The 44,533-nt window shown below is 72.3% G+C and carries 42 protein-coding genes and 2 pseudogenes; 21 read left to right on the forward strand and 23 right to left on the reverse strand.

Annotated elements, in window-relative coordinates:
• The first annotated feature begins 139 nt into the window (after window positions 1–139).
• From C1A33_RS19120 to C1A33_RS35830, 7 genes and pseudogenes are all read left to right on the forward strand, one after another.
• Entirely contained in the window at window positions 140–1,540 is a 1,401-nt protein-coding gene (locus tag C1A33_RS19120; RefSeq protein WP_101832822.1) for a hypothetical protein, read from the forward strand.
• Between the two features lie 236 nt (window positions 1,541–1,776).
• Window positions 1,777–2,772: a transporter substrate-binding domain-containing protein gene (locus C1A33_RS19125; protein WP_101832823.1), complete on the forward strand. Its 996-nt coding sequence runs from the start codon at window positions 1,777–1,779 to the stop codon at window positions 2,770–2,772.
• A gap of 24 nt (window positions 2,773–2,796) precedes the next feature.
• A complete protein-coding gene (locus tag C1A33_RS19130) occupies window positions 2,797–4,767 on the forward strand; it encodes a tetratricopeptide repeat protein (RefSeq protein WP_101832824.1) in 1,971 nt (656 codons plus the stop codon).
• Between the two features lie 144 nt (window positions 4,768–4,911).
• Window positions 4,912–4,995, forward strand: a pseudogene (locus C1A33_RS38020) (hypothetical protein); the annotation flags it as partial.
• Entirely contained in the window at window positions 4,976–5,320 is a 345-nt protein-coding gene (locus tag C1A33_RS38400; protein WP_480014576.1) for a WCX domain-containing protein, read from the forward strand. The pseudogene C1A33_RS38020 and the gene C1A33_RS38400, both read left to right, overlap by 20 nt.
• A complete protein-coding gene (locus tag C1A33_RS19140; protein WP_243407724.1) occupies window positions 5,298–8,126 on the forward strand; it encodes a SpoIIE family protein phosphatase in 2,829 nt (942 codons plus the stop codon). The genes C1A33_RS38400 and C1A33_RS19140 overlap by 23 nt, the downstream gene beginning before the upstream one ends.
• Before the next feature lie 32 nt (window positions 8,127–8,158).
• The gene (locus tag C1A33_RS35830; protein WP_207770384.1) at window positions 8,159–8,857 is read left to right on the forward strand and encodes a PASTA domain-containing protein; all 699 of its coding nucleotides are present in this window, start codon (window positions 8,159–8,161) and stop codon (window positions 8,855–8,857) included.
• Window positions 8,858–8,995: 138 nt separating this feature from the next.
• On the opposite strand, the gene C1A33_RS36765 is transcribed toward C1A33_RS35830, so the two are convergent.
• The 6 genes from C1A33_RS36765 to C1A33_RS19175 form a co-directional block, all read right to left on the reverse strand.
• Window positions 8,996–9,229 (reverse strand): hypothetical protein, encoded by a 234-nt coding sequence (locus tag C1A33_RS36765; protein WP_243407725.1) that lies wholly within the window; start codon window positions 9,227–9,229, stop codon window positions 8,996–8,998.
• A gap of 384 nt (window positions 9,230–9,613) precedes the next feature.
• Window positions 9,614–11,002: a CopD family protein gene (locus C1A33_RS19155; RefSeq protein ID WP_243407726.1), complete on the reverse strand. Its 1,389-nt coding sequence runs from the start codon at window positions 11,000–11,002 to the stop codon at window positions 9,614–9,616.
• A 252-nt stretch (window positions 11,003–11,254) separates the two neighbouring features.
• Complete coding sequence (locus C1A33_RS36770; protein ID WP_423748107.1) at window positions 11,255–11,401, reverse strand: SAM-dependent methyltransferase; 147 nt, start codon at window positions 11,399–11,401, stop codon at window positions 11,255–11,257.
• A 210-nt stretch (window positions 11,402–11,611) separates the two neighbouring features.
• Window positions 11,612–12,022, reverse strand: a complete 411-nt coding sequence (locus C1A33_RS35835; RefSeq protein WP_101832827.1) for an arsenate reductase ArsC — start codon at window positions 12,020–12,022, stop codon at window positions 11,612–11,614.
• Window positions 12,023–12,223: 201 nt separating this feature from the next.
• Entirely contained in the window at window positions 12,224–12,940 is a 717-nt protein-coding gene (locus C1A33_RS35840) for an aquaporin (protein ID WP_423748108.1), read from the reverse strand.
• Between the two features lie 74 nt (window positions 12,941–13,014).
• Window positions 13,015–13,566 carry an ArsI/CadI family heavy metal resistance metalloenzyme gene (locus C1A33_RS19175; RefSeq protein ID WP_101832858.1) on the reverse strand — a complete coding sequence of 184 codons (552 nt, stop codon included), beginning with the start codon at window positions 13,564–13,566 and terminating at the stop codon, window positions 13,015–13,017.
• Window positions 13,567–13,661: 95 nt separating this feature from the next.
• Between C1A33_RS19175 and C1A33_RS19180 the strand changes: the two genes are divergently transcribed.
• The gene (locus C1A33_RS19180; RefSeq protein WP_101832859.1) at window positions 13,662–14,108 is read left to right on the forward strand and encodes an ArsR/SmtB family transcription factor; all 447 of its coding nucleotides are present in this window, start codon (window positions 13,662–13,664) and stop codon (window positions 14,106–14,108) included.
• Between the two features lie 197 nt (window positions 14,109–14,305).
• On the forward strand, window positions 14,306–14,575 hold the full coding sequence (locus tag C1A33_RS19185) for an SAM-dependent methyltransferase (protein ID WP_101832829.1): 270 nt from the start codon (window positions 14,306–14,308) through the stop codon (window positions 14,573–14,575).
• 45 nt (window positions 14,576–14,620) lie between these two features.
• Here the strand turns inward: C1A33_RS19185 and C1A33_RS19190 are convergent, their stop codons facing one another.
• Window positions 14,621–15,718 carry a glycerol dehydrogenase gene (locus C1A33_RS19190; protein WP_101832830.1) on the reverse strand — a complete coding sequence of 366 codons (1,098 nt, stop codon included), beginning with the start codon at window positions 15,716–15,718 and terminating at the stop codon, window positions 14,621–14,623.
• A gap of 241 nt (window positions 15,719–15,959) precedes the next feature.
• Here C1A33_RS19190 and C1A33_RS19195 point away from each other — a divergent pair, with 241 nt between their 5' ends.
• Complete coding sequence (locus tag C1A33_RS19195; RefSeq protein ID WP_165818466.1) at window positions 15,960–17,132, forward strand: ABC transporter substrate-binding protein; 1,173 nt, start codon at window positions 15,960–15,962, stop codon at window positions 17,130–17,132.
• Window positions 17,133–17,247: 115 nt separating this feature from the next.
• Here C1A33_RS19195 and C1A33_RS19200 read toward each other — a convergent pair whose 3' ends face one another.
• The 6 genes from C1A33_RS19200 to C1A33_RS19225 form a co-directional block, all read right to left on the reverse strand.
• Complete coding sequence (locus C1A33_RS19200) at window positions 17,248–18,594, reverse strand: phenylacetate--CoA ligase family protein (RefSeq protein ID WP_133150731.1); 1,347 nt, start codon at window positions 18,592–18,594, stop codon at window positions 17,248–17,250.
• 114 nt (window positions 18,595–18,708) lie between these two features.
• Window positions 18,709–18,900, reverse strand: coding sequence for a hypothetical protein (locus C1A33_RS19205; protein WP_101832833.1), 192 nt, complete (start codon window positions 18,898–18,900; stop codon window positions 18,709–18,711).
• A gap of 75 nt (window positions 18,901–18,975) precedes the next feature.
• Window positions 18,976–19,977: a Rieske 2Fe-2S domain-containing protein gene (locus C1A33_RS19210; RefSeq protein ID WP_207770385.1), complete on the reverse strand. Its 1,002-nt coding sequence runs from the start codon at window positions 19,975–19,977 to the stop codon at window positions 18,976–18,978.
• The gene (locus tag C1A33_RS19215; RefSeq protein ID WP_165818467.1) at window positions 19,974–20,609 is read right to left on the reverse strand and encodes a TetR/AcrR family transcriptional regulator; all 636 of its coding nucleotides are present in this window, start codon (window positions 20,607–20,609) and stop codon (window positions 19,974–19,976) included. Before C1A33_RS19215 ends, C1A33_RS19210 begins: the two co-directional genes overlap by 4 nt.
• 112 nt (window positions 20,610–20,721) lie before the next feature.
• Window positions 20,722–21,285, reverse strand: coding sequence for a nuclear transport factor 2 family protein (locus tag C1A33_RS19220; RefSeq protein WP_207770386.1), 564 nt, complete (start codon window positions 21,283–21,285; stop codon window positions 20,722–20,724).
• A 78-nt stretch (window positions 21,286–21,363) separates the two neighbouring features.
• The gene (locus tag C1A33_RS19225) at window positions 21,364–21,984 is read right to left on the reverse strand and encodes a TetR/AcrR family transcriptional regulator (RefSeq protein WP_101832837.1); all 621 of its coding nucleotides are present in this window, start codon (window positions 21,982–21,984) and stop codon (window positions 21,364–21,366) included.
• A 57-nt stretch (window positions 21,985–22,041) separates the two neighbouring features.
• Between C1A33_RS19225 and C1A33_RS19230 the strand changes: the two genes are divergently transcribed.
• From C1A33_RS19230 to C1A33_RS36775, 5 genes and pseudogenes are all read left to right on the forward strand, one after another.
• On the forward strand, window positions 22,042–22,872 hold the full coding sequence (locus C1A33_RS19230; protein ID WP_243407730.1) for an SDR family NAD(P)-dependent oxidoreductase: 831 nt from the start codon (window positions 22,042–22,044) through the stop codon (window positions 22,870–22,872).
• Window positions 22,872–24,125, forward strand: a complete 1,254-nt coding sequence (locus C1A33_RS19235) for a cytochrome P450 (RefSeq protein WP_101832839.1) — start codon at window positions 22,872–22,874, stop codon at window positions 24,123–24,125. The genes C1A33_RS19230 and C1A33_RS19235 overlap by 1 nt, the downstream gene beginning before the upstream one ends.
• Before the next feature lie 74 nt (window positions 24,126–24,199).
• Window positions 24,200–25,192, forward strand: a complete 993-nt coding sequence (locus C1A33_RS19240; protein ID WP_133150732.1) for an LLM class flavin-dependent oxidoreductase — start codon at window positions 24,200–24,202, stop codon at window positions 25,190–25,192.
• 10 nt (window positions 25,193–25,202) lie between these two features.
• The gene (locus tag C1A33_RS19245; protein WP_243407727.1) at window positions 25,203–25,982 is read left to right on the forward strand and encodes an SDR family NAD(P)-dependent oxidoreductase; all 780 of its coding nucleotides are present in this window, start codon (window positions 25,203–25,205) and stop codon (window positions 25,980–25,982) included.
• A 351-nt stretch (window positions 25,983–26,333) separates the two neighbouring features.
• Window positions 26,334–26,524: pseudogene (locus C1A33_RS36775) on the forward strand (hypothetical protein); the annotation flags it as partial.
• A gap of 75 nt (window positions 26,525–26,599) precedes the next feature.
• Here C1A33_RS36775 and C1A33_RS19255 read toward each other — a convergent pair.
• Window positions 26,600–27,475: an oxygenase MpaB family protein gene (locus C1A33_RS19255; RefSeq protein ID WP_101832842.1), complete on the reverse strand. Its 876-nt coding sequence runs from the start codon at window positions 27,473–27,475 to the stop codon at window positions 26,600–26,602.
• Window positions 27,476–27,696: 221 nt separating this feature from the next.
• Here C1A33_RS19255 and C1A33_RS35055 point away from each other — a divergent pair, with 221 nt between their 5' ends.
• A complete protein-coding gene (locus C1A33_RS35055) occupies window positions 27,697–27,867 on the forward strand; it encodes a hypothetical protein (protein ID WP_165818470.1) in 171 nt (56 codons plus the stop codon).
• 151 nt (window positions 27,868–28,018) lie between these two features.
• Here C1A33_RS35055 and C1A33_RS19260 read toward each other — a convergent pair whose 3' ends face one another.
• From C1A33_RS19260 to C1A33_RS19270, 3 genes are read right to left on the reverse strand one after another with little or no spacing between them, the layout of a single operon-like run.
• Window positions 28,019–28,483 (reverse strand): hypothetical protein, encoded by a 465-nt coding sequence (locus tag C1A33_RS19260; protein ID WP_101832843.1) that lies wholly within the window; start codon window positions 28,481–28,483, stop codon window positions 28,019–28,021.
• A complete protein-coding gene (locus C1A33_RS19265; protein WP_101832844.1) occupies window positions 28,480–28,680 on the reverse strand; it encodes a hypothetical protein in 201 nt (66 codons plus the stop codon). The genes C1A33_RS19260 and C1A33_RS19265 overlap by 4 nt, the downstream gene beginning before the upstream one ends.
• Window positions 28,673–28,999 carry a DUF397 domain-containing protein gene (locus C1A33_RS19270; RefSeq protein ID WP_243407728.1) on the reverse strand — a complete coding sequence of 109 codons (327 nt, stop codon included), beginning with the start codon at window positions 28,997–28,999 and terminating at the stop codon, window positions 28,673–28,675. Before C1A33_RS19270 ends, C1A33_RS19265 begins: the two co-directional genes overlap by 8 nt.
• Before the next feature lie 316 nt (window positions 29,000–29,315).
• Between C1A33_RS19270 and C1A33_RS19275 the strand changes: the two genes are divergently transcribed.
• The gene (locus C1A33_RS19275; protein WP_101832846.1) at window positions 29,316–30,770 is read left to right on the forward strand and encodes an NsdA family TPR-like regulatory protein; all 1,455 of its coding nucleotides are present in this window, start codon (window positions 29,316–29,318) and stop codon (window positions 30,768–30,770) included.
• A gap of 70 nt (window positions 30,771–30,840) precedes the next feature.
• Window positions 30,841–31,890 (forward strand): TIR domain-containing protein, encoded by a 1,050-nt coding sequence (locus C1A33_RS19280; RefSeq protein WP_101832847.1) that lies wholly within the window; start codon window positions 30,841–30,843, stop codon window positions 31,888–31,890.
• Window positions 31,891–32,305: 415 nt separating this feature from the next.
• Here the strand turns inward: C1A33_RS19280 and C1A33_RS19290 are convergent, their stop codons facing one another.
• Entirely contained in the window at window positions 32,306–32,803 is a 498-nt protein-coding gene (locus tag C1A33_RS19290; protein ID WP_101832848.1) for a hypothetical protein, read from the reverse strand.
• A gap of 170 nt (window positions 32,804–32,973) precedes the next feature.
• Here C1A33_RS19290 and C1A33_RS19295 point away from each other — a divergent pair, with 170 nt between their 5' ends.
• Window positions 32,974–33,294, forward strand: coding sequence for a DUF2277 domain-containing protein (locus C1A33_RS19295; protein WP_101832849.1), 321 nt, complete (start codon window positions 32,974–32,976; stop codon window positions 33,292–33,294).
• 138 nt (window positions 33,295–33,432) lie between these two features.
• Here C1A33_RS19295 and C1A33_RS19300 read toward each other — a convergent pair whose 3' ends face one another.
• Complete coding sequence (locus C1A33_RS19300) at window positions 33,433–33,615, reverse strand: hypothetical protein (protein ID WP_101832850.1); 183 nt, start codon at window positions 33,613–33,615, stop codon at window positions 33,433–33,435.
• A 218-nt stretch (window positions 33,616–33,833) separates the two neighbouring features.
• On the opposite strand from C1A33_RS19300, the gene C1A33_RS19305 reads away from it, so the two are divergent.
• Window positions 33,834–35,048, forward strand: coding sequence for a sensor domain-containing phosphodiesterase (locus C1A33_RS19305; RefSeq protein WP_101832851.1), 1,215 nt, complete (start codon window positions 33,834–33,836; stop codon window positions 35,046–35,048).
• Here the strand turns inward: C1A33_RS19305 and C1A33_RS19310 are convergent.
• Complete coding sequence (locus C1A33_RS19310; RefSeq protein WP_101832852.1) at window positions 34,992–37,820, reverse strand: MMPL family transporter; 2,829 nt, start codon at window positions 37,818–37,820, stop codon at window positions 34,992–34,994. The genes C1A33_RS19305 and C1A33_RS19310 overlap by 57 nt on opposite strands.
• 443 nt (window positions 37,821–38,263) lie before the next feature.
• Between C1A33_RS19310 and C1A33_RS19315 the strand changes: the two genes are divergently transcribed.
• On the forward strand, window positions 38,264–39,562 hold the full coding sequence (locus tag C1A33_RS19315; RefSeq protein ID WP_101832853.1) for a cytochrome P450: 1,299 nt from the start codon (window positions 38,264–38,266) through the stop codon (window positions 39,560–39,562).
• 155 nt (window positions 39,563–39,717) lie between these two features.
• Here C1A33_RS19315 and C1A33_RS19320 read toward each other — a convergent pair whose 3' ends face one another.
• The 3 genes from C1A33_RS19320 to C1A33_RS19330 all read right to left on the reverse strand — a co-directional run.
• Window positions 39,718–40,875, reverse strand: coding sequence for an LLM class flavin-dependent oxidoreductase (locus tag C1A33_RS19320; RefSeq protein WP_207770387.1), 1,158 nt, complete (start codon window positions 40,873–40,875; stop codon window positions 39,718–39,720).
• The gene (locus C1A33_RS19325) at window positions 40,872–42,749 is read right to left on the reverse strand and encodes an ABC transporter ATP-binding protein (protein ID WP_101832861.1); all 1,878 of its coding nucleotides are present in this window, start codon (window positions 42,747–42,749) and stop codon (window positions 40,872–40,874) included. The genes C1A33_RS19320 and C1A33_RS19325 overlap by 4 nt, the downstream gene beginning before the upstream one ends.
• Window positions 42,742–44,533, reverse strand: a 1,792-nt coding sequence (locus C1A33_RS19330; protein ID WP_243407729.1) for an ABC transporter ATP-binding protein, incomplete at its 5' end; no start/stop codon positions are given. The genes C1A33_RS19325 and C1A33_RS19330, both read right to left, overlap by 8 nt.

Genomic DNA, 44,533 nt, shown 5'->3' on the forward strand with positions numbered 1-44,533 from the left:
ATCCCGCCGCCTGCCCCGCCCACGCCCGTCATCCAAACACCGGCCCGTTCGTGGGGGCGCGACGACCCCCGCTGTGATGTGACGGTCCCGTAACGTCGGACCTGTCCCGGGACGTCCCCTGTCCCCTAAGATCCACTTCATGACCGCCGTCGACACGGCAGCGCCACCCGTTGACGTGGGCCGGCCGCGCAGGCGCCTGGCCACCCCGCCCGGCCGGCTGCGCCTGCTGTCGATCCTGGTCGCGGCGATGCTGGTCGCGCTGTGGGCCGCGGCGTTCACCACGGTGCGGGTCCGCCAGCACGCGACGCACGCGCTCGCCGGCACGCACGTCGCCGCGGTCGTCGCCGCCGAGAGCCTGCGCGCGGACCTCGCCGCCGCCGACGCCGCCGCGGCACGGGAGCTGCTGCCGGGCGCCACGGTGCCCGCCGCCGTGCGGCCGGATCCGCGCACGGCCTACCAGCGGGCCGTCGCCGACGCCGGCGCGCGGATCGTCGAGCTCGCCCGCGTCGGCCACGATGCCGGCGCGCCCGGTGCGCTGACCGTCCTCAGCCAGCGGCTGCCGGAGTACGCCGGGCAGGTGGAGCTGGCTCGGGCGTACACCCGGCTCGGGTCCACCGTCGGTGGCGCCTACCTGCGGTCGGGGTCGGCGCTGATGCGCGCCGCGCTCCTGCCCGCCGCCGACCGGCTCGTCACCGCCGAGGCGGCCCGCGTCGACCGGGACAGCCGGCGGGCCAGCGGCGCGCTCGGCCCGCTCGTCGTCGCCGCGGCGGGCCTGGTGAGCGTGGCGATGCTCGTCGTCGTCCAGATCCGGCTGTTCCGGCGCACCAACCGCATCCTCAATCCGGCGCTGGTCGCCGCCACCCTGCTCGCCGCGATCGCGGTGGGCTGGGCCCTGACCGCCTTCGCGGTCCAGCGTGCCCACTTGCTGGACGCCCGCGACCAGGGCTTCCGCCCGCTGACGGCGGCCGGGCAGGCGCGCGCGCTGGGCCTGCGGGCCTGGGCCGACGAGAACCTCGCCCTGATCAGCCCGGCGGACGCCGCCGCCCACGACGCCGATGCGGACGCGGCCACCCTCCGCCTCGGCTACGACCCCGGCGGCGACCTCGTCACCGCCGCCGACCCCGCCACCGGCCCTACCACCGGCTCCGCGCCGCCCGGCCTGCTCGCGGGCCTCACGGTTCCCGCCGGGCTCGAGGGGCCGGCCGCGCCGCTCGGCCCCGTCTGGCAGGTCCATCAGACCAACGCGGCCCAGGTCCGCGCCCACCTCGACGAACCGGGTGGCCTGCCGACGGCGCTCGCCCTGCTGCAGGGCCCGGACACGATCGCGTTCCACCGCTTCGACCAGGCGTCCGCCGCGGTGGTCGCCGCGGCCAGCGGCCGGCTCACCGGGCACCTGACGCAGGCCGGGGCACCGCTGCGCTCGCTGCCCGCCGCCCTGTCCCTGTCCCTCGGGCTCGCCGCCGTGCTGACCCTGGTCGGCATCCAGGTGCGCATCAACGACTACCGCCAGCCGCGGGGGCATCACCCGGACGGCGGGTGACGCGAGGCACCTCCCAGCCGCCGGCGCGACCGACGGCGCAGGCCACGCACACGGCCCGGGCCAGGTCGGGCCGCACGTGGTGACGACAACGCGACACCGCACCGCCACCCCGGCCGCGCCCGACCTACCATCGATCGTCGCCTGGCGCCGGGACGGCCAGGCGGTGACGGCCCCGCCAGGCGGGACGACCACGAAGGGACTTGAGCGGGGCAGTGGTACGCACGGGCACGACTGGTATGTCCGGGTTCGCACGGAGTGGTGGCGCGCCGGTCGCCCGCGGCGGCGCGGGGGCCGCCGCGAAGGCGACTCGCGCGGCGGTGCTGGCGCTGCTGATCGCCCTCGCCGGCTGCGCCGCCGTGCCCAGCCCGCTCCCGCCGCAGGCACGCCCGCTCGGCGACGCCGCGTCGCCCGCCGGCCCCTCCGCGGGAACAGGATCGACGGCGCCGCCGTGCCGCCTGCCCGCGGGGAGTCTGCGCCCGGCACCGGTCGCGCCGCCGGGACCGTCGCTTGCAGCTGCGCCGGGACCGACGCCGGGACCCTCGCCGGATCCGGACGTCGCCGCCGTGGTGCGCCGGGGATACCTGCGCGTCGGGGTGCGCTCGGACGCGGCGCCGTTCGGCTCGCTGCAGCCGGGCACCGGCCGACTGGAGGGCTTCGAGGTGGACGTCGCGAACCAGGTCGGCCGGGCCCTGTTCGGCGCGGACGGCCGGGTGCGGCTACGCCCGGTCACGACGGCGCAGGCGGTCGAGCTGGTCCGCCGCGGGGAGCTCGACGTCGCCGCCGCCGGCGTGACGGTCACCTGCGAACGCTCCGAGCTGGTCGACTTCTCCGCGCCCTACTTCGTGACCGCGCCCGCCGCGCTCCTCGCCCGGACGTCGTCGATCCGCCGGCTGGAGGACCTTCGGGGCCACCGGACGTGCGCGGTGGCGGGCGCGGCCGCGGCGGCCGACTGCCTCGTGACGCTGCAGCGCGGCGGCGTCGAGGCGGTCACCGGCGACGAGACGACGCTGGTGGGGCTTGCCGCGCAGGATCCGGCCACGCACGTCGTCGGCCTCGCCGCCCGGCGGACGGACCAGGTGGCCATGGTGGTCGCCCGCTCGGCGCCGGGTCTCACCCGGTTCGTCAACGCCGTGCTCGCGGCCCGCGAACTGGACGGCGCCTGGGGGCGGAGCTACACCCGCTGGCTGCGCGGCACGCCCCCGCCTGCGCCCGCGGCCACCTACCGGGACTGACGGGACGACAGGGAGCACGTGCGCATGCCCGACACCGACCCGTCGTCGGACCGCCCACCGGCGGACCGGCCGGCCGATCCCCGGTCGCGCCTGCTGGCCGATCCCCGCCTGCCGCAACGACTGCGGATCTGCACCCGCTGCGGCGACCCGGTGGGACGCGCGCGGGGGGAGCGGCCGGCGTTGGCCGAAGGATACTGCGCGGGCTGCGGGCAGCCCTACTCGCTGCGCCCGCCGCTGCACGCCGGTGACCGGATCGGCCGCTGGGAGATCGCCGGGGCGCTCGCGCACGGCGGGCAGGGCTGGCTCTACCTGGCCCGTGACCCCGCACCGGCCACCGGATCCACCCGGTCCGCCTCGGGCGCCGGGTCCGCCTCGGGCGGAGGTGCCGCCGTGGCCGGTCCCGCGCCAGGCTGGGTCGTGGTGCGGCCCCTGCCCGGGGATCGGGAGTTCCTCACCGAGCTCGACCATCCGGCGATCGTGCGGGTCCACGCGCTCGTCGAGCACCGCGGCCAGGGCTACGCCGTCCTGGACGACATCGAGGGGACATCACTGCGCGAGCTGCCGCGCCATCGTGGCGCGCCGCTGGCCCTCCCCGAGGCGATCGACCACCTGCTCGCCGTGCTGGCCGGGCTCGCCTACCTGCGCGGCCGCGGCCTGGCCCACGACGATCTCACCCCGGACGCCGTCCTGGTCGGCCGGGACGGCCGGGCGCGGCTGGCCCGCCCGGAGGCGATCCACCGCGTCGATCCCCCGGACCCGGTCGCCGCTGCGCGTCGCCGGGGACCGGACCCCGCCCGCTCCCGGGCGGGGCGCGGTCCGCACCGCCGGGACGCCACGGACGAGGTGCGCACGGTCGGCCGGATGCTCGCCGGGTACGCCGGCGACGCCCCCGCGCGGCACGAGTCGTTGCGGCGGCTGCTGGCGAAGGCGACCGCGGACGATCCGAGGCGACGCTTCACCGGCGCCGACGAGCTGCGCGGCGCGCTGCTCGGCGTCCGCCGGGAGATCGCCGCGGCCAACGGCACGGCCCCGCCACCGGATCCGCCGCGCAGCACCCTGTTCGGGACCGACACCGACCCGGGCGGGCAGGCGGCGCCGTGGCGGCTGCTGCCGGGCCTGCTGCCCGACCCGGCCGACCCGGCGGCCGGCGCGCTCGCCGCGCTGCCCGCCGACCTGCCGCCCGCGCGCCTCGCCGGCCTGCTCGACGCGCTGGGCGCCACCAGCCCGGCGGCCCGTCTGCTCCTCGCCGACCTGCGCGCCCGGCTCGGCGAGCACGACGCCGCGCGGGCGCTGCTCGACCGGCTCGAGGCCGACGACCCGCGCTCCTGGCGGGTGGCCTGGCAGCGCGGCGTGCTGCAGCTCGCCACCGGGGAGGCGGCCGCGGCGGTCCGCTCCTTCGAGCGGGTCTACGACGAGGTGCCCGGGGAGATCGCGCCGAAGCTGGCGCTCGGGTGCGCCGCCGAGGCGGCCGGCGACGCGACCGGCGCGGCGCGGTACTACCAGCTGGTCGCCGACGCCGACCCGGGCCTCACCGGGGCGGCGTTCGCGCTGGCCCGGGTCCGCGCCGCCGACGGGGACCGCGACGGCGCGGCCGCGGCGCTGCGGCGGGTTGCCCCGTCGTCGCCGAGGGGTGTCGAGGCGCGGGTGCTGCTGGTGCGGGTGCTCGGCACCGACGGGCCGGCGGCGCCGGATCTCGCGGGCCTCACCGCCGCGTCGGCGGTGCTCGCCGAGCTGGAGGCCGACGCGGTCCTCGACCCGGCGGCGCGCGCGGCGCTGGCCAGGGATCTGCTCGCCGGGGCGCTGGCGCTGGTCACCGCCGGGTCGGCGGCCGAGGACCCGGCGGTGACGGTCGCGGGAGTGCCGCTGCGGCCCGCGGCGCTGCGCGGCGGCCTGGAACGCGCCTACCGGACGCTGGCCCGCCACGCGGCGACACCCCAGGATCGCCACGCCCTGGTCGACCTCGCCAACGGCGTCCGCCCCCGGACGCTGTTCTAGCCGGCCGCTGTCCAGCCAGCCACCCGTTATCATGGTCCCTTCCCGGCCCGGGGCCCCGCGCGCCGCTCGCGAGGGCGCCCGGTCCGTCCTGCGAGCAGGGCTCGACGAGGCGAGGCAGCGGCGATGGCGGATCCGAGCGCCCGGATGCTGCGGTTGCTGTCGCCGCTGCTCGACGACGAGGAGGCCGTCGCCCTCGGCGGCCGCTGGTATCTGCTGGCCTTCGACGCCGACCGGGACGACTGGCGCACCTTCCGGGTCGGCCGGGCGGGTCGCCCGCACGGTCGGCGGATGGGGCACCGTCGAGGAGGTCGACGCCGGATCGTGCCGGCTGCGGATGGAGGCGGATTCGCTCGCCTGGGCGGCGATGTTGCTCACCCTCGTCGGCGCACCGTTCCGTGTCCTCGATCCGCCGCAGCTCACAGGGGTGATCGGCGAGCTGGGCGCGTTGTTCACCCCGGCCGCCGACGGGGGTCATCCGCCGGACTTGTCTGGCATGCTGGACGCCGCGGAAGGGCAGGAGGCCGGTCAGCGTGAACGGACACGGCTCAGCTGAGGCCGACGGCCCGGCGGAGGCAGTCAGCGCGCCAGGCCCGGGCGCCGCGGGCCCGGTGGAGGGCGCGGCGTTGCGGGTGGACGGACGTCGCGGCGGCATCGACCAGGTGCGCAGGGTGGCGACCCGGCTGCTCGCCGGCAGCCGGTGGGAGTCGCTGACCGACGACGTGCGGCTCGTGCTGAGCGAGCTCGCGACCAACGCGCTGCTGCACGGCGCGCCGCCGGTGGAGGTACGGGTGCTCACCGGCGGCGCGGCGCTGCGCGTCGAGGTGGGCGATGCGAGCCATGTCCCGCCGGTGCGCCCGCCCGCGGGCGGGGACGGTCTGACCGGGCGGGGCATGGCGCTGGTGGCGGCGGCGGCCAGCCGCTGGGGCGTCGAGCCGGCGCCCGGCGGCAAGGTCGTCTGGGCGGAGTTCGGCCCGGTGGAGGGCGGCGAGGACGGCCCCGGTGACGCCGGGGCGGGTGACGCCGGCGCGGCCGGGATCAGGGGTGCGGCGGTGCCGGGACAGGCCGGCGGGCTGCCGATCCGCGGTGTGATGGCACAGACGCAGCCGGTGGGGGCGCCCCGGTCGTCACCGGGTCACCTCGTCCGTCTCGGGGACGTGCCGACCGACCTGCTGCTGGCCGCGAAGAACCACGTCGACGGGCTGGTGCGGGAGTTCGCGCTGGTCGCGGCGGGTGCGGCGGCGGGTGTGGCGACGGCGGTGCCCGAGCGGCTCGCCGAACTGCTCACGACCGTGACCAGCAAGTTCACCGGGCCACGGCAGGCGATCAAGCGTCAGGCGCTGGCGGCGGCGGCCGCGGGCCGGCCGCGCACGCCGCTGGAGCTGGTGCTGCCGGCCAGCGCCGCGACCGACGCCGAGCAGTACCTGGCCGCGCTGGAGGAGATCGAGACCTACGCCCGTGCGGCGCGGCTGCTGACCGTCGAGTCGCCGCCCCAGCATGTGGCGTTCCGCCGCTGGTACATCGGGGCGCTCATCGAGCAGCTGCGCGCGGCCGAGCGCGGCGAGGGCCCGGTGCGCACCCGCAGTCTCGAGCAGTACCTGCTGGACACCCTCGGCGCGGTCGTCGCCGCCCAGCGCACCGCGCAGCGGGCGGCGCGGCTGCAGCGGGTCACCGCGGCGCTGGCCCAGGCGACCACCGCCGAGCAGGTCGCCGCCGCCGCCGTGCGCGAGGGCACGGCGGTGCTCGGCGCGTCCGGCGGGGTGCTGCTGGTGCCGCGCGGCGCGGGCCGCCTGGACGTGCCCGGCTCGGTCGGCTACGGCGAGAGCATGATCGCGACGTTGCGGGCGGAGCGGCTCACCGACCGGCTGCCGGCGACGGACGCGCTGCGCACCGGGGAGCCGGTGTGGCTGGAGTCGCGCCGCGACCGGGACGTCCGCTATCCCGACCTCGCCGAGCTGGAGCCGACGGCGGCGGCGCTGTGCGTGCTGCCCCTGTTCGCCGGGGAGCGCACCCTCGGCGCGCTGCGGTTCTCCTTCGACCACTCGCGGCTGTTCGACGACGACGAGCGTGCGTTCGTGCAGGCCCTGGCGACCCAGACGGGGCTGGCGCTGGAGCGGGCCCGGCTGTTCGCGGTCGAGCGGGCCGCGCGGGAGCGCACCACCCTGTTCGCCGCCGCCACCGACCTGTTCACCTCCACCCTGCAGACCTCGCGGATCCTGGAACACCTCGTCGGCCTGCTCGTTCCCTGGCACGCGGCGCGGGCCGCGGCCTGCCAGGTCGACGACGAGGGCGGCGTGCGGGTGGTCGCGGTCGCCGACCGGACGGACCTCTCCCTCGGCGGCACGGATCCCGCCGACGCCGACCCGGCTCGCACCGTGCCCGACCGCGGCGGGATGACGCGGGCGCTGCGCACCGGCCGGGTGACCAGTTCGCCGGACGGGACGCGCCTGGCGCTGCCGCTGGTGCTGGGCGGGCGGCCGGTCGCCGCCGTCGGTCTGGTCGCCGCGGCGGGGCGCGGCTACGAGGAGGACGATCACCGGGTCGTCGCCGAACTCGTCGACCGGGCGACGGTGGCGATCGGCAACGCCCGCCTCTACGAGCAGGAGCGGCGCACCGCGGTCACCCTGCAGCGCAGCCTGCTGCCGCAGCGGCTGCCGGAGCTGCCCGGCCTGGACTTCGCCTGGCGGTACCTGCCCGGCAGCGCCGGCGCGCTCGTCGGCGGCGACTGGTATGACGTGCTGCCCCTCGACGACGGCCGGGTGGCGCTGGTCATCGGGGACGTGATGGGCCATGGCATCCACGCGGCGGCGACGATGGGCCAGCTGCGGGCCGCCGTGCGGGTGCACGCCCTCGCGCGGGCGAGCCCGGCGGAGACCCTCACCCAGCTTGACGCCGCCACCACCCGCCTGGAGCAGGGCCGGATCGCCACCGCGGCGCTGGCCGTGCTCGACCCGGCCAGCGGGCGTCTCGTCGTCGCCTCGGCCGGGCATCTGCCGCCGCTGCTGGTCCCGCCGGACGGGCCCGCCCGCTACCTGCCCGTGGATCCCGGCCCGCCGCTGGGCACCGGGCTGCCCGACTACGCCGAGACCGAGCACCACGTCGACCCCGACAGCACCCTGCTGCTGTTCACCGACGGGCTGGTCGAGGACCGGCATCGGCCCGTCGACGTGGGGATGGAACTGCTGCGGTCCGCCGCGGTCGGGTCGGGGCACGAGAACCCCGACGACCTGTGCGACCAGGCGCTGCAGGCGCTCGGCCGGTCCATCGAGCACGACGACGACACCGCCCTGCTGGCCGTGCGCATCGGCGGCGCGGGCCCGGACGGCCGGCCCGCGCCGCGCAGCGATCCGCCGCGGGCCTGACAGCACGCCGGCGTCAGGCTATCCTGACAGTCATGCGAGGCAGTGGCGACGGTTCCTGGCAGGAGGCGCGGCGGGCCTTCGAGCGACTGGAGGCCGCGCGGTCCCGGCAGGACGCCGAGGCGGCGCTCACGGCGCTGTCCGACGTCGGCCTGCTGCGCCGGCTGCTCGACCAGGCCGAGCTCGACGCGGTGCGCGCCGCCCGGCGCGGCCGGCGGTCCTGGACGGAGATCGCCGTCCGGCTCGGCGTCACCCGCCAGTCGGCCTGGGAACGCTGGCGCGACCTGGACGAGCTCGAGTCCGGCGGCAAGGCGGCGGCCGCGTCCGACGCCGAGGCGGCCGCGTCGCTGGAGCCCGCCGGGCTCGACCTGCTGCCCGCCGACATCGTCGGCCGGGCCGCGAAGATGCTGCGCCGCCGCTCGTCGGTCGTCGTCCCCGACGTGGTCGGCATGTCCTGGGAGGCGGCGGTGGCCCGGCTCGTCGAGGTCGGTCTGGTCGGCGTCCAGCCGGACGCCGCCGACCTGCCGCCCGACATCGTCCCCCCGCGCGGCGTCGTCACCGACCAGAGCCCCGAGTCCGGCGCCCGGGTGCCGGCGGGATCGATGGTGACGCTGTGGCTGAACCGCGGCGGCGGCTCGGCGGGCGTGCGGGAGCCGCGCCGGCCCGGCCCGTCTCCGCGCTCGGCCCGGGCGATGCGCCCCGAGCCCGCCCCCACCGACGAGGCCGTCGGCTGAGCGGACCGGGCCAGCTGAGCTCGCGGGCTCCCCGAGCGGACCGGGCCGCCGGGCCGATGAGGCTGGATGCGGCCGCGCGGACCGCCACCGGCGGGGAGCCGGCCCTGCCACGCGACGCGGCTCCCCGCAGGCCGCGCGTCAGCGGACGGTCAGGTTGACCACGAGAGGCTGGCCGCCCCCGGGCCGGTAGAAGGGAAACGTGGTGCTCGCGTAGGTGCGCCTGCCGGCGATGTCGCAGCGCACCGTGGCGGTGGCCGTGCCCGGCAGGGTCGGGTTCCCGAAGGTCACGGCGAACGTTCCGCCTGGCCGCACGGTCGCGCCGTGCGACTCACCACCGCCGGTGATCAACAGCGATTCAGCCGATCCCACCACACAGCGGACACCTCCCGTGACGGTCAGCGGATTGTTGATGGTCGCCGCACCCGCCGGAACCGCCGACAGAACTGCCAGTGAGGCGCCCATTCCCGCCGTGAGAACAGCCTTCCAAAGATTCGACATTCCGCGCACGACACACCTCCAGCTCCTGCATTTGTCCAGGGGCGGCGGTCGATATACCCAAGGCCTTTCGGCCAAAACCCGACCCGCCCTGGCGACACATATCGCCCGACTTTCCCGCCACAACGAGACAGGCACCTGCCCCTGACGCTGACACGTGTCCGTCGAAGCGGGAGAAACGGCGGTCGCGGCGACCCGCCGGGCAGGACGGTGACCGCCTGCCCGGCGGGGCTGGTCGCGGATTCGACGCGGGTGCGGAGGTCAGCGGGCGGTCGGCCTACCTGTCCGATCGCTCCCTCGGGCGCGTCCCGGGTGCCTCCGCGGCGCGGTGGTGGCCTCGGGCCATGGCGGCGGGCCGTCGCCACCATCGCGTGCCCGGCGGGCGAGCGCGCGGGCGCGGGACTGGGCGAGGCGGCCGGACACCCGGTAGCCGCCGGCCATCGCGCCAATGATCACGATGGTCTCCGTCGTCCCCCAGATCCAGGTGGAGGTGCTGGCCGTCTTCGGGCCGAGAAAGGCGGACTGGGCGGCGACGGTGCTGGTCGCGTGCTGGGCGGCGTCGGCGGCGAAGGCCTGGTTGCGCGCGGAGCCGTGCAGGAACGGGGCGACGAACAGCACCGTCAGGCCAAGCAGCAGCTCGACGGCGACGACGGCGGGGAACTCGCGGGCGATGATCGTGCGCAGCGGCCGGCTGTCGCCCGCGGCGCGCAGCGCGTCGATCCGCGGGTGCAGCCAGAACTGGTTGACCATGCCGAGCAGCAGCAGCGCCCCGAAGAGGAGGATCTTCACGCCGAGCACCCGGCCGTACATGGTGGACAGCAGCTGCGACGGCCCGTCGACGTGCTCCCAGTACAGGAACAGTCCGGACAGCGCGATCGCGGCCACGCAGCTCATCGCCACCGCGGAGAAACGCCGGATGGTCGCCGACCAGAACGCCGCCTGGTCACCGGCCCCGTTCCCGGCGCGGTGACGAGGCCGCTCGAGGGCCTCGCCGCCGGCCGCGGCGCCGCCCACCGAGGGGCCGCCGGTCACGACGCCGCCGGGCAGGGCGAGCAGTACCAGCCCGGCGAGGCCCCCGATCCAGATCGACCCACCGAACAGGTGCAGCATCCACATCACCGTCTCGACGATGGTGCGGCCCCCGTCGTCGGGCACGGCGACAGGGAACTTCGTCGTGCCAAGCGCCACCGCGCCGGACAGCAGACCGGCGCCCAGCAGCGGGCCCCGCGCCCGGCCGGCGGCGACGCGGCGCAGCGCGAGCGGCGCGACGAGCAACGCGCCGACCAGGCTCAGCGTGACCTGCAGCCCCAGCAGGCGCCCGGCGTTGCTGCCGTCGTAGAGCGCGTTCCAGGCGGCGGAGTAGTCGAAGCCCCCGGTCGCGGACGCCTGGTGGGCGACGTCGGAGAGCACCGCCGGTACCGCGAGCACGCCGAGCGGGGCGGCGACGCGGGCCAGCCGTGCCGTCGCCGTCGCGTCACCGCCGAACCGCCGCGCGACCGGGGCCGCGACGAGCAGGGCGAACGCGGTCAGCCCGACGAGCCCCATCAGCGTGACCCAGGTGGTCCAGGCCATCGCCGTGTCCTGGAACGGCCCCAGCGGGGTCGACGGCGCCGGCGCCGCCACGATCTCGTGCCCGCGCGGCAACGCCACGTTCCCACCCCACCCTGAGTCAGTAAGCCGACAGAAGAGTGGCCCAGGGTAGCCCCACGGGGCGTGATCAAATCAAAGCGACAAACCTCACCACTTAATGCTTGAACCGATGGCCCTTCCGCTCCGTGCAGGAGGGGTTGGGGAGCAGCGTCCGATGGATTCCGCGTCCCAAGCCCGCTGTTCCGGAAAGGCGGTCAGGCGAACCTGTGCGCCGGTTCATGAATGCGCGGGAACCGCGGTTTCGCCGCCGGTTCAGCCCTTGCGGGCGACGGTACCGTAGACGCTGACCTGGGCGTCCGTGGGGCTGGCGGCCGCGCCGGGGCCGTCGCCGTCCGGGCGCCAGCGGTGGACGACCTGCAGGCCCGGTTCGACCAGATCGAGGCCGTCGAGAGCCACCATCGAGGCCGGCGTGCCGCCGGTCCCGGCCGCCGATTCTTCTCTGGATGTCCTGGGGGACACAAAAAATGTCTCCGGGGACCTCTCACCTCGTTCTGCGCATGTGTGGGAAGCGGGAACCCGGCACGGCCACGGCCGGTCAGACCGGGGGTGCCTCGCCGAGAGGCGAGGCGGCATACGTGATGAGCGCTATCGATCATCGCGGTGCAACGGTCAGGATGCTACGGGGAGCAGTTCGGCGAGGAGTTGTTCGATACGGCTGCGGATGTCGTCGCGGATGGGGCGGACGGCGTGGATGCCCTGGCCGGCGGGGTCGTCGAGTTTCCAGTCCTCGTAGCGCTTGCCGGGGAAGATCGGGCAGGCGTCGCCGCAGCCCATGATGATGACGACGTCGGAGGCTTCGACGGCGTCGACGGTGAGGATCTTCGGGGTCTGGTCGGTGATGTCGATGCCTACTTCGGCCATGGCGGCGACGGCGGTGGGGTTGATGTGGCCTGCGGGGGCGGAGCCGGCGGAGCGGACCTCGACGCGGTCGCCGGCGAGGTAGGTGAGCCAGCCGGCGGCCATCTGGGAGCGGCCGGCGTTGTGGACGCAGACGAACAGCACGGACGGTTTCGTGGCCATGGAAGCGTGATCCTTCTGTGGGAGGGTGCTCTGGGCGGGGTGTAGGCGAGATCGAGGTCGTTGACGGCGTCGAGGGTCATGTGGTGGTGGATCGCGGTGGCGTCGACGCGTTTGGCGATCTCGCTGCCGCGGCGGCCGACGAGTTGGGCGCCGGGTCCACCCCGGTCAAGGCGTCCAGCCGGGCGGGGGATGCGGGATCGGTCATGACACACCTCGGGATGCAGGCGACTGCGCGCCGTTCACGGTCGCCGCCGGGTCGGCATGGGGCAGCACGATCTGCGCGGCCTGCGCGCGGGCCGCAGCGGTGGGTGGGTAGAACAGTCGGACCAGCCCGTAGCCGACCGCACCGCCGACCATCTGGACGGCGACGAACGCGGGTGCGGAGGCGGGGGCGATGCCGGCGAAGCTGTCGGAGAACATCCGTCCGACGGTGATCGCCGGATTCGCGAAGCTCGTCGAGCTGGTGAACCAGTACGCCGCCCCGATGTAGGCGCCGACCGCGGCCGGGGCCCGTTCGGCACGGTCAGACCGGGCCAGCGCGAAGATCAGCAGGACGAGTCCGGCGGTCGCGACGACCTCGGCGAGCAGGTGTGCTCCGGACGCGCGGTGGTGCGTCGCGATCGACACCGCCGACCGGTCGAACATCAGGTTCGCCAGCACCGCCCCCGCGACACAGCCGGCGACCTGGGCGGGCAGGTAGGCGGCGGCGTCGCGCCACGACAGACCACCGAACACGGCGTCGACGAGGCTGACGACCGGATTGAAGTGCGCCCCGGACACCGGGCCGACCATGAGGATGATGGCGAACAGGCCCGCGGCGGTCGCCGCGGCGTTCTCCACCAGCTGCAACCCGACCTGGCCGGGGCTGAGCTGGACCGCGGCGATGCCCGACCCGATGACCAGGGCGGCGAGCAGCATGCTGCCCACCGCCTCGGCGGCCAGCCGCCGCGCCAACGCCGGCCGGTCACCCGGCTCGATGTCCGCCACGGGGTTCAGCGGACGCCGGCGGGCGCCGGTCCGATGGCGACCTCGACGGTGTCGGCTGTGGTGTCGGCGACGGTGTCGACGGTGGCCGGGCCGCAGTCCACCCCCGGTCCGCAGGCGCAGGCCGACCCCGGCCCGCCGCCCGGCCCGACCATCCGCAGTGTCGGCACCGACCCGTCGACGACGTCGGAGAGCACCGTGTAGACCTCCCACGGCGCACCATCCGGGTCGTCGACCCAGACCTTGTCCTGCACCGCGTAGCAGCAGGCGGTGTTCTCCTCGACCGCCGTCTCCAGGCCGGCCCCGGCCAGCCGGGTCGTGGCGGCGGTGACCTCGTCGGTGGTCTCGACCTCGACGCCGAGATGGTTCAACGCTCCCGCGACCCCGCTGCCACGGGCGTCCGGGTTCTCGATCAGCACCAGCTTCAACGGCGGCACGTCGACCGCGAAGTTCGCGTACCCCGGCCGCCGCTTCGCCGGCCCGACCCCGAACAGCTTCGAGTAGAACTCCACCGCCGCGTCCACATCGGACACGTTCAACGCCAACTGCACCCGCGCCATCACGATCACCTCACACATCGACAGTCGTCTATGTCGATACGGAGGATGCCCACTGACATAGACCGCTGTCAATCCCTCGTGGCATGCTGGACCTCATGGCCACGACCACGATGCCGCTCCCGGCAACCGCGACGCCCTCCGCGGACCGGACGGACGACGCCACGGGCGATCTGATCGGCGCGATCGGCGCCTGCTGCACCCCGCTGGCCGCGGCACCCCTGTCCGCACCTGAAGCCGAGCAGCTCGCGGCCGTGCTCAAGGCCATCGCCGTCCCCGCCCGGCTCCGACTCCTGTCGATGATCTATGGCCGCGACGGTGGCGAAGCCTGCGTCTGCGAACTCACCGAACCCCTCGGCCTCACCCAACCCACCGTCAGCCACCACCTCAAGGTTCTCGTCGACGCCGGCCTGATCAGCCGCGACAAACGCGGCGTCTGGGCCTACTACCGGCCCGTCCCCGGCGCCCTCGCCGCCCTCGGCGCCCTTTTCAACCCCACGCCGAACGCCGGCGACACGCCGCACCAGGACTGCGCGCACTGCTGACCGGCCGCTCGGCTTGGCCACACAGAGTCCGCTCTGGGTCGATGCCGGACGGTCCTCCAGGCCTTCTTTGTCGCGCGTCAACGATCTGATCGTGACCCGGGTGATCGGCGCCGCGACTGCGTCGCAGTGGCGTGCCCGTCTGATGCGCTGCGTGCCGGGAGGGATACCGTTACCTCTATTGGCCAGAAGGTCCGTTGATGGGAGGACATGCCGTGGTGGAGGCGGGCACCCAGGGTCCGGGCGGCTTCGACGCGGACGTCACCCGGCAGGCGAGCCGCGCCTACCAGTCCCAGGGCATCGCCGGGCAGCTACGCACCCGCGAGGAGATCGCCCGCTACTTCGACGGCCTCGACCTGGTCGACCCCGGCATCCAGGCGCTGCACCGCTGGCGACCCGACGACGACGCGATCGGCGACATCACCGACGGACAGGTCAGCAGCTACGCCGCGATCGGCCGAGTCAGGTAAACATCCACGGTGATGCCCGCCGCGCCCACTGCGCCGCGCACCGCGTCAGCGGTGGGCTCGGCCGGTGGCGTCGGCGGCGCGGATCGCGTCGAGGATCATGTCGGGGGTGAGGGGGAACGGCTCGTGGTGGGCGGTCTCGCCGTCGGCGAGGGTGCGCCGGGCGACGCGTTCCAGAGTGGCCGGGTCGGCGTCGGGCAGGCCGATGGCGGCGAGGGTGGTGGGCAGGCCGACGGCGGCGCAGAAGTCGAGCGCCGCGCTCAGCTCGCTGTCGGGGCGGCCCTCGACGACGAGTTGGACGAGCAGACCGAAGGCGACCTTCTCGCCGTGCAGGAAGCGATGCGTCCCCGCGGCGACGGTCAGCCCGTTGTGGACCGAATGCGCGACGGCGAGACCACCCGATTCGAATCCGAGGCCGGACAGCAGCGTGTTCGCCTCGACGACCCGCTCCAGCGCGGGCGTGACCGACCTCGTTGACACCGCGCGCACCGCGGCGGGCCCGTCGGCGAGCAGAAGGTCGAGGCAGAGCCGGGCCAGCGCCCCGGCGGTCTCGGTCGGCGCGCCGTGCAGCTGGTTGGGCGCCCGCGCCTCGCGGACCGTGCGGGCCTCGTACCAGGTGGCGAGCGCGTCGCCCATGCCGGCGACGAGCAGGCGCACCGGCGCGTGCGCCACCGCTTCGGTGTCGACGAGCACGAGGTCGGGGTTGCGGCGGTAGAACAGGTACCGCTCGAACGCACCGTCGTCGGCGTAGACGACGGACAGCGCGCTGCACGGCGCGTCACTCGACGCCGTCGTCGGGCAGGTCACGACCGGCACGTCGAGGGCGGCCGCGGCGGCCCGCGCGGTGTCGAGCACCTTTCCGCCGCCCGCCCCGACGATCACCCGACTCCCCTGCCCACGCGCGGCGGCGACGACGCGGTCGATCTCCCGCGCGCTGCACTCCCCGCCGAACGTCAGTACGCCGAACGCGATCCCGGCCGTCGTGAGGCCCGACTCCCAGGCGCGTTCCAGCAGGCGGCGCGGCGCCGGACTGGTCACGATCAGCGCCGGGCCGTCGAGCCCCAGCCGGCTCATCTGCGCGCCGAGCTCCGCCGTGGCGCCCCGCCCCTGCACGTACCGCCCGGGCGCGCCGAAGACCGCCAACACCCGATCACCGTAACGCGCGTCGGCGCCCCATGGCGATCCTCGTCACCGCGCGACACGCGACGATCGCCGACATCGACTCGGTCCCCGAAGGGGGGCGATGCTCTAGAAGAGGTAGACGTATGAACCCAAATATGCGTAGGGTGTGGCGCTCCGAGAGCCATGTCACATATGGGGGTTCCACATGAACCGGTTACGACGCGTCACCGCGGGTGGGATCGCTGTCTGTGCCGCAGCTGTCGCCATGACCGCCTGCGGCAGCAGCGGATCGGGGGGTACGACGGCCAAACCGAAGGACGCGATCGTCCTCACCGTGATCATTCCCACCGTCTCCAAGCCCCCGACCCTCCCGTACGTCACCTCCGCGGTGAAGGCGGCCGCAGCGGCTGTCAACGCCAAGGGCGGGATCAGCGGCAAGCAGATCGAGATCAAGGTCTGCAACGAGAACAACAACCCGAACGACGCGACCAAGTGCGCGCGCCAGGCGGTGAGCGACCACTCGGTCGCCGTGGTCGGATCGTTCTCCACCTCGGGCAGCCAGGTCACGTCGATCCTGGCCAAGGCGGGAATTCCGCTGGTCGGCTTCGGCGCCATCACACCGGGTGACTACGCCTGCGCCACGTGCTACAACTTCGACGCCGGGAGCACGCTGGCCTTCGCGGGCCTGCCGGGCGCGCTGCGCTCCCAGGGCGCCAAGACGGTGACCACGGTCACCCTCGACCTCGCCTCCGCCGCGGCGAACGTCTCCGCCGTGGAGCACGCGGCCCAGTCCGCCGGCCTGCAGACCACCTCCGCGGTGAAGGTGGGTCTGACCTCGACCGACCTGGCTCCCGCCGTCCAGGCCGTGGAGCAGTCCAAGGCTGACGCGGCCGTGTCGGTCGTGCCCGCCGAGCTGACCGCCGCCTTCCTCAAGGCAGCCGCCCAGGCCAAGGCGCCGTTCACCGTCGGGGCCGTCGACGGGCAGATCAACTCCGTGCTCTCGCAGATCCGCGGCACGCAGGACGACCACCTGCTGGTCGTCAGCGCCTACCCGCCCATCGACGCGGTCGCCACCTACCCGGGCCTCGCCCAGTTCACCACCGAGCTGCAGGCGCAGGCGAAGACCGGCGACAAGGACGCCGCCACCCGCGACTCCTCCAGCGTGCGGGCCTGGCTGGCCGTGCACGTCGTGGCCCAGGTCGCCGCCGGCATCACCGGGGACATCACCTCGACGTCGCTGAACGACGCGCTCAAGACCGCCAAGGACATCGACCTGTACGGCATCCTGCCGAAGTGGACCCCGTCCGCGAAGGGACATGTTCCCGGCTTCGACCGGGTCAGCAACGCCCGCGTCTTCTTCATGCGGCTCAACGACGGCAAGTTCAGCGCCGCGAAGCCGATCGCCGGCATCGACCTCAACAGCGGAAAGCCGTTCTGACCCGTAAGGAACGCTGACGCCCGCCACGTCACCGACGGCCGGGCGGGGGGCTGATCGCCCTCCGCCCGGCCGCTCGTCATATCCCAGGAGCCCTGCCCCGCAGAAACGTCGCCCCTCAGGACTTCGCGACGCGGGGGACCTTCGCCGCCGAGCCGCGACGCAGCAACTGGTCCGCCGTCTCCGGCAGGAGATCGACAAGATCAGCGGGAATCCCCAGTCTGCTCGACAACGACGCCGTCAGCCGCCGACACAGATCCGCCAGATCAACCTCGCCACTGTCCTCAAATCCCACCCGCACCCGCAACCGCTCGACCTCACGCTGCGGCCGGATGATCTGGAACAGACCGGTCTCCGTCTCCTCCTCCTGCTCGACGATCGACCACACCTCGTGCGGCAGGACCGCACGACCCGCCACCACCGTCTCATCCCCCGCACGCCCCAGGACCCACATCCGCGGCGAGGTCCGCCCACACCCACAGGTCTCCCGCGTCAGACGCACAAGATCATCGGTACGGTACCGGATCAACGGATAGACGTCGTTGTCCAGCGCGGTCACCACCAGCTCACCGACCTCCCCGTCCCCCACCGCCCGCCCGTCGGCGTCGAGCACCTCCACCAACGTCTCATCCCAGTTCAGGTGATAGCCGTCGTGCTCCCCGCACTCCCACGCCAGACCCGTGTCACCCGCACTCGTGTACACCCACAGCTTCAGACCCCACTCCGAGGTCAGTTTCTCCCGCATCCGCGCGCCCAACGGCTCCCCGGCGAAACCAACACCGACGAAGGAACTCATCAGCTCCCGCATATCCACACCACGGTGCGCCAACCGCTCCAACTCGACCAGATGCGGACTCATCAACTGCGCATACGTCGGACGATACCGGCGGATCACCTCCGCCACCTCATCCCAGTTCCCCATCCACGTGTCCACCAGAAGCGGCACCGCACCCAGGGCGCGAAAGCCGTCCTCCAGATAACCGCGTAACCCGGCGGGGTTGCACAGCACCGTGTCCCCGGGGCGCACCCCCAGTTCCCACAGCGACCGCAGGTAGCACGCCGTGAGCGGCGAGCAGACCTGACCGGGCCACTGCTCCACGAAGAACGTCGGATCGCCCGTCGTCCCCGAACTCGCCGTCACCGTCGTGACGTCGGACGGATCGACCGTCAGCAGGCCACCGAAACCGTCACCGGTCCGGTCCCGCCACGCACGGATCGCATCCTTGCTCATGAACGGCACCCGGGTCTCGAAGTCCTCCCACGAGGCGATGTCACCAGGCGAGATCCCCGCGGCACCGAAGGACTCCCGATAGAACGCCGACCGCTCCTGCGCCAGGCGCGAGAGCTCGACGGCCCGCCGCAGCTGCACCTCGCGAATCCGCTCTGCCGACGCGGTCTCCCTCTCCGGCTCCAGCAGCCGGCTTCCCGGCGACGACTCCACGGGCGAGGAACTGACAGCAGTCACGGCGTGTGACCCCCTTGGAGGTGTGTGGCGTGCGACCCGGAGGATGCCAGGCACGAGTTTTCCAGACGATGCCGCCTCGAGCGCGCCCTGGCGAACCGGGGCAAGGCCGTCGGATCAGCCGGTGCGCAGCAGAGCCGCCAGGTCGACCTTGCGGATCTTGCCCATCGCGGTCCGCGGGAACTGTTCGAGGACACGCCATCGCCGAGGCACCTTGAACGATGCCAGGTACGCGCGGGCGAAGGCTTCGAGCTCCTCCTCGTCGATCGTCCGCCCCGGGGCCGGCTGCGCCGGCGACCGGCGACGCATGGCGACAAAAATGACTCCGTGTGATCATGAAGCCCGCCTCGCGTGGCGACGGCGGGCGCCCGGGAGCAGGCGCCGTCAGGCCCCGCTCGGCGCCGGGGACGCCGGCACCGGATGCGCTTCGGTGATCGGGTACCAGCGCCGGCACCACCGGCGCAGGTCACCGAACAGCTGGCCCTCGACGGTGGCCAGGGCGGGCGGGTCCTCATAGCGCTGGTGCGACCAGATGACGATGTCGTTCTTCAGCTGGGCGGTGGCCGCCCTCATCCGCCGGTCGAGCACGCCCGGCTCGTCGTCACCGTCGCGGCGTTCCAGCCAGACGGTCTGGAACATGGTGCTGGTCCGGTCGTCGATCGGCGTGGTGGCGAGCAGGATGACGGTGTTGTCATGCCCGGACAGTGCCGTGTAGGACAGTCCGATGCCCGCCTGCACGATCGACAGCGTGTCCCCGTCGTGGCTGTTCGGGTCCCAGGCGGTCCATCTGCGGCCGAAGCCGAGCTGGATGAACCACCGGTCCTCGTCGCTGCCCTGGCGCAACGCCACCGGGATGTCGCGGGTCTCGTGCACGAAGCGGAAGTGCACCGGGTCGGCGGCGTTCTCCGCCACGGTCTGGGGAAGGATCGTCACGTCGTCGTAGCGCACGAGCCCCCGCGGCGTCGCCGGATGGAAGGGCAGGTCACGGACGTGCTCCGCGACCTCGGTGAAGATGTGCGGCACCTCGCGCCCCGGCGGGCGGCCCGTGGCGTCGTGCCAGACGAACACGCACTCGTCCCGTTCGATCACCGGCCAGGCGGTCAGCTGCCGGCTGGTGTTGGGCCGGTCCTGGTACGGGATGTGGGTGTTGCGCCCCTCGCCGTTCCAGCGCCAGCCGTGGAACGGACAGACGACGCAGTCGCCGGCCACGGTGCCCCCGTAACCCAGGTGGCCGCCGAGGTGGCGACAGTAGGCGTCGAGTACCCGCACCACGCCGTCCTCACCCCGATAGGCGACGAGGTCCTGACCGAAGTAGCGCAGCGGCTTCACGCCACCTAAGGGCAGCTCCGAGGACCAGGCGACCTGGAACCAGCCGGACGGCCTCATCGTTGGTCGTAACTGCTGCATGCGGTGTCCTCCATGTCTCGAAGCGAGGCCGTGTCTTGTAGCGAGGCGAGTGCGCGGACGGTCCGGTCGATCAGCGCCCGGCGCGCGGCCGGTCCCGGCGGACGCACGCCGCGGCGGCGGCCCATCGTCCGCATGAGCAGGGCGCCGACGAAGGCGTCGGTCTCCCACGCCGCGTCGACGTCGGCGCCGATCTCCCCCCGTGCCGCCGCACGTTCGAAGGCGATCCGCACCCCGCGCAGCCGCGGACGGATCGTGCGCGCGAGATACAGCTCCCACAGGTCCGGGTGGCGCGCGGCGTCCGCACCGAGACGCAGATGCAGGCCCAGGTTCGGCTGCTCGAGCACCACCAGCAGGTCCTCGGCCAGCAGCAGCAGGTCCCCTCGCAGAGATCCCGTGTCGTGGCCGGGCGGGGGGTCGGTCCACACGTCGAGGGCGGCGATCACCAGCGAGCGCCAGTCCGGCCAGCGCAACGCGATGCTGGTGCGAGGCACGTTCGCGCGCTTCGCCACCTGGCGCAGGCTGAACCGGCCCACGCCCTGATCCGCCAGTTCGTCACGAGCCGCCGCGAGCACGCGCTCGTCGTAGGTGGGATCCCGCGGCCGCCCTGTCACCGCCCCACCCGCCCTTCGTCTCCTCAATCCCCCGGCTCGGGACCCGCCCTTCTAGGCCACTGTGGCACAGAAGTGGCGATGTGAGCAACGCCGCGCTGCGGCGACGTGCCGCCTACCCGTTCAGCCGCTGCCAGGACGCCCAGCGCATGGGCACGGTTCCTCGTCCGACGATGTTGCGTGGCCACCGCGCCTCGGCCTGCGCGAACGGTCGCTCCGCGACGTCCAGGCCGTAGTAGAGATGGTGGCGCCGGTCGCGGAAGTACCACCGGCCCGCGCGACGCTCGTAGCGATCCTCGTACGCGATGGCCTGCCGCAGCCAACGCCCCTCGCCCCCGAGCTCGGCCAGGCAGGAGACCGTGCCCGCGGCGTGATCCGCGTCGGCAAGGTTGATCACGTGCCCCGCGATCAGCAGGATGTTGATCGGCGTGGCGCGCAGGTGCTCGGCGAACAGATCCCGCAGGGCCTGCGGCCCGGTCCGCCCCTGCTGGCCCACGACGTCCTCGACGAACAGCTCGACCAGGGCATCGAGGTCGCCGGCCGACACCGCCAGCGCGTACCGCGCGGCGAGCTGGCGGATCTCGTCATGGGCGATCAGCCGCTCGAGATCACCCATCCCCGACGGAGGATCCGACCGGGCCGGGCCGAAGTGGGGTGTGACGTCATCTTCTCTGGTCATCGAACCTCCCGACTCGGGGTCGGCCCGCTACCGGCGCGGCCCAGGCCCCCTGCTGCGACTGCGCATATGGGTGACGGGTCACGTGGTTGTGGCCGTCAGGACGCGGACCTGGTCGAGGACAGCCTGTCGGCAGGCCATCACGTCGAGGTTGGGGTCGGTGAACCATTCCCAGGCAACACCTCGGATCATGGTCGTGATGGCGATACTCAGCGACACGGGCTCGAGGTCCGGACGGACCGTACCGTCGCGGATGCCCTCCCTCAGATCAGCCTCGATACGTGTCCGAAGCGCGACGTTCTGCTCGTGGATCATAGGCAGGAGTTCCGGCAGGGACGTCGCCGCCTCGTGGGCGATGACGATATAGGCGCGGATGTTCTCCGCATCGGTGACCAGGCCGTCGAAGAACTTGATGATCTCGGTCTCGATGCGCCCGACCCCGCGCAGGGTGTCGGGCATCGATGGTGGGCTGCTCTCCCGTACGTGGTCGATGATCGCCGCGAGCAGCTTCGGTTTGGAGCCGAAGTAGTGGGCGGCCAGGCTCCGGCTGTAGCCGGCACGCTCGCCCAGGTCGGCGAGCGTCATGTTGGAGTAGCCGCCGCCTGCGAGCAGGCGGACCGCGGTCTCGAGGATGGCGGCGCGGGCAGCATCGCGCCGCTGCGCCTGCGTACGTCTCGGGCGCCGTGTGCTTGACGTCACCATCGCTCCATGTTACTTGTTGGACGTCTGACTAGTAAATGGGGAGATGCCGTGGACGACATGAAGGTCGGCGTTGTCACCGGGGCGGCGAGCGGGCTGGGGCTCGGGCTGGCGTCCAGCCTCGTGGACCGGGGCATGAACGTGGTGATCGCCGACATCAACGGCGACGCACTCGCGCAGGCGGAGAAACGTCTTCAGACGGACGGCGTGGAGATCCTCGCCGTCCGGACGGACGTGACCAAGGCCGATGACGTCGCGGCCCTTGCCGGCAGGACCCGCGACAGGTTCGGCCGTGTCGACGTCGTCTGCCTGAACGCCGGGGTGTCACTGCGGGGCCGCGCCTGGGAACTGACGGTCGACGACTGGCGCTGGATCTACGACGTCAACGTGTTCGGTGTCGTCCACGGGATCCGCAGTTTCGTCCCGGGGCTCCTGGAGACGGGCGGGGGGCACGTCCTCATCACCGCGTCGAACAGCGCCGTCACGGTCCTTCCGGCGTTGGCGCCCTACGTGTCCAGCAAGCACGCCGTGCTCGCGGCCGCCGAAGTCCTGCAGCATGATCTCGTCGAGGTCGGTTCCGACGTGCGGGTGTCGGTCGTTCTGCCGGGCGCCATCCGTTCGGGTATGGCGGACGCGGTCCTCAACCGCCCGGCCGACTACGGCAGCGCGCGGGTGGACGAGAAGATCCGACAGGCGAGCCACGCCTTCCTCGACCGTTATGGGATGGACCCGCGCGTCATGGCGGATGACGTCCTGCGAAGCGCCCTCGACGAGCATTCCTTCTGCATCTTCACCCATCCGGCCGACGTCGCGACGCTTACCGCGCACACCGAAGCGCTCCGCGAAGGCCGGTTACCGAACGTCGTCTCTCACGTCATCCAGGAGAACTGATGAGCACTGACACTGTCTCGTCAACCGACGCCGAGGCGCGCGCTCGCGCCGCTGGCGTGCCGGTCATAGACTTTGACCCGGAATGCGATCCGAGGTTCAAGGACGATCCCCTCGGCACCATCCTGGCAGGGCAGCAGGTCGGCGACATCTTCTACAGCACCGCGGCGCGCGGCTTCTGGGTCATCACCCGCCACGAGCTGTTCAGGGAGATCAGCCAGGCCACGGACCGCTACTCCAACCGCGAGACGTTCACCTTCTACCGGGACCCACCCGACGTGTTCCAGATGCCGGCGAACCTGGATCCGCCGGATCATACGAAGGTACGCAGGCTGCTCATGCCGCTGCTGTCGCCCGCCGCGGTGAAAAGGCTCGAGTCGCGCGCCCGGGCGTCCGTCGCGAGGATCGCGGACGAGGTCGCCGAGCGAGGCAGCTGCGACTTCATGGCTGACGTGGCGCTGCGCATTCCGGCCGAGGTCTTCCTCGAGCACATGGGACTTCCGCTCTCGCGCGCCGACGAGATCATCGCCACCCGGCTGCTGCCGGGAAAGCTCAACGCCAGCAACGACCCGGGTGGCGTGCAGCTCAAGGCCGCGGTCGCCGCGGTACGCGCCATGTTCGAGGAGGTGCTCGCCGAGCGCCGCCGCCAGCCGGCCGATGACATCCCGACCTATCTGCTGTCCCAGGAACTCGACGGCCGGCCCCTCACCGACCAGGAGATCCTTCAGCTGTGCCACACGCTGCTCGGCACCTCGCTGGGGACGACGGCGTCGACGATGGCGTTCCTGTTCAAACGGCTCGCCGAGGACCCGGCGTTGCGCCACAGCGCCACCAGTACGCCGGAGATGGTCGGGGGCCTGGTCGACGAGGCCCTGCGGAACTTCCCGGCGATCCCCCTGCTCGCCCGGACCGTGCGCGCCGATGTCGACTTCCACGGGATTCCGTGGAAGGAAGGCGACCGACTCCTGCTTCTGCTCGCGGCGGCCAACGCCGACCAGGACGCGTTCCCGTCCCCGGAGCAGTTCGATCCGCAGCGCACGCCGAACCGTCACGTCGCCTTTGGCCTGGGACCACACCGGTGCGCCGGCGCCCACCTCGCCGGTATGGAACTGCGCGTGCTCGTCGAGGAATGGCACCGCCGCATTCCCGACTACCACCTCGGCGATCTGTCCGACCTCACCCACGAGGTGTCGGTCGCGGTCCGCATGACGACCCTGCCGCTCGTGATCGACTCGCCCGCGCCCTCGTTCTCCTGAGCCGGCAGAACAACCGCACCGCGGCCGCGGAAGCCGGCCACCAACAATCACCATGACTGCAAGGAGAAACACCTGTGCCCCGTTTGCGACTGTCCTTCGATCTGAGGCGTCCGGACTTCGTCACGGCCAGCTCGTCGGAGCTCGCCGCCACCATGCTCGATATCTGCGAGTGGGCTGATCGCATCGGCTTCGATCTGGTGTACTTCGGGGAGCACCACTGCTCCTCGGACGGCTACCTGCCGTCTCCGGTGGTCGCCTCGGCCGCCGTCGCCGGGCGCACCTCCCGGATACGGTTCCGCCCGATCCTGCTCACCCCCCTGTACCACCCGCTCCGCCTCGCCGAGGACCTGGCCGTCGCCGACGTGCTCAGCGGTGGCCGTATGACCCCCGTGTTCGCGGCCGGCTACCGCCAGGCGGAGTTCGACCTTTTCGATGTCAGTCTGCGTGAACGGCCCAGCCGGGTCATCGAAGCCGTCGAGACCTGTCGAAAGGCCTGGACGGGTGAGCCGTTCGAGTTCCGCGGACGCACGGTGACGGTCACGCCGACTCCCGCCCAGAAGCCACTGCCGATCGTCATGGGCGCCGCTGCCGAGGTCTCCGCCCGGCGTGCCGCCCACCTCGCCGACGACTTCGACCCCGCCGACCCCACCATCTGGGAGTTCTACCGGGACGAATGTCTGAAGATGGGGCGCGACCCGGGCCAGTGGGTTCCGCGCGGCCCGACGTTCCTGTACGTGACTCACGATCCGGAGGCGGCCTGGGCTGAGGTCGGCCCGAATCTCCTGCACGCCGCGAACACCTATGCCCAATGGATTGCCGACTCGGCAATGAAGTCGAACGAATGGTACCCGCCAATCTCGTCCGTTGACGATCTACGCGCTGGCGGCGCTTATCAGATCGTCAGCCCCGAAGGCTGCCTCGAGATCGCCCGGCAACTCGGCCCGGAGGGCCACCTGGTCCTGCGTCCCCTCTTCGGCGGCACCGAACCGAAGAAGGCATGGGCCAGCCTCCAGCTCTTCGAATCGGAAGTTCTGCCTCACCTTGACGTCACCACCTCCGATGTCTGAGGCGCAGGCGGTGGTGGAGGCCGAGAGCTCCGTGTTCGATCTGCGCGGGCGGGTGGTGGTGGTGACCGGGGCCAGCAGCGGGATCGGCGCGGGCCTCGTCCGATCACTGGCCACCGTGGGGGCGCGGGTGGTCGCCACGGCCCGGCGACGCGATCGGCTCGAGGCGCTCGTCGCGGACCTGCCTGGTGCCGACACACTCGCGGTCGCCTGCGACGTGGGGGTCGACGCCGACCGCGAGCGGCTGGTGGCCACCGTGCTGGAACGCTTTGGGCGGGTGGACGGTCTGGTCAACAACGCGGGCATCAGCGGCAGCGGCGTGCCTGCCACGCGGCAGAGCACCGAGGAGTTCCGCGAGGTGCTCGAGGTTGATCTGGTAGCGCCGTTCGATCTCGCCAAACGCGTGCTGCCCGCCATGCGAGCCCAGGGCGGGGGATCGATTGTCAACGTCACGTCGACGGCGGCGATCACCACCACCAGCCCGACCATTCCGCAGGCTGCGTACTGTGCGGCCAAAGCGGGGCTCGCTCATCTCACCCGCGAGCTGGCCCAGCAGTGGGGGCGTTACAACGTCCGCGTCAACGCCTTCGCTCCCGGTTTCTTCGCGACGGAGATGACGGGATCGATGACCAGCGAGGGGCGTCCCCCGGACTGGCTCGCCGACCAGCAGGCGATCAAAAGCACCGGTGGGGCCGAGGATGCTTTCGGCGTCGTGGCCTACCTGCTCTCTGACGCCGGCCGGTTCGTGACGGGTCAGCAGATCGCCGTCGACGGCGGGCAGACGTTGAGCTGAGAGGCAGCGAACCGCGGTCGGGGTGACCGGGCCTGCACAGGTGACCCCAGGCAACGCCCCGTGCGCGTCGGTGTCGACCCACACGGGGCGTTGTCCCCTCGCCACAGAACGTACGAGACGAGGAGAGCTGATCTCAAGGAGGACTTGTCCGGATACCTGACGGACCGCTCGTGGTCAGGTGAACGGCGAGGAGCATCCTCGTGTTCGACGCGCTGCACGGCCACGCGGCGAGGGTTCGGGCGAAGGCTGCGCGTAACACCCGGTGACGGTGGTCATGACCGCGGCCGACTTGATCGCTCTCGGCCTTCTCCAGAGCCTTGCCTGCGAGGCGGTACAGCCCGCGGAGCCGGCATATGTAGGCAGCAGGTCCGGAGATGTCGAGGAGCCGGTGCCGAGGGGCCCGCACGTCGCGAACGGATCTTTGCCGCTCCGGGAGAACGGTGGTTCGCCGAGGACCGACCCATCCGCCGCGTGCACGCCGACGCGTCCATGTTCGTCGGTGGGCTGCGGGCTTGCTGTTACAGTCCCTGCACCCCCTGGCGGAGAGTACGGGGCAACAGCTTCAACACGCTCGTGTCACACCCCGAATTACCCGTGGCTGGACGCCACACCCTGCCTCAGGTGCCCCGGGGGCGAGTGGCCCATCGGATCGTCGTGACGATCGACTGACCAGCCAGACGCCCGACCGTTGCCTCAGCCGCAGGCAGGTAGGGCAGCCTGAGAGGCCATCGCGTCCAGACCGGCATGAGTCCGACCGCAGCCGTGGCCAATGCGGTGTAGGGCGGTCGCGCGGGCAGGGGCAGGGGTGCCTGCAGCAGTAGGTAGCGGGCAGCCGAACGGGCCTCGGGGGTCCCGGCGAGTTCCGGTCGGTACTCGCGAAGCGCGGCATCCAGCTCCTCGCGCGTCCGCGGAACATCCGGGATGCCGAGGTGGCCCGCGATCACCGCCGTGTCGGCGACGTAGCCGTCGCACTCCTCGGGAGTGAGCCTGGTGTGGCCATAGCGCTGGAAAGCTGCAAGGAAGCTATCTGTCTCCGCCAGATGAACCCACCGCATCAGGTGTGGGTCGGACGCGTCGTAGGGGCGTCCATCCGGAGCTATGCCCCGTACTCTCCGGTGCACCGCGTGGACGCGGGCGACGGAGCGCTCGGCCTCCTTTGCCGGGCCGAAGGTCGTTGCCGCGAGGAAGTAGCTGGTGCGCGCGAGACGTCCCCACGGATCATGGCGGTAGTCCGAGTGCTCTGCGACCCCCGCCATGGCGAGCGGGTGCAGCGACTGGAGCAGCAAAGCCCGCAGCCCGCCCACGAACATCGAGGCGTCCCCGTGTACCCGGCGGATGGGTCGATCTTCGGCGAACCAGCGCTCCCCCGGTGCCGCGAAGATCCGCTCGCGACGTGCTGGACCCTCCGATCCCGCGACTCGGCTGAACACGTGGCTGCCGAGCCAGACGCGCAGCTCCTCCGTTCGGTCAAGGACGACCGTACTCCCCACCATTGCCCCATCATGCGCCGAGCAACCCGCATCGCGCGGACACTGCCGAGATGTCGACATGTCGCCCTTGAGATCAGGTGCTCTCGTATCGTACGTTCCGCCCATCACCTCAGGTGAAGGAGCGACTACGACAACCGCACCGAAGCGCGCGACCAATACCCCGGCTGTCAAAGCCACCCAGGCGACGCCCGAGACCTCCACACCCCCCCGCTGCTGACGAGCCCGTGACCGAGACCAGCGAGGTCGTGGCTGATGAGGTCGTCACCGAGGAGGTGCCCGCGAAGCCGAAGCGCCAGAACGTCAGCCACGACGGGTGCAGCCACGAGAAGACCAAGAGCGCTCGGGCGAAGTGCCGCCGGGACCGGGCGAAGGCTACCGAGGCCAAGGTGTCGTAGGCCCAACCAGAAGCCCCGCACCGGTGATTCGGGCGGGGCTTTCTGGTGTGCGCGATCGATGAGGTCGACATCGACACGTCACAGGGCAGCGTTCATGGTGCCCGAGGTCAACGCACGGCGAGTACACCCCGCGTCAGGGGTCATCCCACCGCTAGCGTCTGGTGTCGACCCAGGCAGCGTGTCGGTGCGGGGTCATGATCTCCCACACCCCGCGTTCGACCCGCGATCCGTCTGGGGTCTGTAGCTCAACCCCGTGGCGGACGACGTGCCCACCCTCAGGCGTCGCCTCGGGATCGTCGGGTTCGACTCCGATCATGACCAGGCCCATCGACCGGGACAGCAACCGGAGCCGCTGAGCGAGGGCGTACGCGAGGATCGTGCTCTCCGCGGGCACGTCCCGGCGATGGATGGTCAGGGTGCCGATCCCCGGCACGGTAGCCAAGCCCAGGGCGGTGCGCAGCAGAGCGTCCTGACGGACCGGGATGAAGTCGACCACGACCTCCGCGAGGTCCAGCGTCACCACGTAGGTCGGTTGTTCGGCCACGATCACGCCGTCCCGGTCGGGCAGGTCCATCTGCGGCAGGGTGCGGAAACGCCAGAGCTTTTCCGTGATCACAGGGTCTCCAGGTTCTCGGCATCGGAGAGCCACACGAGGGGGACGACGATCCAGTCCGGGTAATTGCGTTCGGTGGCGTAGGCGTTGGCGTCGGCAGCCGAGGAGAAGGGGCCGATAGCGCCTGCGGTGCGCCGCTCGACACCCTCCATGATCGACACCGCCCACACCACCCTGCCCGAGCTGGTCAGCTCACCCATCACTCACACCCGGGCGGCGCTTGCGGGGCCTGCCACCGCGACGGATCACGGTTCGCGAGAAGTTGAATTCTCTGGCGAGGGCAGCCGTGATGAACGCGGACCACTCGACCGGAGAGAACAGCAGAGCGCTTCCCCCGGGAGCGGCCGCGTGTCGTACCGCAACCGATCCGATGTCGGCGATCCCCTGATCCTCAACGAGCGCGATCTCTACCGCGTCGGGACCAGCACCCGAGGCGCGATGCCACGTGAGCTGGTCACGTTCCCAGACGCCCAGCTCCGCATCCACCTGGGCAAAGAAATCGTCTTCCCATTTCCCCACTGGCAGCCTCCCCGGGGGGTGTGGTGATGGAAGGGGCAACTCCGGCCGAGGGTTCGAGGGCATCCCGACCGGAGCGCCCCTTCTATTGCATCTGAAACGACCCCGCTTTCTCAACCGTCAAATTCCATCGGAATCCGCAGGCCAGATGCTGTGCGCCCTATCATTTCCTATGCTCGCCATCATCGCCGCGAAGGCGTGTTAGCGATGTGTTAGGAGAAGCCGACGGGACCACAGACGGTACTTCTGAAGGTGTAAGCAGTCCGCTACGCTGCCCTACGAGTGATATCCCGACCCACACCCACGAGAAAGGTTCGTGATGCCCGCCAGCGCACCCCGCACCAGGACGAGGGAAGCCGAGGAGATCCGCAGTGCGGTGCTGCGCGCGAAGCATCCCGGATGGAAGCCAGAACGTCTCGTGGCCTTCCGCCAGTCACTCGGCTGGAGCAGGGCGACGCTGGCCCGCAGGATTCGCAGGATCGACCCGTCAAACGTGCCGTTCACTCCCCCGATGGCAGGGGAACTCCAGGTCATGCGGCACGAGCGGGGATGGAGCTACCCCGGTGAGGACTGGCAAGCCGCATACAGCCACGTCACCGGTGCCACCCGGGTTGAGCTGGGCTTTTGCGCCCGTCTCTCACGAGGTGAGCCGAGCGTCACCGCGGGTGGCTTGCCACCTGGCGCGCCCGTCGCGGACGATGGGCTTGCCCAGCTCTGGACGTCACAGAGCCTGACCACCGCGTGGCAGGAGGTGATGACGACGGTGGACAGCTCCATGGAACGCCGGCAGTTCATCGCCTTGAGCGGCGTCGCCTTGACCGCTGCCGCACACGAGTGGCTGGTAGCTGACCCGGCACGACTCGCCTCAGCCCTGGCCGGGCGACGAGTAGACGCGGGTGTGGTGGCTGACCTGACAGCCGCCACGGACACCCTGCGGCGCCTGGATGACAAGCTCGGTGGGCAAGCCGTGTTCGGCATGGTCACGGAACAGCTCAGGGTCGTGGTCGGGCTGCTGCGAAACACGTCCTACAGCCAGGCAGATGGGCAGGCCCTCCACGGCATCGCCGCCGAGCTGGCGCGCCTCGCGGGGTGGACCACCTACGACGCGGGTCGCCACGGTGAAGCCCAGCGGTTTTACCTCGTCGGTCTGCGGGCTGCTCACGAGGCGGACACCCCGGGTGTGGCAGCGAACATCCTCCGGTGCATGGCGCACCAGGCCCGGTCCAACGGTGACCCGGGTACCGCCATCGAGTTGCTGAGGTCTGCCCGTGCCGGGTCGCGGGGACGCCTCACGAGCACCGAACAAGCCGTACTAGCCGCGGGCCTTGCCAGCGCCTACGGAGTTGCCGGTGATCGGGACTCTGCCCTGACCGCGTCAGACGCCGCCTATGCCGCGATCGAGCAATCCCAGCCGGACGAGGAGCCGCCCTATCTCTACTGGGCTGGTCCTTACACGATCGCCCACTCCGTCGGTGCAGCCCTCATGAGCACCGGCGATCCCACGGGTGCGATTCCGCACTTCCAGACGGCCATCGACCGGATCGGCACGGATCTGCCCCGCGATCGCCTCGGCTTCGTGCTCAACCTCGCCATGGCCCACACCCGAGCTGACGACCCTGACACCGCCATCGGCATCACCCGCGAGGCGATCACGACCACCACCGTCCCATCGTCGATCATGGCAGACCGCATCAGCGAGGTATGCCAGGCCATCACCGCCACGGGGCACCCCGGAGCGTCTGAGCTGGCCGAACACGCTCGCGAGACTGTCTGACCCGGAGCATCCACACCCACCCAAGACTGTGCGTGACGGCCGCTATCCGTACGGGTCATACACTCGCCTCATGGCATCGGGGGATTCCTTCGTCTTCGTGTCCTACACGGCCGCAGACGAGGCGTGGGCGAAGTGGGTAGCAACGATCCTGGAGGAGGCGGGCCTCACCGCTCGTATCCAGGTGTGGGACTCGACCCCGGGTACGAACTTTATCCAGTGGATGAACACGCAGCTTGCGGAAGCGCGCTGGACGGTAGCTCTCTACTCCAAGGCGTACTTCGAGTCCCAGTGGTGCACCGCCGAGTGGACCGCATCCCTCGCACGTCAGACCCTTCTGCCCATCCGACTTGAGCGGGTGGAGCCACCCGCAACACTACAGGTGATCACTTGGGTCGACCTGTTCAACCTAGACGAAAGGCTCGCTAAAGAGAAAGTCCTACACGCGGTCGGAATGCAGGTCATGCCGCGACTTGCAACCTTCCCCGGAAAATCGACAGCGCAATCGTGGCCGCCATCCGAGTGGGTTTCACGTGAAGATTTTACCGAAGCGATCAAGCTACTTGGCTCAGGTCAGCGCCACGCTAGGATTGGAGGGATCCGACTTCTCACCCGGATCGCCGAGAGTCAGCCATCAGAGCAAATCGCCGTTATTGAAATTCTGTCCTCCTTTATAGTCGAGCATACGCGGGCGCTTAAGGACGAACGCCCCGACCCGCCTCTCATCGTGATTGAGACCGATGTGCAGGTGGCCCTAAACGCGCTCGGGAACTTGCCTGATAGACCGAGTCTGTCCCGGGCAAACCTGCAAGGCGCCCGACTCTTTGGTGCAGACCTGTCAGGGCTGAACTTTAGCTATTCAGACCTAAGTGACGTGGACTTTACTCGCGCCCATCTCAATTTCACCGACCTAATCGATACCGAACTAGCAGGCGCAAATCTGGCCGAGTCATTTGGTCTAGAGAATGAGCAGATTGGTGCAGCATTGGGTGATAGTGGCACCCGACTGCCGCAGCAGGTCGAGCGCCCGGAATCCTGGCCGCCCTATCGGCCATCATTCCACCTATGGGAAGAATTTCCGGATGAATTTTCCGGGACTTCCAACTATGATCTGAAGCCTTAGATTCCCCATTCGGGACTCACGTTCCGGCCGTCCCTGACTCGGTGTAAACAAACGTTATCACACGTTAAATGAGGGCTTTAGGGTTGACTCTCAGCGGTCGTGAGAGCCGGGAATCCACGGTGCGTCGGGATCAAAGCGCGCTTCTTCCATCCCTTCCCGTCGCATAAGAAGCGCCTGTTCCGAGACGGTCAGAGTATGCCGATCGCTGGTCCGCTGCATAAGCCCGCTCCGACCTCCGAACTCGGATGGACCCATCTCTGGACGCGATGGCCTCTCAGGCTGCCCTACCTGCCTGCGGCTGAGGCGACGGTCGGGCGTCTGGCTGGTCAGTCGATCGTCACGACGATCCGATGGGCCACTCGCCCCCGGGGCACCTGAGGCAGGGTGTGGCGTCCAGCCGCCGGCGTCAGGTCGGCTACCGGCGTTCGAAGACCCAGGCGGCGGCGAGGGCGCCGCCGACGACCACGGTGACGAGCAGGATGCCGGCGAGCACGAAGACGCCGACCGTCTTGATCAGGGCGATCGCGATCGGCAGGCCGGCGGCCAGCAGGTACAGGCCGCGGGTACGCACGGGGGTGTTGACGACCGCGTAGACGCGGCGAGGCCCGGAGACGCGGGAGACGCTGAGCTCGTCGGACACCGACGGCATGAGCCGGATCGTGCTCCAGGTCAGCCCGACGAAGGCCAGGGTGAGCACGAGGGCGTAGAGGAAGCCGATGCCGTGCCCGAACGCGTCGAACGACGCGCCAGCCGCGATCACCGTGATGACGAAGGGGATGTACCACGCCGTGGTACGGTCCTGCCGCGCCTGACCGGCGAGGCGGCGGGCCTGGGCGAGGCGATCGCCGCGCCGCCCCCGACCGCCCCGACCGCCCTGGCCGGGATCCGCCGATGCGCCGTAGTAGTTCGCCATGGCCGTCCGACTCCCTCCGCGGGGCTGCCGGCCGGATCCGCACCGCGCGGTGTGAGGCCACGGCAGCCCGCCTCATTGTCCTCCCGCGCGGGCGCCCTGCGGGGACATTCCGGGGTGGACACCACTGTCAGGCCGAGGACATGTCGGATCAGCGGGTTAGCGTGGCCGGCATGTGTCGAAACATCACCGAACTGCGTGGGCTCGAACCGCCGGCGACGGATACGGAGATCGAGGCCGCGGCCCGTCAGTTCGTCCGCAAGGTCAGTGGGGTGCGCCGCCCGTCTGCCACCGTGGACGACGCCGTCGAGGCGGCGGTCGCCGAGGTCACCGCCTCGGTGCACCGCCTGCTCGCGGCGCTGCCCGCCCGCCGCCAGCCGCCGGCGACGCTGCCGCCGCTGCGCCGCCCGGAGGTCCAGGCCCGCCTGCGCGGCACCACCGGCGGTGGCCGGCTTCCTGACCGAACCGGCTTCCTGACCGAGCCGGCTTCCTGACCGAGCCGGCTTCCTGACCGAACCGGCTCACTGCGTGGGGCGGCTCCCGAAGCGGGCTGCCTGCGACGCCAGACGGCTCCCGGCAAGGGACGGCTCCCGGCGTCGGAGGGAGGCTCCCGAGGGACGGGTGGGTTGCGGTCAGCGGCGGTCAACGTCGGCGCGGGAGCGGCGCCGACGGTTGCCCGAGTCGACGAGCCGGTCCGGCTGTCGACCGGCGATCGCGTCGGCCCGGTCGGCCTCGACGCTGTCGGCGATCAGCTCCCGGGTCCGGTTCTGCTCCTGGTTGTCGAGGCCGTGCAACAAGCTGTCGAACACGCTCACCTGGTCACTCCAGCCGGTAGCTCCGCGGCGTCGTCTGCCCTTGTAGAATCCCTTCCCCCTCTCGCCCCCATAAAGCACGCCATCTCGCCGAATCTCGCCTCTCGACCGGTATTCACCCCTCTGACCTGCAGTGATATCCGACCTGGACGCCAAGAACGACCGCGTCCACGAGTGTCCGCAGGCCCAGATACGGGAACACTGCGCGACGAGGTGATGGGATGACGGTGACGACACCCCTGCTGGGCCCGCCGACCGACGTCCCGACCCCGTCGCCAGCGGTCGTGGAGCTGCTCGGCTTCCTGCGCGGTCATCTGGACCAGGATCTCGCCTGGCTCGGCCGGCTCGAGTCCGACCGACTCGTGATGCAGGTGCTGGTCGGGGACGCGACGTCGTTCCACCTGCGGCTGGGTTCGACGGTGCTGCGCGACACGAGCATCTACACCCGGGTGCTCGCCGGCGCGCTGCCCCAGCTGATCCCGGACACCACCGCGAATCCCCACACCTCGACGCTCCCGATGGTGCGGGAACTGCGCATCGGCTGCTACGCCACCGTCCCCGTGTTCGACGGCGAGAACCAGCTCTACGGTCTGCTCGGCTGCCTGTCCCACCGGCCCCACCCCGACCTGCGCGACCGCGACGGGCGGTTCCTGGCGATGATGGCGGAGATCCTGCGGGACTCGGTGACGGACCTGCACCGGATGTGGCAGGTACGCAGCCAGGTGTGGCACGAGGTCAGCCAGGTCATCGACCGCGGCGGGCCGGACCTGGTCTTCCAGCCGGTGTTCGACCTGGCCCGGGGCCGGATCGTCGGGGTGGAGGCGCTGTCGCGCTTCCCCGGCGGGGAGCGCGACACCACCCAGTGGTTCGCCGCGGCCGCCGCGGTGGGGCTGACCGTGGAGCTGGAGCTCGCCGCGATCCATCGGGCGCTGGCCGCCCTGCCCCGCATCCGGCCGCCGAGGCGCCTCGCGGTGAACGCCTCGGCGACAACGCTGTCGACCGGTCTCGTCGGCGCGCTCGCCGGCTCCGACGCGCGGCGACTCCTCGTCGAGATCACCGAGCACGAGCGGATCGACGACGCGGCCACCGTCCTGCGCCAGCTCGACGAGCTCCGCAGGCTGGGCGTCCAGTTCGCCGCGGACGACGTCGGCGCCGGCTATGCCGGGCTGGAACGTCTCGTGCAGCTACGTCCGGAAGTCATCAAGATGGACTGCGGGCTCACCCGGGGCATCGAGGCCGACCCGGCGCGCCGGGCGGTCGCGGCCGCGCTCGTACACGTCGCTGACTACATCGGCAGTGACGTCGTCGCCGAAGGGATCGAAACCGCCGGCGCGCTGCGCGCCGCCCAGGAGGCCGGCATCCGCTACGGGCAGGGCGTCCTACTCGCCCCGCCGTCCGCGACGCTGCCGGCGGCCGTCACCGCGTGCGGGTCGTGAACGGGGCTCGGCCGCCCACATGCCCTCCTCGTCCGCCCAGCTGGCGTCGTCGCCCGCGGCGGTGATCCAGGCCCGCTCGCGTTCCGTCCGGGCTGGCCGGCTGGTCCCCCCGACGCCGCCGAGCCGGCCCGGGCGCTCGTCGTGACCGGTCCTGGCCCGGCGGGCGGCGCGGCCTCGCCGCGGTGGGTCGACCACCGCCCGCGAGCTGCCCGGATCCGTCTCGCCGCGGGCGGCGCGCCGGCTGTGCCGGCCGCCGGCCGTCAACAGCCCGTCCGCGGCGTCGACGCCGTCGCCCGCCGCGAGCGCACTGTCCGGTATCGCGGAGTGAGCGCCGGACCGCCCGCGCCGCGTGAGCATGCCGGCGGCGGGCGGGCCGGTCCCGGCCGCCGCGCGGCCGCCCGCCGAGCTGGCGACGAACAGCGGCGCGCTCCTCGCACCGTCTGTCGCCGCGCCGGGACGCGACGCCTGCGCCCGCGGCCGAGCCCCGCGCCTGCTCGTACGGGGCACGGCGATGGTGGCCCGATCGGCGGAGTCGCCAGCGCCGGCGACAGCAGCGGACCCGGCGGCGGCGGACCCGGCGGCCGCCGTCGAGGCGTTCACCGGTAACGCCCCGGCGCGGCTGCGGCCACGGCCGCGGCCCCGCGCCGACGAACCGCCGGCGACGGAGCGTCGCGGCTGGTCCAACCGGACGAGGTGGACGAGGGCCGGCAGCAGCACCACCCGCACGACGACGGCGTCGAGCACCACGCCGACCGACAGCCCCACCCCGAGCAGTTTCATGATCCGGACCTGCTGGGTCGTGAGGGCCACGAACACGGCGACCATCATCATGCTGACACTGAAGACGATGTGGCTGACCTCGGCGTGCCGGCTGCTGATCGCCCGCAACGGGTCCGGCGCGTCGTCCAGCCCGCGCAGCCGGCTGAGCAGGGTCAGGTGCATGCCGATCGCCAGCCCGAACACGATGATCATGATGAGGCCGAGGATGAACGGTTCGATCGGCCCCGGCTCGATGCCGAGATGCCCCAGTCCGCGGCCGTCGCCGAACACCTTCGTGAGCACGCCCAGGGTCGCGGCGAGCGCCAGCAGGCTGGACGCCATCACGGCGATGCTGTGGCGCGGCGAGCGCAGGGCGATCAGCACGGCGAGGCCGAGCACGCCCAGTTCGAGGGCGAGGAAGGCGGGCAGGACCCGGGCGAAGCGGCTGGACATGTCGTCGAACAGTGGGGTCTGCCCGCCGATGTCGACCTTCAGCGCGGTGCCGGCGGTCGCCGCGGGCACCGTCTCGGTGCGCAGCCGGTGCACCAGCTGGCTCACCGCCCCCGAGCGGGGCTCATCGGTGGCCATCACCTGGATCAGGGCGCGGCCGTTGCGGTCGTTGCGCAGGACGAGGAAGGCGCGGGTGACGCCGTCGGCGGTGTCCAGCGCGTTGACCAGGCGCGGCACGGCGGCGGCCTGGGCGGGCGTCATGCCCGACACGGCGGCGATGAGCGGGCCGTTGAGACCGGGGAAGAACCCCTTGCTGATGAGGTCGTAGGCGCGCCGGGTGGTGGTGGACGTCGGGTCGACGCCGTTGTCGCTGCCGCCCAGGCGCAGCCCGGCGACCGGCAGCGCGAGCACCACCAGCAGCAGCACCGCCGCGCCGGCGAACACCTGTGGCCGGCGACCGATCAGGCGGGCCCACCAGGAGCGCAGGCCGGGCCGCACGGGCAGGCCGGTGCCGGTGGCACGCAGCTGGGTGCGCTCGGCCCACACCAGCAGGCCGCGCCCGGCGACGCTGACCGCCGCCGGCAGCAGGGTGGCGACGACGAGGAGGCTGACAGCGGCGGCGGCGAAGCCGGCGAGGGCCAGGCCGTCGAACACGTTGAGCCGCAGCAGGCTGGTGCCGAGCATGACGACGGCGAGCCCCGCGCTGCCGATGAGCGTCGCGCGGCCGGGGTGGCGCATCGCGGCGCGGGCCGCGTCGACCGGGGCGAGACCGGTGCGCAGCCCGCACTGGACGCGGTTGACCACCACGACGGCGGAGCCGAGGCTGAGGCCGAACGCGAGCACGACCGCGACCAGCGGTGCGAGCGGCGTGACGGTCGCCCGGTGCGAGAGCAGCGACACCGCGGACAGGCTCAGCACGGCGGTCACGACGGCGGGAACGGCGCAGACGGCCACCGCCGCCGGCGAGCGCATCGTCAGGCACAGGATGAGCAGGGCGACCGCGGCCGCGATGAGGATCGGCCAGGGCGAGATCGCGCTCTGCACGATCATGGTGGTGCCCGGCCCGGACGCCTCGACCTGCAGGTCGGGGCCGTCGTAGGAGCGCACCGCGGTGATCATCCCGCGGACGGCGGTGAGGTCGGGGGTGGTCGGCGAGCCCTTCATGATGACCGAGATCAGCGCGGTGCTGCCGTCCGCGCTGATCGGCGAGCCGCCGATCGGGATGGCGCCGGCCGGTCCGTAGGGGTCGAGCGCGCCGCTGACGCCGGGCAGTCTGCCGACCTGCGCGATCATGGTCGCGACCCGGGCTCGGACCTCGGGCGCGCGGACGTCGCCCTGGCGCGCCCGCACGACGATGGTCTCCTGGTCGGGCAGGGTTCCGGACGGCAGGACCGTCGCGGCCAGGTCCATCGCCCGTTGCGACTCGGCGCCGGCGACCCCGAGATCCTGGCTGAACCGGGCGCCGCCCTGCTGGGCCACCGCCGCACCGGCGACCAGCGCCACCAGCCACACCGCGACGACCAGCCATCGGTACCGCTGGCACCAGCGGACCAGAAGCGCCACGGGGTCTCCTCGACAAGGCTTGTATACGGCCTTTAGGTGGATTGTCGGTTTCCAGATGCGATCAATCTGGCTCACGGACCGGGGAGCCGTCAACGCGACGTCGCACCGACCGTGCACGAACAGGCACCGTGGTGGTGGGGTACACCACGAGTGCGAGGGCACTAGGGCCGATCGGCGAAACGGCTGGCGACGTGGGGTTCGGGGCGCCGGGCCGGCAGGGTGGGACCACCATCGCGCGCGCCGGGTCCGGCGGATGGCCGCAGGTTGCCAGCCGCGCATGTCCGCCCCGCCCGGGCGTGGCGCGATGGTGATTAGTTGCCATTTCATAGGCCAAAGTACTTTTTCTGGATTTTTTATCAACGAAGCAGCAACGGAGATGTGACGATCGGCGAACATCCCTCCCCCGGCCCACCGGCCTGGTCATGAAAGGACGTCCGATCTCGATGTCGGTCACCGAAACCGTGCAGAACGATCAGGACATTCCGGTCTTCCCGTTCCCGGACACGTTCTCGCCGCGGCAGTCCGGGCAGCTGGCGGACCTCGCCCGGCAGGCCCCGGCGACACGGGTCCGCTTCGGCCCCGGCCAGCTCCCCATCTGGCTGATCCTGCGCTACGCCCCGGCCCGGGCGATGCTCGCCGACCCGCGGTTCTCCCGCACGCGCACCCTCGAGTTCAACCCGCCGCTGACAGCCGGGCAGATCCCCGACCCGAACTCGCTGCTGTGGATGGACCCGCCCGACCACACCCGCCTGCGCCGTCTGGTCAACGCCGGGTTCGCGCACCGCCGCATCGAACGGATGCGCCCCTGGATCGCCGCGACGGCGCGCGCCCGCATCGACGCGATGCTCACCGCCGGCGCCCCCGGCGACCTGCGCGGCCTCGCCTTCCACCTGCCGATCGAGGTCATCTGCCAGCTGCTCGGCGTGCCCGACCTCGACCGGGAGAAGGTGCGGACCTGGAGCGAGTCGCTGTTCCGCTTCCACCTCGACCCGAAGGCCGCCGCCGCCGGCCTCGGCGCGCTCTACGGCTACATGGGCGAACTCGTCCGCTCCCGGCGCGCCGCCGGCGCCGGCCCGTCCACCGGTGCCAGCGCCCGGACTGACGGCGGCGAGCAGCAGCCGGCGGACGCGCCGCGGGGGCTGCTCGACGTCGTCATCGCCGCCTACGACGAGGAGGAGGCCGCCGGCGGGGCGAGCGGCGCGCGGCTGAGTGAGGCGGAGCTGCACTCACTGGCGATGACCCTGCTCATCGGCGGTTTCGAGACCACCGGCGGCGTGATCAGCAACGTGCTGACAACGCTGCTGTCCGACCGGTCCCGGTGGGAGTCGCTGATCGCGCTGGACGCCGACGGCCTGCCGAACGCCGTCGAGGAGCTGCTGCGCTACCACCCGCTGTCGATGACGTTCCCGCGGGTGGCGACCGAGGACGTCGACCTCGGCGGCTTCGTCGTGCGCGCCGGCGAGGTCGCGGTCGTGCCGCTGGCGGCGATGAGCCGTGACCCCGACGTCTTCCCCGACCCCGACCGCATCGACCTGACCCGCGAGCCCGTCCCGAACCTCACCTTCGGCCACGGCCCACACCACTGCATCGGCGCGCACCTGGCTCGCGTCGAGCTGACCGAGGTGCTCACCGCCCTGATCGAGAAGACCCCCGGCCTGCGCCTCACCGTCCCCGCCAAGGATCTGCGCTACGAGCTCAAGGCGCCCATCGGCCGCCCGGAGACCATCCCCGTCACCTGGTAGTCGCCGCCGCGCCACTGCGGATGCGGCGCGGGCGCGGGCCGTCGACGCCCGCGCCGCATCCGACCCGGCGGCACCGTCCCGGCCTCGGTCCTCCCGCGAGCCCGACCTCGCCTACACGGCGCTGACCTGGACCTGCTGCCGGCCGCGACGGCCCGTCATGACCGGCTGACGGCCGCCGTGTCGATGTCAGGCGTCCAGCCGAGGTGGGGGGCGACGGTGGTGGCGATGTCCTCCAACAGGCGCAGGTTCTCCCGCAGGCCGAACGCCGGGGGCAGGAAGGCGATGAACTCGTCGCCGAGCGGGACGCTCGGATCGGCGAGCAGGTCCTCGACGACGGCGGCGGGGCTGCCGTGGTGGACCGGACTCATCGTGAACTGGACGGGCGGCGGCCCCGCGACCGGCGCCAGCGCCCCCTGCGGTCGGGAGGCCGCCGGGCCCTGGGTCCGGCGCTGCTCGTCATAGGCGGCGTACACGCGGGCGAGTTCGGGCGAGGTCGCCGGCAGCACCGAGCGGGCGACCGCGACGGCCGACGGCGCCGTCCCGGTGTAGGCGGCGCGGTAGGCGTCGATGGCGCGGGCGAGTTCGGCGCCGTAGTCGTCGATCTGCCCGCTGAGGATCGTGCTCAGCAGCAGGCGCAGGCCGAGACGCCCGACCCGCTGCGCCGAGGCCACGGAGCCGCCGCCGTACCAGATCCGTCCCGGCAGCGTGGGGCTGGTCGGCCGGACGGAGAGCTCGGTGCCCGCGGGCAGCAGGCCGGCGGGGTCGGTGATCGTGCCGATGGTCTCGCCCCGTACACCGCGCAGGAACGCGGCAAGCCTGCTCAGCGACTGCTCGCGGCCGTCGTTCGGTTCCTGTCCGAACAGCGCGTCAAACCCGCCCTGGCCGGTACCGAGGCCGAGCTGGAGACGGCCGCCGCTGAGCAGGTCGGCGGTGCCGGCCGCCTCGGCCAGCAGCACCGGGTCCTCGTAACGGACGCCGATGATGGCGGTGCCGAGCCCGATGCGTGCGGTGTGCTGGGCGACGGCGGCATGGAAGACCATCGGTGCGGCCAGGTAGTTGTCGAAGTGACGCTGGTAGACCCAGCCGGTGTCGTAGCCGAGCTGTTCGGCGACGCGGAACAGCTCGATGCCGTCGCGCAGCGCCTCGGCGGCGCGCCCGCTGGGAAAGGAGATGCGGGCGTTGAACCCGAGCCGCAGCCGGCGTCCCGGCGTCGCCGGCACCGACAGGCTGGGTGACGGCGACGGGCTGGGTGATGCCGACGGGCTCGGGGCGGCGGCCGCCGCGGTGGTCACGGAGGCTGCGGACGTCGTCATGGAACGCTCCTTGAGGTCTGGTGGGGGACGCGGGTGGCGGTGTGCTCGCGCCAGGCGGCGTGCAGGTCGGCGTAGCGGCCGGGAACGCGGACGAGCTCGTCGTGGTGACCGTCCTGGACGAGGCGGCCGTCGTCGAAGACGAGGATGCGATCGGCGCGCTCGGCGGTGACCATGCGGTGCGCGATGGAGACGGTCGTGCGGCCGGCGGTCAGGGCGGCGAGGGCCCGCTGCACGCGCACGTCGGTGGCGGGATCGACGCCGCTGGTCGCCTCGTCGAGGACGAGCAGATCGGGGTTGACCAGCGCGGTGCGGGCCAGCGCCACGAGCTGACGTTCCCCCGCGGACAGCCGCTCGCCGCGCACCCCGACGCGGGTGTCGGGCCCGTCGGGCAGGCTGTCCAGCCAGGGGCGCAGGCCGAGCGCCGCGACGATCGCCGCCAGCGCGGCCATGCCCCCGCCATCGCCGTCGTTTCGGTGGGCGAGCAGGATGTTCTCGGCGATGGTGACGTCGAACAGGAACGGATCCTGGGGGACGATCGTGACACGGCGGGCGAACGAGCGGTCCGCGATCCGGCCGGCCGGGACGCCGCACAGCAGGACCTCACCGTCGCGGGGCGCGAGCTCCCGGGTGAGCAGCCGGGCGAAGGTGGTCTTACCCGAGCCGGTCTCGCCGACGACGGCGATGTGCTCACCGGGTGCGATGACCACGTTCAGTCCGCGTAGCACGGGCGGCCCGTCCTCGCCGTAGGCGGCGCTCACCGCGCGTAGCTCGACATCGATCGGACCGGCGGGCAGCGGCAGGGCGCCGGCCCCCTCGACCGCGCCCGCACCGACGGCGCCGGTGGGTGTGACGAGCAGTTCCAGCGCGCGGCGCCCGCCGGCCACCGCGTTCTGGGCCTCGCCGAGCATCTGTACGAGCGTCTGCAGCGGCCGCACGAAGAACGTGACCAGCAGCAGTATCGCGACCAGCTGACCGGCGCTCAGGTGCAGCGCCGGCTCCCACCGGGTGTGGGCACCGGACCAGCGCACGCCGGCGACGACCACGAACGCCGTCATCGTCGAGATGGCGAGCTCACCCACCGAAATGCTGGTGGACAGCGGCAGCAGCACGCGTCGCTGCGCGGCCGCGGCGTCCTCGACGGCGGCGTCGACGGCCGCCCGGGTGCGGGCCTCGGTGGCGGTGGCGCGGATGACGGTGATGCCGGCGACCGCCTCGCCGACCGCGGACGCCAGGTCCGCCATGGCGCGGCGCGCGGCGGTGAACCGGCGGCCGACCACCGCCTGCAGGCGGCGCATGCCGAGGAACAGCAGGCCGGCCAGTCCCAGCACGGGCAGCGCGAGCTGCCAGGATGCGGCCGCGATCAGGCCGGCGGCCAGCACCATCTGGACCGTGCTGACCAGCAGCATGACGCCGCCGTTCTGGACGAAGGTCGTCACCGCGTCCAGGTCGGCGGTGAGGCGGCTGGTGAGGTCGGCGGGGCGCACCGCCGCGGACGTGCCCGGCGCGAGCGCGTGGAGGTGCGCGATCCCGGCGGCACGCATTTCGGCCAGCGCGGCCTCCACTCCCCGGTAGACCCGCAGGTTCAGCCACCAGGACGCCAGCAGCGCGCCGACGGTGGCCGCCGCGCCGACGGCGACGGCGCGCCCGACCACTCCGCCGAGGTCGGAGCCGGGCCGGGACAGTCCATGGTCGAGGGCGTACTGCACCGTCAGGGGGGTGACGATGCGCCCGGCGCCGGCGGCCAGCGCCAGCAGCAGGGTAAGCGGCAGGCCTCGGATCAGCGCCCGCGCCAGCGTCGGCGTGGTCGTGCGGACCAGCCGGAGCAGCTCGCGCGGCGACGTCCGATCCAGGTCGGCGAGGCCGCGCTCAGGCATGGGCCCCACGGGCATCCTGCTGGACGTAGGCGTCGAGGATGTGCCGGTAGTCGGGTTCGGCGGCGTGCAGCGCGGCGTGGGTGCCGGTGGCCACGAGCCGCCCGCCGCGCAGGAACGCGACCCGGTCGGCGATCAGGACGGAACTCGGCCGGCCGCCGACGATCAGGATGCTCACCTGGCCGCGCAGACGTGCCACCGTGTCGAGCACGCCCCGCTCCACCGCCGGGTCGAGTGCGGAGGTGGCGTCGTCGAGCAGCAGCGCGCGGGGGTCGCGCAGCAGGGCTCGGGCCAGGCACAGCCGCTGGCGCTGCCCGCCGGACAGGCGGGCGCCGCGTTCCCCGACGCGGGTGTCGAGGCCGTCGGGCAGCGCGCGCACCACGTCGGCGGCGCCGGCGGCGGCCAGCGCGCGCCAGATCTCCGGCTCGGTGTAGGGGCGCCGTTCGCGCGGATGACCCTGGAGCTGGAGGTTGTCGCGGACGCTGGCGGCGAACAGCCATGCGGTCTGGGGGACGACGCCGACATGCGCGCTGATCTCGCCTCGGGCGAGATCAGCCGCATCGACACCGTCGATTTCGACGCTGCCCTCGGTGGGGTCCGTGAGGCCGCCGAGCAGGTCGACGAGGGTGCTCTTGCCCGCGCCGGTGGCACCGACGAGGGCGAGGATCTCCCCGGCCCGGACGTCGAGGTCGATGCCGGCGAGCAGCCGGGTGTCGCCGCGCACCAGCCCGAGGCGGCGGGCCCGCAGGGCGAGCGGGCCGGAGCCGGTGAGGGTGGCGGCGCCGCGCTCGACGACCTCGGCGCGGGTCAGCACCTCGCCTGCCCGGGCGCGGCCGGCGGCCGACACCGGCAGCATCCCCAGGAAGCGGCTGATCACGCTGAGTGGGATCGCGATGGTGAGCAGCAGGTAGACGATCTCGACGAGCGCGCCGACGCTGAGCGCACCGGCCTGCACCCGCTGTGCCCCCACGGCGAGCACCGCGAGGATCGCGAGGGCCGGCAGCAGCTCCAGCAGAGGGTCGAACAGGGAGCTGACGGCGCCCATCGACGTGGTGGCCGCGCGCAGGCGGTCCGCGGCGGCGCCGACGCGGGCCCGCTCCCGGTCGGCGACACCGAGCGTGCGCACGACCTGCCCGCCCTCGACGCTTTCCAGGGCGAGCGCGGCGAACTCGCCGCGGCGGCGCGCGGCGAGAGCCGCCCGGTCGGCGAGCAGCCGCTGGTAGAGCAGGTTCAGGCCGAGGACGGCGGCGACGAGAACGAGGCCGACCAGCCCGAACGCCGTGTCACGCAGGAACATCTCGGTCGTCGTCACGACCAGCATGATCGCCATGCCGGCGGCGAAGTAGAACATGACCATCGGCAGCCACAGGGCCTCGACGTCGGTGACGGCGGTCGCGACGAGGCGCCCGGGCGGGTGGCGGCGATGCCAGGACAGGTCGAGGTCCAGGTAGCGACGGGCGAGTGCCCGGCGGATCCGCGCCTGGGAGCCGTACTGCACGTGCCCGGTGGCCACGCCGCGCACGACGATCGTGATCCAGCGCAGCAGGGAGACGCCGAGGATCGCGCCCGCCGCGGCCCACCAGGTGCCGGCCGGGACGGGTTGGCCGGCGAGAGCGGGAATGATCAGATGGTCGGTGGCCCAGCCGATCGCCGCGGCGCCGAGGACCATGGTGATCCCGTTCACGACGCCTGCGACGGTGGCGAACAGCGCCGGTCGCCCGTGGGCGCGGGACCCGTCCACCATGGTCGCCAGCCCCGCCCACAGCGAGCTGTCCCCCCTGCGGACC

Origin of the sequence: Frankia canadensis, from assembly GCF_900197875.1 — a bacterium.
In the GTDB taxonomy this organism is placed as follows: Bacteria; Actinomycetota; Actinomycetes; order Frankiales; family Frankiaceae; genus Frankia; species Frankia canadensis.

Excerpts from the sequence above, each read along its gene's own strand:
- C1A33_RS19120 (WP_101832822.1), top strand. The coding sequence starts at position 140 with ATGACCGCCGTCGACACGGCAGCGCCACCCGTTGACGTGGGCCGGCCG.
- C1A33_RS19125 (WP_101832823.1), top strand. The coding sequence starts at position 1,777 with ATGTCCGGGTTCGCACGGAGTGGTGGCGCGCCGGTCGCCCGCGGCGGC.
- C1A33_RS19130 (WP_101832824.1), top strand. The coding sequence starts at position 2,797 with ATGCCCGACACCGACCCGTCGTCGGACCGCCCACCGGCGGACCGGCCG.
- C1A33_RS35830 (WP_207770384.1), top strand. The coding sequence starts at position 8,159 with ATGCGAGGCAGTGGCGACGGTTCCTGGCAGGAGGCGCGGCGGGCCTTC.
- C1A33_RS36770 (WP_423748107.1), bottom strand. The coding sequence starts at position 11,401 with ATGGTGGCTCTCGACGGCCTCGATCTGGTCGAACCGGGCCTGCAGGTC.
- C1A33_RS35835 (WP_101832827.1), bottom strand. The coding sequence starts at position 12,022 with ATGGCCACGAAACCGTCCGTGCTGTTCGTCTGCGTCCACAACGCCGGC.
- C1A33_RS35840 (WP_423748108.1), bottom strand. The coding sequence starts at position 12,940 with ATGCTGCTCGCCGCCCTGGTCATCGGGTCGGGCATCGCCGCGGTCCAG.
- C1A33_RS19175 (WP_101832858.1), bottom strand. The coding sequence starts at position 13,566 with ATGGCGCGGGTGCAGTTGGCGTTGAACGTGTCCGATGTGGACGCGGCG.
- C1A33_RS19180 (WP_101832859.1), top strand. The coding sequence starts at position 13,662 with ATGGCCACGACCACGATGCCGCTCCCGGCAACCGCGACGCCCTCCGCG.
- C1A33_RS19185 (WP_101832829.1), top strand. The coding sequence starts at position 14,306 with ATGGGAGGACATGCCGTGGTGGAGGCGGGCACCCAGGGTCCGGGCGGC.
- C1A33_RS19195 (WP_165818466.1), top strand. The coding sequence starts at position 15,960 with ATGACCGCCTGCGGCAGCAGCGGATCGGGGGGTACGACGGCCAAACCG.
- C1A33_RS19205 (WP_101832833.1), bottom strand. The coding sequence starts at position 18,900 with ATGCGTCGCCGGTCGCCGGCGCAGCCGGCCCCGGGGCGGACGATCGAC.
- C1A33_RS19210 (WP_207770385.1), bottom strand. The coding sequence starts at position 19,977 with ATGAGGCCGTCCGGCTGGTTCCAGGTCGCCTGGTCCTCGGAGCTGCCC.
- C1A33_RS19220 (WP_207770386.1), bottom strand. The coding sequence starts at position 21,285 with ATGACCAGAGAAGATGACGTCACACCCCACTTCGGCCCGGCCCGGTCG.
- C1A33_RS19225 (WP_101832837.1), bottom strand. The coding sequence starts at position 21,984 with ATGGTGACGTCAAGCACACGGCGCCCGAGACGTACGCAGGCGCAGCGG.
- C1A33_RS19230 (WP_243407730.1), top strand. The coding sequence starts at position 22,042 with ATGAAGGTCGGCGTTGTCACCGGGGCGGCGAGCGGGCTGGGGCTCGGG.
- C1A33_RS19235 (WP_101832839.1), top strand. The coding sequence starts at position 22,872 with ATGAGCACTGACACTGTCTCGTCAACCGACGCCGAGGCGCGCGCTCGC.
- C1A33_RS19255 (WP_101832842.1), bottom strand. The coding sequence starts at position 27,475 with ATGGTGGGGAGTACGGTCGTCCTTGACCGAACGGAGGAGCTGCGCGTC.
- C1A33_RS19265 (WP_101832844.1), bottom strand. The coding sequence starts at position 28,680 with ATGGGTGAGCTGACCAGCTCGGGCAGGGTGGTGTGGGCGGTGTCGATC.
- C1A33_RS19275 (WP_101832846.1), top strand. The coding sequence starts at position 29,316 with ATGCCCGCCAGCGCACCCCGCACCAGGACGAGGGAAGCCGAGGAGATC.
- C1A33_RS19280 (WP_101832847.1), top strand. The coding sequence starts at position 30,841 with ATGGCATCGGGGGATTCCTTCGTCTTCGTGTCCTACACGGCCGCAGAC.
- C1A33_RS19290 (WP_101832848.1), bottom strand. The coding sequence starts at position 32,803 with ATGGCGAACTACTACGGCGCATCGGCGGATCCCGGCCAGGGCGGTCGG.
- C1A33_RS19295 (WP_101832849.1), top strand. The coding sequence starts at position 32,974 with ATGTGTCGAAACATCACCGAACTGCGTGGGCTCGAACCGCCGGCGACG.
- C1A33_RS19305 (WP_101832851.1), top strand. The coding sequence starts at position 33,834 with ATGACGGTGACGACACCCCTGCTGGGCCCGCCGACCGACGTCCCGACC.
- C1A33_RS19315 (WP_101832853.1), top strand. The coding sequence starts at position 38,264 with ATGTCGGTCACCGAAACCGTGCAGAACGATCAGGACATTCCGGTCTTC.
- C1A33_RS19320 (WP_207770387.1), bottom strand. The coding sequence starts at position 40,875 with ATGACGACGTCCGCAGCCTCCGTGACCACCGCGGCGGCCGCCGCCCCG.
- C1A33_RS19325 (WP_101832861.1), bottom strand. The coding sequence starts at position 42,749 with ATGCCTGAGCGCGGCCTCGCCGACCTGGATCGGACGTCGCCGCGCGAG.